Origin of the sequence: Kitasatospora sp. NPDC085879 (assembly GCF_040686255.1) — a bacterium.
Lineage (GTDB): Bacteria > Actinomycetota > Actinomycetes > Streptomycetales > Streptomycetaceae > Kitasatospora.
The window spans coordinates 134,888-191,769 of the sequence record NZ_JBFBJZ010000006.1 but is presented as its reverse complement, the minus strand read 5'-3'; the positions used below and the strand labels follow the sequence as shown (position 1 = coordinate 191,769).

General features: G+C 73.1%; 54 protein-coding genes and 1 tRNA gene (1 of these 55 cut by a window edge). 40 read left to right on the top strand and 15 right to left on the bottom strand.

Features of this window, described 5'->3' with window-relative positions; all coding sequences use genetic code 11:
* Window positions 1-215: the beginning of an FdhF/YdeP family oxidoreductase gene (locus AB0P35_RS07400; protein WP_363507744.1), read on the bottom strand. 2,080 nt of this gene lie to the left of the window's left edge; 215 of the gene's 2,295 nt are visible here — the first part of the coding sequence; the start codon lies at window positions 213-215; its stop codon lies beyond the left edge, outside the window.
* A 151-nt stretch (window positions 216-366) separates the two neighbouring features.
* Here AB0P35_RS07400 and AB0P35_RS07395 point away from each other — a divergent pair, with 151 nt between their 5' ends.
* Window positions 367-1,647, top strand: a complete 1,281-nt coding sequence (locus tag AB0P35_RS07395; protein WP_363507692.1) for a tetratricopeptide repeat protein — start codon at window positions 367-369, stop codon at window positions 1,645-1,647.
* Here the strand turns inward: AB0P35_RS07395 and AB0P35_RS07390 are convergent.
* Both AB0P35_RS07390 and AB0P35_RS07385 read right to left on the bottom strand, forming a co-directional pair.
* Window positions 1,530-3,614, bottom strand: coding sequence for an FAD/NAD(P)-binding protein (locus tag AB0P35_RS07390; RefSeq protein ID WP_363507689.1), 2,085 nt, complete (start codon window positions 3,612-3,614; stop codon window positions 1,530-1,532). The genes AB0P35_RS07395 and AB0P35_RS07390 overlap by 118 nt on opposite strands.
* Window positions 3,611-4,582, bottom strand: a complete 972-nt coding sequence (locus tag AB0P35_RS07385; protein WP_363507686.1) for an amino acid ABC transporter permease — start codon at window positions 4,580-4,582, stop codon at window positions 3,611-3,613. Before AB0P35_RS07385 ends, AB0P35_RS07390 begins: the two co-directional genes overlap by 4 nt.
* A gap of 609 nt (window positions 4,583-5,191) precedes the next feature.
* Here AB0P35_RS07385 and AB0P35_RS07380 point away from each other — a divergent pair.
* From AB0P35_RS07380 to AB0P35_RS07355, 6 genes are read left to right on the top strand one after another with little or no spacing between them, the layout of a single operon-like run.
* Window positions 5,192-6,343, top strand: a complete 1,152-nt coding sequence (locus AB0P35_RS07380) for an LLM class flavin-dependent oxidoreductase (RefSeq protein WP_363507683.1) — start codon at window positions 5,192-5,194, stop codon at window positions 6,341-6,343.
* Window positions 6,340-6,861, top strand: a complete 522-nt coding sequence (locus AB0P35_RS07375) for a GNAT family N-acetyltransferase (protein ID WP_363507680.1) — start codon at window positions 6,340-6,342, stop codon at window positions 6,859-6,861. Before AB0P35_RS07380 ends, AB0P35_RS07375 begins: the two co-directional genes overlap by 4 nt.
* Window positions 6,858-7,793 carry an ABC transporter substrate-binding protein gene (locus AB0P35_RS07370; protein WP_363507677.1) on the top strand — a complete coding sequence of 312 codons (936 nt, stop codon included), beginning with the start codon at window positions 6,858-6,860 and terminating at the stop codon, window positions 7,791-7,793. The genes AB0P35_RS07375 and AB0P35_RS07370 overlap by 4 nt, the downstream gene beginning before the upstream one ends.
* 31 nt (window positions 7,794-7,824) lie before the next feature.
* A complete protein-coding gene (locus AB0P35_RS07365) occupies window positions 7,825-8,793 on the top strand; it encodes an amino acid ABC transporter permease (RefSeq protein ID WP_363507674.1) in 969 nt (322 codons plus the stop codon).
* Window positions 8,790-9,557 (top strand): amino acid ABC transporter ATP-binding protein, encoded by a 768-nt coding sequence (locus tag AB0P35_RS07360; protein ID WP_095873176.1) that lies wholly within the window; start codon window positions 8,790-8,792, stop codon window positions 9,555-9,557. Before AB0P35_RS07365 ends, AB0P35_RS07360 begins: the two co-directional genes overlap by 4 nt.
* A gap of 34 nt (window positions 9,558-9,591) precedes the next feature.
* Window positions 9,592-10,569 carry an ABC transporter substrate-binding protein gene (locus AB0P35_RS07355; RefSeq protein ID WP_363507671.1) on the top strand — a complete coding sequence of 326 codons (978 nt, stop codon included), beginning with the start codon at window positions 9,592-9,594 and terminating at the stop codon, window positions 10,567-10,569.
* A 31-nt stretch (window positions 10,570-10,600) separates the two neighbouring features.
* On the opposite strand, the gene AB0P35_RS07350 is transcribed toward AB0P35_RS07355, so the two are convergent.
* Genes AB0P35_RS07350 through AB0P35_RS07325 form a run of 6 tightly spaced genes read right to left on the bottom strand, consistent with a single transcriptional unit; the run spans window position 10,601 to window position 16,712 of the window.
* Window positions 10,601-11,446 (bottom strand): STM4011 family radical SAM protein, encoded by an 846-nt coding sequence (locus AB0P35_RS07350; protein WP_363507741.1) that lies wholly within the window; start codon window positions 11,444-11,446, stop codon window positions 10,601-10,603.
* A 44-nt stretch (window positions 11,447-11,490) separates the two neighbouring features.
* The gene (locus AB0P35_RS07345) at window positions 11,491-12,825 is read right to left on the bottom strand and encodes an STM4012 family radical SAM protein (protein ID WP_363507668.1); all 1,335 of its coding nucleotides are present in this window, start codon (window positions 12,823-12,825) and stop codon (window positions 11,491-11,493) included.
* A complete protein-coding gene (locus tag AB0P35_RS07340; RefSeq protein WP_363507738.1) occupies window positions 12,822-13,643 on the bottom strand; it encodes an STM4013/SEN3800 family hydrolase in 822 nt (273 codons plus the stop codon). Before AB0P35_RS07340 ends, AB0P35_RS07345 begins: the two co-directional genes overlap by 4 nt.
* A gap of 38 nt (window positions 13,644-13,681) precedes the next feature.
* On the bottom strand, window positions 13,682-14,806 hold the full coding sequence (locus AB0P35_RS07335) for an STM4014 family protein (RefSeq protein ID WP_363507665.1): 1,125 nt from the start codon (window positions 14,804-14,806) through the stop codon (window positions 13,682-13,684).
* Window positions 14,807-14,809: 3 nt separating this feature from the next.
* Window positions 14,810-15,736: an STM4015 family protein gene (locus AB0P35_RS07330; protein ID WP_363507662.1), complete on the bottom strand. Its 927-nt coding sequence runs from the start codon at window positions 15,734-15,736 to the stop codon at window positions 14,810-14,812.
* Between the two features lie 22 nt (window positions 15,737-15,758).
* Entirely contained in the window at window positions 15,759-16,712 is a 954-nt protein-coding gene (locus AB0P35_RS07325; RefSeq protein WP_363507659.1) for an STM4015 family protein, read from the bottom strand.
* Between the two features lie 321 nt (window positions 16,713-17,033).
* Here AB0P35_RS07325 and AB0P35_RS07320 point away from each other — a divergent pair, with 321 nt between their 5' ends.
* The 3 genes from AB0P35_RS07320 to AB0P35_RS07310 all read left to right on the top strand — a co-directional run bounded on the left by AB0P35_RS07320 (window position 17,034) and on the right by AB0P35_RS07310 (window position 19,543).
* On the top strand, window positions 17,034-17,360 hold the full coding sequence (locus tag AB0P35_RS07320; protein WP_030267996.1) for a hypothetical protein: 327 nt from the start codon (window positions 17,034-17,036) through the stop codon (window positions 17,358-17,360).
* 29 nt (window positions 17,361-17,389) lie between these two features.
* Window positions 17,390-18,472, top strand: coding sequence for a DUF6745 domain-containing protein (locus tag AB0P35_RS07315; RefSeq protein WP_363507656.1), 1,083 nt, complete (start codon window positions 17,390-17,392; stop codon window positions 18,470-18,472).
* A 210-nt stretch (window positions 18,473-18,682) separates the two neighbouring features.
* Entirely contained in the window at window positions 18,683-19,543 is an 861-nt protein-coding gene (locus AB0P35_RS07310) for a fumarylacetoacetate hydrolase family protein (protein ID WP_363507653.1), read from the top strand.
* Between the two features lie 62 nt (window positions 19,544-19,605).
* On the opposite strand, the gene AB0P35_RS07305 is transcribed toward AB0P35_RS07310, so the two are convergent.
* On the bottom strand, window positions 19,606-20,421 hold the full coding sequence (locus AB0P35_RS07305) for a helix-turn-helix domain-containing protein (RefSeq protein WP_363507650.1): 816 nt from the start codon (window positions 20,419-20,421) through the stop codon (window positions 19,606-19,608).
* A 257-nt stretch (window positions 20,422-20,678) separates the two neighbouring features.
* Here AB0P35_RS07305 and AB0P35_RS07300 point away from each other — a divergent pair, with 257 nt between their 5' ends.
* From AB0P35_RS07300 to AB0P35_RS07290, 3 genes are all read left to right on the top strand, one after another.
* Complete coding sequence (locus tag AB0P35_RS07300; RefSeq protein WP_363507647.1) at window positions 20,679-22,391, top strand: DUF885 domain-containing protein; 1,713 nt, start codon at window positions 20,679-20,681, stop codon at window positions 22,389-22,391.
* Window positions 22,392-22,610: 219 nt separating this feature from the next.
* Window positions 22,611-24,125 (top strand): MFS transporter, encoded by a 1,515-nt coding sequence (locus AB0P35_RS07295; RefSeq protein WP_363507644.1) that lies wholly within the window; start codon window positions 22,611-22,613, stop codon window positions 24,123-24,125.
* A gap of 168 nt (window positions 24,126-24,293) precedes the next feature.
* Window positions 24,294-25,109: a serine protease gene (locus AB0P35_RS07290; protein WP_363507641.1), complete on the top strand. Its 816-nt coding sequence runs from the start codon at window positions 24,294-24,296 to the stop codon at window positions 25,107-25,109.
* Here the strand turns inward: AB0P35_RS07290 and AB0P35_RS07285 are convergent.
* Window positions 25,079-25,711 carry an ATP-binding protein gene (locus tag AB0P35_RS07285; protein WP_363507638.1) on the bottom strand — a complete coding sequence of 211 codons (633 nt, stop codon included), beginning with the start codon at window positions 25,709-25,711 and terminating at the stop codon, window positions 25,079-25,081. The two genes, AB0P35_RS07290 and AB0P35_RS07285, sit on opposite strands and share 31 nt — an antisense overlap.
* A 128-nt stretch (window positions 25,712-25,839) precedes the next feature.
* Here AB0P35_RS07285 and AB0P35_RS07280 point away from each other — a divergent pair, with 128 nt between their 5' ends.
* Together AB0P35_RS07280 and AB0P35_RS07275 are read left to right on the top strand one after the other, a co-directional pair.
* Entirely contained in the window at window positions 25,840-26,613 is a 774-nt protein-coding gene (locus AB0P35_RS07280) for a GntR family transcriptional regulator (protein WP_363507636.1), read from the top strand.
* Between the two features lie 109 nt (window positions 26,614-26,722).
* The gene (locus AB0P35_RS07275; protein WP_363507633.1) at window positions 26,723-27,889 is read left to right on the top strand and encodes a low temperature requirement protein A; all 1,167 of its coding nucleotides are present in this window, start codon (window positions 26,723-26,725) and stop codon (window positions 27,887-27,889) included.
* A 7-nt stretch (window positions 27,890-27,896) separates the two neighbouring features.
* Here the strand turns inward: AB0P35_RS07275 and AB0P35_RS07270 are convergent, their stop codons facing one another.
* From AB0P35_RS07270 to AB0P35_RS07255, 4 genes are all read right to left on the bottom strand, one after another.
* Window positions 27,897-28,100, bottom strand: a complete 204-nt coding sequence (locus AB0P35_RS07270) for a hypothetical protein (protein ID WP_363507631.1) — start codon at window positions 28,098-28,100, stop codon at window positions 27,897-27,899.
* Window positions 28,101-28,181: 81 nt separating this feature from the next.
* On the bottom strand, window positions 28,182-28,535 hold the full coding sequence (locus tag AB0P35_RS07265; protein ID WP_363507629.1) for a hypothetical protein: 354 nt from the start codon (window positions 28,533-28,535) through the stop codon (window positions 28,182-28,184).
* Window positions 28,536-28,636: 101 nt separating this feature from the next.
* A complete protein-coding gene (locus tag AB0P35_RS07260; RefSeq protein WP_363507628.1) occupies window positions 28,637-29,185 on the bottom strand; it encodes an SRPBCC family protein in 549 nt (182 codons plus the stop codon).
* 142 nt (window positions 29,186-29,327) lie between these two features.
* Window positions 29,328-29,399: transfer RNA gene (locus AB0P35_RS07255), tRNA-Arg, on the bottom strand.
* Window positions 29,400-29,552: 153 nt separating this feature from the next.
* On the opposite strand from AB0P35_RS07255, the gene AB0P35_RS07250 reads away from it, so the two are divergent.
* The 25 genes from AB0P35_RS07250 to AB0P35_RS07130 all read left to right on the top strand — a co-directional run.
* Window positions 29,553-30,035: a response regulator gene (locus tag AB0P35_RS07250; protein ID WP_363507625.1), complete on the top strand. Its 483-nt coding sequence runs from the start codon at window positions 29,553-29,555 to the stop codon at window positions 30,033-30,035.
* A gap of 82 nt (window positions 30,036-30,117) precedes the next feature.
* Complete coding sequence (gene argS / locus AB0P35_RS07245; protein WP_363507622.1) at window positions 30,118-31,779, top strand: arginine--tRNA ligase; 1,662 nt, start codon at window positions 30,118-30,120, stop codon at window positions 31,777-31,779.
* An 89-nt stretch (window positions 31,780-31,868) separates the two neighbouring features.
* A complete protein-coding gene (lysA, locus tag AB0P35_RS07240; protein WP_363507619.1) occupies window positions 31,869-33,263 on the top strand; it encodes a diaminopimelate decarboxylase in 1,395 nt (464 codons plus the stop codon).
* A gap of 129 nt (window positions 33,264-33,392) precedes the next feature.
* Window positions 33,393-34,685, top strand: a complete 1,293-nt coding sequence (locus tag AB0P35_RS07235) for a homoserine dehydrogenase (RefSeq protein WP_095873157.1) — start codon at window positions 33,393-33,395, stop codon at window positions 34,683-34,685.
* A 5-nt stretch (window positions 34,686-34,690) separates the two neighbouring features.
* Window positions 34,691-35,791, top strand: a complete 1,101-nt coding sequence (thrC, locus tag AB0P35_RS07230; protein WP_363507616.1) for a threonine synthase — start codon at window positions 34,691-34,693, stop codon at window positions 35,789-35,791.
* A 329-nt stretch (window positions 35,792-36,120) separates the two neighbouring features.
* Window positions 36,121-37,038 carry a homoserine kinase gene (thrB, locus tag AB0P35_RS07225; RefSeq protein WP_095873155.1) on the top strand — a complete coding sequence of 306 codons (918 nt, stop codon included), beginning with the start codon at window positions 36,121-36,123 and terminating at the stop codon, window positions 37,036-37,038.
* 557 nt (window positions 37,039-37,595) lie between these two features.
* Window positions 37,596-39,674 (top strand): transcription termination factor Rho, encoded by a 2,079-nt coding sequence (gene rho / locus AB0P35_RS07220; RefSeq protein ID WP_363507613.1) that lies wholly within the window; start codon window positions 37,596-37,598, stop codon window positions 39,672-39,674.
* Between the two features lie 182 nt (window positions 39,675-39,856).
* A complete protein-coding gene (locus tag AB0P35_RS07215; protein ID WP_363507610.1) occupies window positions 39,857-40,969 on the top strand; it encodes an LCP family protein in 1,113 nt (370 codons plus the stop codon).
* Window positions 40,970-41,090: 121 nt separating this feature from the next.
* Window positions 41,091-41,315 carry a 50S ribosomal protein L31 gene (rpmE, locus tag AB0P35_RS07210; protein ID WP_030268015.1) on the top strand — a complete coding sequence of 75 codons (225 nt, stop codon included), beginning with the start codon at window positions 41,091-41,093 and terminating at the stop codon, window positions 41,313-41,315.
* 144 nt (window positions 41,316-41,459) lie between these two features.
* A complete protein-coding gene (gene prfA, locus AB0P35_RS07205; RefSeq protein ID WP_363507607.1) occupies window positions 41,460-42,536 on the top strand; it encodes a peptide chain release factor 1 in 1,077 nt (358 codons plus the stop codon).
* A 40-nt stretch (window positions 42,537-42,576) separates the two neighbouring features.
* A complete protein-coding gene (gene prmC / locus AB0P35_RS07200) occupies window positions 42,577-43,443 on the top strand; it encodes a peptide chain release factor N(5)-glutamine methyltransferase (protein ID WP_363507604.1) in 867 nt (288 codons plus the stop codon).
* A gap of 76 nt (window positions 43,444-43,519) precedes the next feature.
* Entirely contained in the window at window positions 43,520-44,167 is a 648-nt protein-coding gene (locus tag AB0P35_RS07195; RefSeq protein WP_363507601.1) for an L-threonylcarbamoyladenylate synthase, read from the top strand.
* Between the two features lie 95 nt (window positions 44,168-44,262).
* Window positions 44,263-44,853 carry a protein-tyrosine-phosphatase gene (locus AB0P35_RS07190; protein ID WP_095873149.1) on the top strand — a complete coding sequence of 197 codons (591 nt, stop codon included), beginning with the start codon at window positions 44,263-44,265 and terminating at the stop codon, window positions 44,851-44,853.
* Between the two features lie 260 nt (window positions 44,854-45,113).
* Window positions 45,114-46,412, top strand: coding sequence for a serine hydroxymethyltransferase (locus tag AB0P35_RS07185; RefSeq protein ID WP_363507598.1), 1,299 nt, complete (start codon window positions 45,114-45,116; stop codon window positions 46,410-46,412).
* 159 nt (window positions 46,413-46,571) lie between these two features.
* The gene (locus AB0P35_RS07180) at window positions 46,572-47,924 is read left to right on the top strand and encodes an MraY family glycosyltransferase (RefSeq protein WP_363507596.1); all 1,353 of its coding nucleotides are present in this window, start codon (window positions 46,572-46,574) and stop codon (window positions 47,922-47,924) included.
* A 368-nt stretch (window positions 47,925-48,292) separates the two neighbouring features.
* Window positions 48,293-48,724 (top strand): hypothetical protein, encoded by a 432-nt coding sequence (locus tag AB0P35_RS07175; RefSeq protein ID WP_095873147.1) that lies wholly within the window; start codon window positions 48,293-48,295, stop codon window positions 48,722-48,724.
* Window positions 48,725-48,988: 264 nt separating this feature from the next.
* Complete coding sequence (gene atpB / locus AB0P35_RS07170; protein ID WP_179419367.1) at window positions 48,989-49,819, top strand: F0F1 ATP synthase subunit A; 831 nt, start codon at window positions 48,989-48,991, stop codon at window positions 49,817-49,819.
* 81 nt (window positions 49,820-49,900) lie between these two features.
* Entirely contained in the window at window positions 49,901-50,128 is a 228-nt protein-coding gene (atpE, locus tag AB0P35_RS07165; protein WP_095873146.1) for an ATP synthase F0 subunit C, read from the top strand.
* Window positions 50,129-50,169: 41 nt separating this feature from the next.
* A complete protein-coding gene (locus AB0P35_RS07160) occupies window positions 50,170-50,724 on the top strand; it encodes a F0F1 ATP synthase subunit B (RefSeq protein ID WP_095873145.1) in 555 nt (184 codons plus the stop codon).
* On the top strand, window positions 50,721-51,536 hold the full coding sequence (locus AB0P35_RS07155; RefSeq protein WP_363507593.1) for a F0F1 ATP synthase subunit delta: 816 nt from the start codon (window positions 50,721-50,723) through the stop codon (window positions 51,534-51,536). Before AB0P35_RS07160 ends, AB0P35_RS07155 begins: the two co-directional genes overlap by 4 nt.
* A gap of 158 nt (window positions 51,537-51,694) precedes the next feature.
* Window positions 51,695-53,269, top strand: coding sequence for a F0F1 ATP synthase subunit alpha (atpA, locus tag AB0P35_RS07150; protein ID WP_095873143.1), 1,575 nt, complete (start codon window positions 51,695-51,697; stop codon window positions 53,267-53,269).
* 32 nt (window positions 53,270-53,301) lie between these two features.
* Complete coding sequence (locus AB0P35_RS07145) at window positions 53,302-54,216, top strand: F0F1 ATP synthase subunit gamma (protein WP_363507590.1); 915 nt, start codon at window positions 53,302-53,304, stop codon at window positions 54,214-54,216.
* Between the two features lie 2 nt (window positions 54,217-54,218).
* Window positions 54,219-55,673 (top strand): F0F1 ATP synthase subunit beta, encoded by a 1,455-nt coding sequence (gene atpD, locus AB0P35_RS07140; RefSeq protein ID WP_095873141.1) that lies wholly within the window; start codon window positions 54,219-54,221, stop codon window positions 55,671-55,673.
* A gap of 188 nt (window positions 55,674-55,861) precedes the next feature.
* Complete coding sequence (locus tag AB0P35_RS07135; RefSeq protein ID WP_095873140.1) at window positions 55,862-56,245, top strand: F0F1 ATP synthase subunit epsilon; 384 nt, start codon at window positions 55,862-55,864, stop codon at window positions 56,243-56,245.
* 142 nt (window positions 56,246-56,387) lie between these two features.
* On the top strand, window positions 56,388-56,882 hold a 495-nt coding region (locus AB0P35_RS07130), incomplete at its 3' end, for a DUF2550 domain-containing protein (RefSeq protein WP_363507586.1).

The following is a 56,882-nucleotide window of genomic DNA, read 5'->3' as shown; positions in this document are numbered from 1 at the left end:
GTCTTGCCCGGCTCGGGCCAGGCGCAGCCGGGGCAGTCGAAGCCGTCCGGCTGGTTCACCTTGCGCAGCACCGCCAGCGTGCGGCGGGCACCCATCTGCTCGCCCGCCATCCGCAGGCTGTGCAGCACGGCCGGGATGCCGGCCGCCGCGTGCTTCGGCGCGGAAATCTGCGGCGCGTCCTGCACCGGATCGCTCTGCGGGGCCTGCTTGGCCATGACGGGGACCTCCTCCACCAGGGCGGCGGCATCCTCGCCGCGGCCCGCATCCATCCTTGCACTGCGCCCGCCGGACGGACCCGCGCGGTCCCGGTCGATGGGAGGATGGCCCGCGTCCACCGTCGACGACCGCAGCGAACGAGGACCGAGGATGCCGCCCATCGAGGAGTCCGCCGACCCCGCCGTCCCGGCACAGACCCCCGGGGTCGCCGCGCCGCCCGCGGACGCCCTGCCGGCCGACGGCTGGGCCCTGCCCGCGCCCGCCACCGAACCCGCGCAGGACTACGTGCTGCCCGCGCCGGCGGCACCGGCACCGGCGGGGATCCGCCTGGCGAAGGCCGGGCGCGCGCAGCCGGACGCCGGGCCGACCGCCGGATTCCCGCCCGCGCCGGCGGGTGCGGTCGCACCGCCGGTCGCGACCGTGGTCGAACCTGCCGTGCCGCAGGGCTTCGGGCCGTCGACCGTGGGTCCGGCGGCGGGTGCGCCGCCGGTGCAGCCGCCCGCCGGTGCGCTGCCCGCCCCCGCCGCGGTCCCCGTCCCCGCGCCGGTGGCACCGGCCGGGAGCCCGCCCCCGCCCGGCTTCGGTCCCGCACCGGTGGACGCCCCTCCGGCGCCCGCCGGTCCGGCCGCCCAGGCCGCCGGTGGTACTGAAGTGCCGTCCGCAGTGAGGGAGTTGCTGGTCCGGTTGCGGGACCGGGCGGACGAGGCGCCGACCCCGGACGGGGCCGTGCACCTGCTGGACTCGGTGGCCCGTGAGATGACGGCGCTGCTCGGCCGGTACGACCGGGACACCCTGGCGGCCTGGCGGCAGCTCGGTGGCCTGCGGTGCGCCGCGGGCGACCCCGCGGGCGCCGTCCATCTGCTCGGCCAGGTCGCCGCGGACGCCGCGCAGGCGCTGGGCCCGGGCGATCCGGACACCCTGGAGGTCCGGCTGGAGCACGCCCGGGCGCTCGGCGAGGCCGGCGACCCGTACGGCGCGCTGCACCTGCTGCGCGAGGTGCAGCCGGTCCTGGTGCAGGCGCTCGGCCCGTACGACGCGCGGGCGCTGACCTCGCAGGCCCGGCTGGCGCACGCCGTCGCGCTGACCGGGGACGTGGTGTCGGCCGCCGGCATGCTGCTGGAGCTGATCCCGGCGGTGCAGCACCACCTCGGCCCGGCGCATCCGCTGGTCGGCGAGGCCCGGTGCTCGCTGGGCCGGCTGGTGCCGCAGTGGCGGCGGGCGCTCGGCGGCGCCGGACTGCATCCGGTTGCGGCGGTGGCGATGGTGCACCGGCTGTTGGTCTGGGACTTCGGCTCCGACCAGGAGGCGGACGCCTACCTCACCGAGCTGGAGCGGGCCACCGGCCACCGCAGCCTCGCCGGCCGGCTGGCGGCCGTGCCGGAGGAGATGACGGCGGAGCAGGCCACCGCGCTGATGCTCGCCCCGGCCTGATCCTCGCCGGCCTGATCCTCGCCGGTCCGAGCCTCGACGGTCCGGTCCCGTCCGGCGTTCGGCTCGGTATCCGGTTCGGCGTCCGCGGCGAGGGCCTGCAGCAGGGCCCTGGCCGCGGCGTCGTTCTGCCGGAAGGCCGGGGCGTCGGTCCGCGGCCGGGCGAAGGCCGCGTAGCTGCGGGCGTTGGTGTGCGGGCCGAGGGCGAGCCGCCGTGGGTGCGGGGCGCCGTCCAGGGCCGGGTCCACGATCCGGCCGTCGGGCGCGACCTCGATCAGCCCCGAGCGGTGGGTGCGGTCGGGGCCCGCGAGCACCTCCTCGCGGATCCGGCCGGCCCGCAGCAGCTCCCGCAGCACCGGGTCGGCGGTGCGTTCCGGCGCGTGCCGCGGCAGGTAGGCCTCGATCAGCGCGGTGGCGCGGACGCGGTGCCCGGGCACGGTGGGGCTGCCGGCCACGAAGGTGCCGTCGCTCTCGTCCGGGACGACCTCGGTGTCGGCGCCGAGGAAGCGCACCACGCCGGCCTCGGAGAGTGCCAGCAGCTGCCGCAGCCGGAATCCGGGCGGCCCGGAGGCGAGGTGGCTGAAGAACCCCGTCCACCAGCCGTCGAGGTCCTCGGCGACCGAGCGGGCGGTCAGCCGGCCGGAGGCGACCAGCCGCGGCAGCTGGCCGTAGAGCGAGAGCAGGGCGAGGAAGGCGCCGAGGTCGGCGCTGTGCGCGGGATCGGTGCGGCGGTCGGCGTCGGCCCGGACGTAGGCCCGCAGGTGCCGCTGCAGCGCCTCCCCGTCGGGCAGGCGCAGGCCGGTCAGCGGCCGGTCGAGGTGCTCGAAGTCGAGCCGGTCGGCCGGGTCGGGCACGGCCGCGGCGACGAGCTCCGCCCGCTCCGCGCCGTACCAGTCGACCGTGTCGTACGCGGCCAGGAAGTCCTCCCACGGCAGCGTCGTGCGGTCCGGGTGGGCGTGGAACAGCTCGTGGTAGTAGCCGAAGCCGATCTCCTTGGCCATCAGCGGCCAGGCGTCGCGCCGCAGTTCGAGCGGCCCGGGCCGGGCGGTCAGGGCGTCGACCGCCGCCGGGCCGAAGTGGCGCGGCAGCGGGGCGGGCGGGCCCTGCAGCCGGTAGTGGGTCTTGGAGTGGTAGGGCACGCCGCGCCGGGAGCCGATGTGGATCACCGGTTCGCGGCCGGACGGCCGGTAGCGCAGCCCGTCCGGGGCCGGCTCGAAGCGCCCGCCGCGGCCCTCGGTGAGCAGCGAGACCAGGTCGACGGCGGCCAGCCCCATGCCGCGCAGGACGACGTGCTCGCCGGGGCGCACCGGGGAGAGGTCGGCGTCGGCGGAGTACGCGGGCGGCAGGTGGAAGCGGCCGTGCCGGGCGGCGAAGGCGGTGTTCGCCTGGTGCCGCGGCTCCGGCGCCGAGTCCAGGTGGCCGAGGGCGAGCACCACCCGGTCGGCGGTGAGGTCGCGGCCGGAGAGCCGGACGGTCTGCGGGCCGTCGACCGGGCCGGTGAGTGCGTGCGCGGTGTCCCGGTGCACGGTGACGGTGACGTGCGGGGGCAGTTCGGCCACCGCCCGCCGGAACGCCCAGTCCAGGTAGGCGCTCTGGGCCCGCCGGGTCGGGAAGTCGGTGGCGGCGAGGGTGCGCAACTCCTCGGCGAGCGCCGGGTCCGCCGGCGGCAGGTACGGCGGGTACGCCTCCGGTCGGGCGGCCCATTCGGCGAGCGAGGGCCCGGGCCGGACGGGCCCGGTGAGGGTCGACCGCTCGTCGGTGAATATGGTGACGTCCTCGGCCATCGAGTTCATCCGCAGCAGTGCGGACTGTTCGCGGCGCCAGATCCGGCCCCCGCCGGGCGGGTGCGGGTCGACCAGGTGGATGTGCAACGGCCGGTCGGCGGGCAGGAGTTCGGGCGCGTTGGCGGCGATCCGCTCCAGCAGCCCGGTGCCGCGCGGGCCGGCGCCGACGATCACCAGGGTGCTCATCGGACCGCCTCCCGCCGGCGCCGGGAGGCGAGTGCGGCGAGCGCGGCGAGCGCGGCGCGCAGCCGGGCGGGCGGCGTCGGCGGCAGGGCGCCGCGGCTCGTACCGCGGGCGAAGTACCGCTCCAGGTAGTACTGGCCGGCCGAGAGCACGCTGGTCACCGCGATGTACCAGAGCGTGGCGACCAGCAGCAGCGGGATCACCTGGTAGGTCCGGTTGTAGATCAGCTGGGCGGAGAACAGCAGGTCGTGCACGGCGAGCACGCTGACGATGCTGGTGCCCTTGAGGGTGCCGACCAGCATGTTGCCGGCGGTCGGCACGATCGAGCGCATCGCCTGCGGCAGCACGATGCGGCGCAGCACCCGGGTGCGGCGCAGGCCCAGCGACTGGGCGGCCTCCAGCTGGCCCTGGTCGACGGAGAGGATGCCGGCCCGGACGACCTCGGCGGCGAACGCGGCCTCGTGCAGGGTGAGGCCGACGACCGCGGTCGCCGTCGGCCCGAGCAGGTCCACCGTCCGCACGCCGAACAGCTCGGGTCCGTACGGGACGCCCAGCGAGAGCCGCGGGTAGAGCGCGCCGATGTTGAACCAGAACAGCAGCTGGACGAGGAGCGGCGCGGCCCGGAACACCCAGACGTACCCCCAGCTCAGCGCGGAGAGCACCGGGTTGCCGGAGAGCCGGGCCGCCGCGAGCAGGGTGCCGAGGGCGAAGCCGAGCGCCATGACGGCGGCGGTCAGCCACAGCGTCAGCACCAGGCCGTCGAGGATCGCGGTCGAGGTGAGGTACCGGCCGACCACGTCCCACTGGAAGGCGCGGTTGCGGGCGACGGAGCCCAGCAGCAGGCCGACGGCGATCAGGGCCAGGACGGCGGCGACGGCACGGCCCGGCCGGCGGCGCGGGACGATCGGGAGGGCGGCCTCGGCAGGCGGTGGTGCGAGGGCGGCGGGCAGGACGTCGTGCGACGTGGCCATGGGGGCTCCAGGGACGGACGCGGGCAGGGATCTGCTGGTCCGTCACGCACGCCGTGTCCCTCAACACGGCGGGAACCGGCGGGACTTCGACCGGCTCCTGGCACCTCGCTCGGGATCGATCGTACGCGTGCCCGAAGGACGGCTGTCAAGAGGCGCCGGCGCGTCCCGCATCCGGACGGTGGTTGACGAACTCCACGGTTCACTGCTCAACTTGCCGCATGAACGCCGAGCAGCCCCTGGTCACGCGCGGCCACATCGACTTCGGTCGGGTGTGGTCCGCGGCGTGTTGCGGCTGACCCGGCAGCAGGCCGTCTGACCGGCCCGTCGTCCCTCCGGGCGGCACTCCCTCGTCCGCCCCGCCGCACGGGGCCGGCTCCCCGTCCGCTCCCGCGGACCGCCAGGCACGCTGCCGCCTCCTCCCCGCGCACCCGCTCCCGCTGACGCACCGTCGGCGTCCGTCGCGCACCCCGTTTCCCGCGCCCCCGTTCCGCGCAGTCACGGTTCCCGCAGTCACGTTCCCCGTGCCCCGCACCGCCGGGCGGCCCCGCCGCGCGCCGGTCGGCGCGCGTGCCCCGCCGTGCCCGCACGCACCCCAGGAGAGGACCCACCATGCCCGTCGAGTTCCTCGGCATCGCCGCCACCGGCGACGGCTCGGAGACCACGCCCCGCACCACCGCCGCCTTCGACCGCGACTACACGCTGCGGCTGGCCCGCGCCCACGAGGACAACGGCTGGGACCGCGTGCTGTTCGCGTACGGGGCCGGCTCCCCGGAGCCCGCCGCGGCGGCCGCCTTCCTCGCCTCGAAGCTGGACCGGCTGCAGATCCTGCTCGCGCACCGGCCCAACGTCTCCTACCCGACCTTCGCCGCGAAGACCTTCGCCACCCTCGACCGGATCAGCGACGGCCGGCTCACCGTGCACTTCATCACCGGCGGCAACGACCACGAGCAGCGCCGCGAGGGCGACTACCTCACCAAGGACGAGCGCTACGAGCGCACCCGCGAGTACATCGGCATCGTGAAGAAGGCCTGGACCTCCCGCGAGCCCTTCGACCACCACGGCACCCACTACCGCTTCGAGGACTTCGTCTCCGACGTCTTCCCCGTCCAGCAGCCCCGGCCGGGCGTCTCCTTCGGCGGCTCCTCCGAGGCGGCGTACGCGGCCGGCGGGGCCGAGGCCGACATCTTCTGCCTGTGGGGCGAACCGCTGGCCCGCACCGCCGAGCAGATCGAGAAGGTCCGGCAGGCCGCCCGCGCCGCCGGACGCACCGACACCCCGCGGATCCAGGTCGCCTTCCGGCCGATCGTCGCCGCCACCGAGGAACTCGCCTGGGAGAAGGCGCACCGCACGGTCGGCGCGATCAAGGCCCGGCGGGCCGGCGGCGACCTGGTACGGCGCCGGTCCGCGGCCGCCCCGGAGAACACCGGCTCGCAGCGGCTGATCGCGATCGCCGAGGCCGGCGAGCGCTACGACCGCGCCCTGTGGACGCCCACCGCCGCCGCCACCGGCGGCGCCGGCAACTCCAACGCCCTGGTCGGCACCCCGGAGACGGTCGCCGAGGCCCTGCTCGACTACTACGACCTGGGCGTGGACATCATCTCCGCGCGCGGCTACGACCACGTCGACGACGCGATCGACTTCGGCCGGTACGTCATCCCGATCGTCCGCCAGGAGGTCGCCAAGCGGGACGCCGAGAAGGCCGCCGCCGAGGCCGCGGCGAAGGAGCGCGACCGGCAGCAGCTGGTCGCGGCCCAGGCGTGAGCCCCGCCGTCGAGGTCCGCATCGCCCGGCTGGACGACCGGCTCGCCGAACCCCTGGTGCGCGAACTCACCCACGAGTACGTCACCCGCTACGGCCCCGGCGGCCACACGGAGATGGCCAGGTACACACCCGAGGAGTTCGCCCCGCCCGGCGGCCTGCTGCTCCTCCTGCTGGAGCACGGCGAGCCGGTCGCCGGCGGCGCCTACCGCCGGCACACCGACCCCGGCACCGCCGAGGTCAAACGGATGTGGACGCACTCGGCGCACCGCCGCCGCGGCCTCGCCCGGCGGGTCCTCACCGAACTGGAGCAGGCAGCCGCGGCCGAGGGCCACCGGCGGATCTTCCTCACCACAGGATCGCGCCAGCCGGAGGCCCGGCAGCTGTACATGGCGGCCGGCTACACCCCGCTGTTCGACCTCGACGCGCCGCCGGGCGCCCTGCACCCGCTGCCCTTCGAGAAGCACCTGACGGACCGCCGGCCGGCGGCCCCCGACCCCAGAGAGGCCCTCGCCCCGTGAGACGCACACCCGCCGCCGCCGCAGCCGCCGCCCTCGCCGCGTTCCTGCTGGCCGGCTGCGGCGCGGATCCGGTGCCCGCCGCACCCGCCGCCGGGGCCTCCGCCGTGGCGGCCGCCTCCCACGACGTGGTCTCCGGGGTGCGGAAGGTCGACGCGGTCGCCGCCCTGCTGCCCGAGGACGTCCGGAAGTCCGGCACCCTCCGGCTCGGCGGCGCCGTCGGCACCCCGCCGAGCGCCTTCTACCCCGACCCGGCGAAGAAGTCCCCGGCCGGCCTGGACGTCGACATCGCCGACGCCGTCGGCAAGGTCCTCGGCGTCACCGTGCGGCGCGAGGACGCCGCCTTCGAGACCATCCTGCCCGCGCTGGGCAGCGGCAAGTACGACGTCGGCACCGGCAACTTCGGCGTCACCACCGCCCGGCTGAAGACCATCGACTTCGTCACCTACATCGACGACGGCCAGGGCTTCGCCGTCCGCAAGGACGACACCCGGTTGCAACAGGTCACCGACCTCGTCCAGCTCTGCGGCCTCACCATCGGCACCGGCGCCGGCACCACCTTCGAGACCACCCTCGATGCCAGGAGGAACGTCTGCGCCGACGCCGGCCGCAAGCCCTACGAGGTCCGGGCGTTCTCCGACAACGGCGCCGTCCTCACCGGGCTGCAGCAGGGCCGGATCGACGTGGCGATGTCCACCATCAACGGCCTGCGCCACCAGGCCGCCCAGCCCGCCGCCGGCACCCGCTTCCTCGGCGAGTTCCACCGCCTCGACGTCGGCTTCGCCTTCAGGAAGGGCTCACCGCTCACCCCGGCCTTCCAGGGCGCCGTCAACCAGCTGATCAAGGACGGCACCTACGCCCGGATCCTGCAGAAGTGGGGCACCGAGGACTCCGCCGTCACCGCCTCGCAGATCAGCCCGCCCGAGCACCCGTGATCCCGTGTCCGCCCCGCAGAGGAATCCCGCCATGACCACCACCGCGCCCGAGCAGACCGCCGGGCCCACCACCGGGCCGCCCGGCGGCACCGACCTCCCGGTCGTCCCCGCCCGGCACCCCTGGCGCTGGGCCGCCGGCGCCGCCGCCCTCGTCCTGGTCGCGCAGTTCCTGCACGGCCTGGCCACCAACCCCGGCTGGGACTGGCCCACCTTCCGGGCCCACTTCGCCACCGACACCATCCTCAGGGCCGTCGGCACCACCCTCCAACTCACTTTCTGGGCCACCCTGCTGGGCTTCGCCCTGGGCGCCGCAGTGGCCGCGCTGCGGCTCTCCCGCAGCGCGATCCTGCAGACCATCGGCTGGACGTACATCTGGGCGTTCCGCTCGATCCCGCTCATCGTCCAGCTGGTCTTCTGGTTCAACCTCTCCTACCTGTACCGGCGGTTCGGCCTCGGCATCCCGTTCGGCCCGGTGCTCTGGGAGTTCGACACCGTGCACGCGCTCGGCGCGCTCGGCGCCGCCGTCCTCGGCCTCGCCCTCCACCAGGCCGCCTACGCCGCCGAGATCATCCGCGCCGGGGTGATCGCCGTCGACACCGGCCAGCTGGAGGCCGCCGCCGCGCTCGGCATCCCCCGGCTCCGGCAGGCCCGCCGGATCGTCCTGCCGCAGGCCATGCGCGGCATCCTGCCGAACGCCGCCAACGAGATCGTCTCGCTCTTCAAGGCGACCTCGGTGGTCTACGTGATGGCCATCGGCGAGCTCTTCTACCAGGTCCAGGTGGTCTACGGCCGCACCGGCCGGGTCGTCCCGCTGCTCATGGTCGCCACCGCCTGGTACGTGCTGCTCACCACCCTGCTGTCGATCGGCCAGTACCGGGTCGAGCGGTACTTCGCCCGCGGCACCGACCGCACCCCGCCGCCCGGCCCGCTGCAACGGGCCCGGGCCCTCGTCCGCCGGATCACCGAGACCCGGCTCAGCCCCTCCGGAGGCCTGCGATGACCGCGACCGCCATGGTGGACGTCCGCGGCGTCCACAAGAGCTTCGGGCGGCTGGAGGTGCTGCGCGGCGTCGACCTGCAGGTCGCCCCCGGCTCCGTCACCGTCGTGCTCGGCCCGTCCGGCTCCGGCAAGTCCACCCTGCTGCGCGCCATCAACCACCTGGAGAAGCTGGACCGCGGCACCGTCGCCGTCGACGGCGAACTCATCGGCTACCGCCGCTCCGGCGGCCGGCTGTACGAGCTGAAGGAGCGCGAGGTGCTGCGCCAGCGCACCCGGCTCGGCTTCGTCTTCCAGAACTTCAACCTCTTCCCGCACCTCACCGTGCTGGAGAACCTCACCGAGGCGCCGGTGAGCGCCCTCGGCCGGACGAAGGCCGAGGCCCGGGCCACCGCCCTGGAGCTCCTCGGCAGGGTCGGCCTCGCCGACAAGGCCGACGAGTACCCGCGCCGGCTCTCCGGCGGCCAGCAGCAGCGGGTCGCGATCGCCCGGGCGCTCGCCCTGGAACCCAAGGTGCTGCTCTTCGACGAGCCCACCTCCGCGCTCGACCCCGAGCTGGTCGGCGAGGTGCTGGACGTCATCCGGGACCTCGCCGCGGCCGGCACCACCATGATCGTCGTCACCCACGAGATCGGCTTCGCCCGCGAGGTCGCCGACACCGTCGTCTTCATGGACGGCGGCGTGGTCGTCGAACAGGGCCCGCCGGCGGCCGTCCTCGACCACCCGCAGCACGAGCGCACCCGCGCCTTCCTCTCCAAGGTCCTCTGAACGGCCCTCCGAACACCCGAACAGGAGCCCCACCGTGTCCCTGACCCGCCGCACCCTCGCAGCCGCTGCCGCCGCCCTCGTCCTGACCGCCTGCGGCTCCGCCTCCACCGGCGCCTCCACGGACCTGGCCGGGGCGAAGGCCGGCACCGCCCCCAACGGCGTCACCGTCAACCTGACACCGGACCAGAACCGGGTCACCACGCCCGAGGTGGACGCGATCGCCGCCCTCGTCCCGGAGGAGATCCGCCGAAGAGGCACCCTGCAGGTGGTCGACTCCCTGGGGACCGTCCCACCGCTCGACTTCCACGCCACCGACGACAGGACCGTCATCGGCGTCGAGCCCGACCTCGCCCACCTGATCGGCAACGTCCTCGGCCTGAAGGTCGAACTCAACCCGGTCTCCTGGGAGAACGTCTTCGTCGGCCTCGACAGCGGCAAGTACGACCTCGGCATCACCAACATCACCGTCACCGAGGCCCGCAAGGAGAAGTACGACTTCGCCACCTACCGGCTGGACATCCTCGGCTTCGAGGCGAGGAAGGGCGGCAGCTGGCGGGTCACCGGGCCGAAGGACGTCGCCGGGCACACCATCGGCACGTCCTCGGGCACCAACCAGGAGAAGCTGCTCATCGCCTGGAACGAACAGAACGTCAAGGCGGGCCTCAAGCCGGTCGACATCAAGTACTACCAGAACTCCTCCGACTACTACCTGGCGCTCTCCTCCGGCCGGATCGACGCCTGGTTGGGCCCCAACCCGACCGAGGCCTTCCACGCCGCGCAGACCGGTGAGACCGAGGTGATCGGCACCTATTCCGGCGGCGGTGCGGACGTCCTCGGCAAGATCGCCGCCACCACCAGGAAGGACAACGGCCTGGTCAAGGCCGTGAACGCGGCCGTCAACGAGATCATCAAGAACGGCACCTACGGGCAGGTGCTGAAGCGCTGGGGGCTGGACGACGAGGCCGTGCAGACCTCCGAGATCAACCCGCCCGGCCTGCCGAAGACCGGCTGACCGCCGGCGGGCGCGTCCCGCACGGCGGCGGTCACCAGCCGTGCGGGACGCGCTCCAGGACGCCGCCCGCGAAGACGTCGTACAGCGGCAGGCTCTCCAGGTGCACATAGCCGATGTGGCAGTCGCACACCGGCAGCGGACACGGCCGCGGCAGCAGACCGGCCCGGTAGGAGCCGTCGTACAGATTGCCGAGCGGCGGGCGGACGAAGTGGCAGCGGCGCACCGTTCCGTCGCCGTCCACCGAGACCACCGACTCGCCGGTGCGGCAGGGCCGGCCGCCGCTCGGGTGCGGCTCGCGGCTCCAGCCGAACAGCGGGTCGACCTCCACCCAGGCGGCGGCCTGCCCGTCGGTGTAGCTGCGGCCGTCCGCCGCGTTCACCCAGAGGTAGGTCGAGGCGGGCAGGGCGGCGCGCAACCGCCGTGCCGCGTCGAGGTGTTCGGGCTCGCCGACGATGCCGACACTGTGTCGCACCCCGAGTACGGCCAGCTCGCGGACCTTCGCCAGGAAGCGCCCGCGGTCGACCTGCCCGGGGTGGTAGGTCACCCAGAGCGCCACGGTGTCGCGGTCGGCCTCGGCCAGCCAGTCCGTCCGGCAGCTGAGGTTGGTCTGGATCGCCACCCGGCGCACGTGCGGCAGGTGCGAGAGCTCCACCAGCGCCCGCCGGTACCAGGAGCGCACCAGACCCTCGCCCCACGGGGTGAACAGCACCGACAGGGTGTCGCCGGTCTGCGCCGCCGCCCAGGCGGTGAACCGCTCCAGCGCGGCGCGGTCCGCCCGCAGCCGCTCCGGGCTGTCCCGCCGCTTGGCGAACGGGCAGTACGGGCAGTCGTAGTCGCAGGAGGCCAGCGGCCCGCGGTAGAGCAGCGTGAGGTCCAGCGGCGTCTCGGCCGGGCGCGGGCCCGGCAGCCCCAGGTCGACGGTCACTTCGCCTCGTAGGCGTCCATCGCGGCCCGCACCGCGGGCGAGAACAGCATCGGGCCGACCGCGTCCGAGTGGGCCAGGCCCTCCGGGGAGAGCAGCAGCCGGCCCGGCGCCCCGGCCAGCCAGCCGCGCGCCTCGAAGGCGGCCAGCTCGGCGCCGAAGTCCTCGGCCGGCAGGGTGCCGAACCGGCCCCGGTAGTCGGCGAGTTCGAGCCCGTCGGCCTGCAGCAGCGACTGCAGCAGGTGGCGGCGGCGCGACTCGTCGGCGTCCATCGCCCGGCCGACCTCGGCCCGGGTGAAGTCCTCGGCGGCGACGTAGTCGTCGATGATGCCGCGCACCTCGCGGGCGTCCACCGCGTAGTCGAAGGAGTAGTGCAGCGCGGAGGTGTACGAGCGGGCACCGCAGCCCAGCCCGACCATGCCGTCGGTCTGGCAGGCGTACTCGCCGGCGCTCGCGGTGGCCGCGCCCGTCCGCCGGAACATCCGCATCGACACCTGCTCGTAGCCGGCGGCCAGCAGGTGGTCCCGGCCGGCGCGGTAGAGCGCGAGCCGCTGCGCGTCCCACTCCGGCGACGGCCCGTCCTGCGCGCGCCGGCCGAGGCCGGTCAGCGGCCGGACGTACAGCGGGTACAGGTACAGCTCCTCCGGCCGCCAGGCCAGCGCGGCGTCCAGTGAGGCGAGCCAACTGGCCTCGGTCTGCCCGTCGATGCCGTAGATCAGGTCGATGTTGAGCACCGGGATGCCCGCGTCCCGGACCCGGCCGAGCGCCGCCTCCACCGCCGCGCGCTTCTGCGGGCGGACGGCCGAGCGGGCCTCCTCGTCGAGGAAGGACTGCACCCCGAGGCTGAGCCGGGTGGTGCCGCGTTCGGCGAGCACCGCCAGCCGGTCCGCGGTCGCGGTGTCGGGGGAGGCCTCCACCGAGAGGGGAACCGCCCGCAGGTCGGCGCCCATCCGCAGCTCGGCGATGTCGCAGAGCCGCTCCAGCTCGGCCGCGGTCAGGTAGGTCGGGGTGCCGCCGCCGAAGGCCGCCAGCGCGAACCGGGCGTCCCCGTCGAGCGCGTCCCGGACGGCAGCGGCCTGCCGCTCCAGCGCGTCCAGGTAGGCGGTGGTCAGGCCCTCGGGGCTGCCGATCCGGGTGAAGAGGTTGCAGAAGCCGCAGCGCACCTCGCAGAACGGGATGTGCAGGTAGAGCGAGAGCGCGTGCTGCGGCTCGCCCGCCCAGAGCTCGCGCAGCGCCGGCCGGCCGGGCAGCGGCCGGTAGGCGGTCTTGTGCGGGTAGGCGTAGACGTAGGCCCGGTAGGGGGATTCGGCCGCCGCGGTGGTCGCCGTGGTCATCGTGCGGCCTCCTCGGCGGCGGGCAGGGTGAAGTGCGCGTACGGGACGGTCCACACCACCGGGTGGCCGATCCGGTGGCCGACGTAGCCGTCCTCGCCGTAGCAGGTGCCGTGGTCGGAGCAGACGATCGCGAAGCACGGGCGGCGGCGGCTCATCGCGGTGAACAGCCGGCCGATGTGCGCGTCCACGTACTCCAGTGCGGCGGCGTGGCTCTCCCGGGTGTCGCCGTTCTCGCGGGTCGCCCCGGGCAGGTGGAACCAGTTCGGCTGGTGCAGCGCGGAGACGTTCACGAAGAGGAACAGCGGCTGCCCGTCCGGCTGTTCGGCGCAGACCTGTTCGGCGCGGGCCACCTGCGCCTCGAAGGAGGTGGGCGAGGGCACGCCCATCTCCGGCGCCCAGTACGACTCCTGGAACAGCCCGGGCAGCACCGAGCCCAGCGGGCCCTGCTTGTTGAAGAAGCCGACCCCGCCGATGCAGACCGTCCGGTACCCGGCGGCGGCCAGCGCCGAGGGCAGGTCCGGGGTGTCGAAGACCCAGGTGCGCGGCTCGGTCGTCTCCGAGCCGGCGAAGCGGGCCGCGAACAGCCGCGGGTGCGGGCCGTCCGGGCTCGCCGGGGTGGGCAGGAACCCGGCCAGCATCGCCTGGTGCGCCGCGTAGGTGAAGCTGCCGGGGGTGTGCCGCTCCTCCCACCGCCCGCCGGGCAGGTGGGCCGCCAGGTGCGGGATGCGGCCGGCCGCGGCCAGCTCCTGCGCGACGTCCAGGCGCAGCGTGTCCAGGGTGACGAGCAGCAGGTCGTGGCTGCCGACCACCGCCGTCATGTCGGGAATCTGAGGGGGCATGTCGGGGATCTGGTGGGTCATCGGGGGGTGTCCGTCCGGGTGGTGCGAGCGGGCCCCTGCGGGTGCCCGGGGTGCAGCAGGGCGGCGATCTGGGCGCCGTAGGTGTCCAGGCCCTCGGCGGGGCCGCCGGGCAGGCCGGTGAGGCCGGGCAGCAGGTCGCCGAAGGCGTTGACCTCGCCGACCACGACGCCGCGCCAGCCGGCCGTGGGCAGCACGTCCACGCCGACCATGGGTGAGTTCGGGAAGCAGGCCGCGGCCCGCTCGGCGGTCTCCAGCAGCCGCGGCCAGGCCGGGCCGGCGGCCTCCCTGGCGAGGTCCAGGTCGCCGCGGGCGCCGCCGAGGTGCAGGTTCGTCATCGGCCGGCTGCTGGTCCGCACCACCGCGTGGGTGGCCCGGCCGGCCACCACGACCACCCGCAGGTCGGCCGAGCGGCCGCCCTGGGAGGCCTTCGGCACCCACTGCTCGACGTGCAGGCCGTCCGGGGCGAGCGCGTCGACCAGGGCGGCGACCTCCGCCGCGGTGCGGTAGCGGCGCACCCGCAGCGAGTTGTGCAGGCCGTCCGGGGCGAGCTCGGCGGAGGTGGTGGCCTGCACCTGGCCGTGCGGCCCGAACTCCAGGGCCACCACGCCGGAGGCGGACGAGCCGTGCACCGGCTTGAGGAACACCCGGCGCATCCGGGCGGCCGCCAGCCGTTCCGTCAGCTCGGCCCAGCCGCCGGGCGGCGGCCCGTCGAGCGCGGCCGGCACCGGGACGGCGGCGGCGGCCAGCCGCCGGTGGGCCAGCCGCTTGTCGAACATCACCGCGATCTCGTCCGGGTCGCCGAGCAGGCGCACTCCGGGCCGGGCGGCGAGTCCGCGCAGTGCGGCGCACATCCCGGCGTACCAGGCGGCGCCGCCCTCGACCCGGGTCGGCGCGTACCCGGCGCCGAGGGCCGGCCCGCGGAGCAGCGCGTCGACCGCCTCGTCCTCGCCCGGGGAGTCGATCCGCAGCACGGTGCCGGGCGGCAGCGCGTACCCGCCGCGCAGCACGTCCAGCCAGGGCAGCACGGCGGGCTCGGGCAGCCCGGCGGCCCGCGCGGCCGCCGCGAACAGCGCGACGCGGCGGTGGCCGGGGTTGCCGAGGACGGTGAGCCGGTCGGTCATGGGCTACTCGGAGACCGCGACGTAGCGGTCCTCCTCGTCCTCCTCGTCCTCCGCGTCGGACAGGTCGACCTCGACGCCGGCCAGCGCCTCGGCGACCCGCTGCTGCATCTCCTCGGTGAGGTAGTGGTGGTGCAGGTCGAGGGTGGCGAGGTGGGTGAGCGGCTGGCCCTCCAGCAGGGCGGCGGCGCCCTCGTCGGTCAGCACGCCCATGCCGAGGGCGAGGTGCTCCAGCCGCGCCACGACCGGGGCCTGAGCGACGGCGGCGGCGATGTCGTCCTGGTACTCGCTGTTCTGCAGGCCGAGGCTGCGCAGCGCGGGCAGCCGGGTGGCGGTGAGCAGCGGCGCGATGTCCTCCAGGGTGTGGTCGCCGCCGTACTCGTCGACGCCGAGCCACAGGTCGAGCTCCTCCAGCGCGGGGAAGTCGCACTCGCCGACCGCGCGCACCACCCGGGCCGGCAGGCCGCCGGACTCGAAGGCCAGCGACCGGAGGCGCTCGTGGCCGACCGGCCGCAGCCGCAGGCCGTTGCCGCCGCGCACGACGAGGTCGGTCAGCCGCGGGAAGGACTCGAACACCGGGGTGATGTCGCACATCTCCAGCCAGGAGATCTCGCACTCCTCCGCGTGGACGTCGCCGATGAAGAGCGCCTCCAACTCCGGCAGCCGGTCGGCGCTGTCGATGATCAGGTCGAGCGGGCCGGCCAGGCCGTCGTAGTCGCCGGCCCACCAGGCGCCGAGGACGAGTGCGCGCACCCGCGTGGTGTCGACGGCGTCCAGGAAGCGCTGCCAGGCCTCCGCGAACTCCGTCTTGCCGCCGTACCGGTAGCCGAGGCCGATCCGCCAGGCGGCCGCCTCGGCGGCGGGCAGCTCCTCGCCGCCGTCCAGGGCGGTCAGCACGCTGCACACGGGAAGCCCGTGAAAGGTCCTGCTCATCGGGGGCTCCTGCCTGTCCGGGTCACTCGGAGACGGCGACGTAGCGCCAGTTGTCGTCCCACTTCTGGGCGTCGGACAGGTCGACGTCGACGCCCGGCAGGGCCTGGCGCAGCCGCTGCTGCATCTCCTCGGTGAGGTAGTGGTGGTGCAGGTCGAGGGTGGCGAGGTGGGTGAGCGGCTGGCCGTCCAGCAGGGCGGCGGCGCCCTCGTCGGTGAGCGCACCCATGGAGAGCGCGAGGTGCTCCAGCCGGGCCACCACGGGGGCCTGCGCGGCGCGGGCGCAGATCTCGTCCTGCCGGGTGGTGTTCTGCAGGCCGAGCCGGCGCAGCGCCGGCAGCCGGGTGCCGGCGAGGAAGGGCGCGAGGTCGTCGAGCGTCCAGTCGCCGCCGTAGTTCTCGACGCCCAGCCACAGCTCCAGGCTCTCCAGCGCGGGGAAGTCACAGGCGGCGACGGACCGGACGACGCCGCCGGGCAGGCCGCCGGCCTCCAGCCGCAGCCGCCGCAGGTGCTCGTGCCGCAGCGGGGTGATCTCCAGCCCGCCATTGCCGTCCCAGTCCTGGCCCGCACCGCGCACGACGAGCTCCTCCAGCCGTGGGAAGGCCTCGAAGAGCGGGGTGATGTCGCACATCTGCAGCCAGGAGATCTCGCACTCCTCGAAGGTGATCTCACCCACGAACAGGGCGCGCAGCGCGGGCAGCCGGCCGGCGGCGCCGGTGATCTCGGCGAGCGGCCCGGCGAGCGGCTCCGGCTCCTCCTGCGACCAGTTGCCGATCACGACGGTGGTGACCTGCGCGGTGTCGACGGCGTCGAGGAAGCGCTGCCAGACCTCGGCGAAGGTCTTCTCGTCGTCGTACTCCAGCGCGATCCGCCAGGCCGCGGCGTCGGCGGCGGGCAGCTCACGGCCGTCCTCCAGGGCGGCGAGGACGTCGACGACGGGCAGCCCGCCGAACTCCTCGATGTGCTTGCTGATCGCCATGCGCTGCTCCTGGGAGACGTCCGGTCGGCCGGGATCTGTCTACCAGGCCGGTGCGACAGCCCGGCGCGAGGCCCTCTCTTTCGGATCTTGTCGGATCAGCACGCGGCGTCAGGGTGCGTGCATCGCAAGGCGGAGGAGGGAGCCCAGCGGTGTACGGGCGACCGACGACAACGCAGGGAGGTGCGTGCCCTGGCGTCGCGGGCCTGGCAAGATCCGAAAGAGCGGGCCTGGGGGCCGCCCGCCGACGCGCTGTCAGAGCCCGGCCCTAGCTTTCCCCTCGTTGCGGCCGGCACCCCGTCGGCCCGGAGCAGGGGAGGCCGGATGTACCGCCAGGGCGACGTGCTGATCGTGCCGGTCGAGGAGGACGCGGTGCCGCGCGTGGTGGCCGATCTGCCGGCGCTGCCGCGGGACGCCCGCGGGCGGCTGGTGCTGGCACTCGGCGAGGTGACCGGGCACGCCCACGCGGTGGTCGGGCCGGGCACGCTGCGGCGGGAGGCCGGCCCGTTCGGCACCGCCTGGCTGCACCTGCCCGAGGGCGGCCGGGTGGTGCACGAGGAGCACGCCGCGATCCCGCTGCCCAAGGGCTGGTACCGGGTGGTGCGGCAGCGCGAGTACGTGCCCGGCGCCGTGCGCGTCGTGGCGGACTGAACACGGACGGGACGAGGAAGGACAGCACGATGACCACCGACACCCTGCAGCCCACCGCCCCCGCCGGGGCGACCGCCCGCTGGCGGGCCGCCGCGGCCGCCACCGGCCCGGCCGACCGGGCCGCGGCCGAGCGGGCGGTGCGCGCCGCGTACCGGGCCGCCGGCCTGCCCGAGCCCGCCGAGGTGCGCTGGTTCGACTCGCCGCTCGCCGCCGTCCGGGCCGCGCTCGCGCTGCGCGCCGAGGGCGCGGTGGGCGTCCGTGAGGCGGTGCGCACCCGTCCCTGGGAGCGGGCCCGGGCCCGGGTGCACGCCCGGCTCGGCGCCCACGGCTGGGCCGAGCTGTGGTCGCTCACCGGCGGCGAGCTGTGGACGCAGACCCAGGCGCTGGCCGGTCGGATCCGCGGCGCGGTGCTGGACGAACTCGCCCCGGAGGCCGGACCCGACGACGACACCGAGGTCCGCGACCGGGCCCGCGCCGCCCGCGCCGCCGTCCGGCTGGCCCTGCTCGACGCCGTCCTCGGCCAGCACGACGCGCCCTGGCTGGCCGCCTTCGACGCCGCCGACGAGTCCGAGGGGCTCGCCCCGCTCGCCGACGCCGCCCGGCAGACCGGCTGGTGGTGGCCGTACGAGCGGGTGGCACTGATCGCCGAGCGGCCCGTCGAGCTGCACCGCGACGAGGCCGGGCGGCTCGACCGCGCCGACGGCCCGGCGCTCGCCTGGGCGGACGGCACCGCGCTGCACGCCTGGCGCGGCATGCCGGTGCCCGCAGACTTCCTCGGCGGCCTCGGCGGCCTCACCCCGGAACGCATCCGCGCCGAGGAGAACGCCGAGCTGCGCCGCGTCATGCTGGAGCACTACGGCTACGACCGGTACCTCGCCGAATCCGGCGCCGAGCCGCTGCACCGGGACGGGACGGGCGTGCTCTGGCGGATCGTCCTGCCGGACGACGAGCCGGTGGTGATGGTCGAGGTGGTCAACTCCACCGCGGAGCCGGACGGCACCTTCCGGACGTACTGGCTGCGGGTGCCCCCGTCGACCCGCACGGCCCGGGCCGGTGTCGCCTGGACCTTCGGGGTGGCGGAGGAGGAGTACCGGCCGGAGCGCGAGACCTGATCCCGCGCGAGGGGCCGAGGGCCGGGGGAGCGGTCTGTCAACCGTACGGCCACCTGATTCCGGCCCTCCACGACTTGTGCGAATTGATAGGAATTCGCCGAAAGGAGCTCACTGGTTCGCAGGTCAGGGCATTGATATACCTCGGATGTACAGGGCGGCGAGGCGTTCGGGCTCCCCGTCGAGATCCGACGAACCAGGTGGTGACGGCCAGTGAAGCTCCTCCGAGTCGGCCCCGCGGGCGCCGAGCGCCCCGCGGTCCTCGGCCCCGACGGCACCGCGTACGACCTCTCCGGGCGCACCCGGGACATCGACGGAGCCTTCCTCGCCGGCCTCGACGCGGCGGCCGCGGCCGCGCTTGCCGCCGAGGCGGCCTCCGGCGCGCTGCCCCCGATCGACCTCGACGGCCGACGGATCGGCGCCCCCGTCGCCCGCCCCGGCAAGGTGGTCGGCATCGGCCTCAACTACCGCGACCACGCCGTCGAGGCCGGCGCCGCGATCCCGGCCGAGCCGGTGGTCTTCCTCAAACCCAGCAACACCGTGGTCGGCCCGAACGACACCGTGCTCATCCCGCGCGGCGCCGAGAAGACCGACTACGAGGCCGAACTCGCCGTGGTGATCGGCCGCACCGCCCGCTACCTGGAGAGCGACGCGGAGGCCGCGGCCGTGATCGCCGGCTACACCGCCGCCAACGACGTCACCGAGCGGGCCTTCCAGCACGAGCGCGGCGGCCAGTGGGACAAGGGCAAGTCCGCCGAGACCTTCACCCCGCTCGGGCCCTGGCTGGTCACCGCCGACGAGGTCGCCGACCCGCAGAACCTCCCGCTCAGGCTCTGGGTCAACGGCGGCCTCCGGCAGGACGGCAGCACCGCCGACATGATCTTCCCGGTACTGGAGACCGTCCGCTACCTCAGCCGCTTCATGGTGCTGGAGCCCGGCGACGTGGTCGTCACCGGCACCCCGGCCGGAGTCACCCTCGGCCACCCCGGCGCGTCCTTCCTGCAGCCCGGAGACGTCGTCGAACTGGAGGTCGGCGGCCTCGGCCGCCAGCGCCAGGTGCTCGGCAGCGCATAGGGCCGTCCACCCGGCGGCGCGTCTCCCCCGCGCGCCCCGGGGGGTGCCCCGGACCCTCGCCGCTAGGCGGTGCCGGCTCCCCGTGTCCCCAACTCCTGTGGCAGCAGCGTCCGCAGCCGCGTCACCAGAGCCGCCGCGGGCCCGTCCGCCGGCTCCAGCGCCAGCATGCCCGCCAGCATCCGGGCGGTCTGCCGGTCGTGCGCCGCCGCGGCGGCGCCCATCGCCACGAACTCGTCCACCAGCCAGTCCCGCAGCGACACCGGCGGGATCTGCCGGCCCTCGTCCAGCCAGCTCAGCGCGGACGCCTCCACCACCGAGATCCACGAGCGCACCAGCAGGGTCAGCCGCGGTCCCGCCGAGCGCACCCCGAGGTGGCGCAGCGTCCGCTTCAGCGCCACCCGGCGCACCTCGTCCACGATCGCCGAGGTCCGCGCCGTCTCCACCACCGAACCGCCGCGCAGCAGCGCCCCGTAGCCCGCCGCGTGCTCCGCGACGAACGCGAAGTAGCCGTCCAGCACACCCGCCAACTGCTCCATGGGCGAGCCCGTGCCGCTCACCGTGAACCGACGGCTCAGCTCCTCGGCGGCGCTGCGCAGCGCCGCCTCGTACAACTGCTGCTTGCCGCCCGCGAAGTAGCGGTACACCAGCGGCCGGGAGGCGCCGGCCGCCTGCGCCACGTCGTCCAGCCCGACCTCCTCCGGGGGCCGCGAGCTGAACAGCTCCAGCGCCACCGAGATCAGCTGCTCCCGGCGCTGCTCCACCGGCAGCCGCCGGTACCCGGCCCGGCGCGGCCGATCGCCGGCAGGGGCGTCCGCGCGGCCTTCGCCGGCCGGGGTGTCGGCGGGGACGGCGGGCGGGGTCGCTGATCTGGCTGCCATGGCCGCCAGCCTAGGGCTTCGGCCCCGCGACCGGGAGCGCCCGCACTGCCCGTTCCCGCAGCGCCGCCGCCCTTCGCCCGTCCCCGACGGGCCCGGTCCGCCGACCGCCGGCCCGGCACCCTGGGCGCAGGCCCGCACACACCCGGTGACGCGGTACGTCGCCCGGTCCACGCGGTACCCGGCAGACCGTCCGTCAATCGTGCGAGCCCGTACCGAAAGGGTCTTGAAATCGCCGAATGCTGCGCCAGGATGGCCGGATGGTCCAAGAACCGATCACATCAGCTGTCGACGGCACCACCCCACGCCGTATCGCCGACGCCTATGTCCACGCCCTCGCCGACCTCGACCCGCTGACCGCGGTCTACCTCGGCCTCAACCCGGACGACGACCGCATCACCGACCTCTCCCCGGCCGGACGCGCGGCGCTCGCCGACCTCGCCCGCACCACCCTTGCCGAACTCGACGCCGCCGAGGCCGCCGGCGCCGCCGACGACGAGGCCGAGCGGCGCTGTGCGCGCCTGCTCCGCGAGCGCCTCGACGCCGAACTCGCCCTGCACGACGCGGGCGAGGAGTACCGCGCGGTGCGCAACCTCGGCTCGCCGGTGCACGACGTGCGCGAGGTGTTCACCCTCATGCCGACCGAGACCGAGCAGCAGTGGGAGCTGATCGGCCGTCGGCTCGCCCGGGTGCCCGCGGCCCTCGACCAGTACCGCGCCACCCTCGCCGAGGGCATCGAGCGCGGCCTGCTGTCCGGTCCCCGCCAGGTCGCCACCGTGGTCGGCCAGATCGGCGAGTGGCTGGAGGGCGACGTCCCCGGCGGCTGGTTCGGCGGCTTCGTGCAGGACGCCCCCGAGTCGCTCCGCGAGGGGCTGACCGCCACCGCCGTCGCCGCCTCCGAGGCGCTGGCCGCGCTGCGCGACTGGCTCCGCGACGTGTACGGCCCGGCCGCGGCCGACACCCCGGACACCGTCGGCCGCGAGCGCTACACCCGCTGGGTCCGCTACTGGACGGGCGCCTCGCTCGACCTCGACGAGGCCTACGCCTGGGCCTGGGAGCAGTTCCACGACCTGGACGCCCAGATGCGCGCCGAGGCCGAGAAGGTGCTGCCCGGCGCCACCCCCATGGAGGCGATGCGCTGGCTGGAGACCGACGGCCCGGCCATCAAGGGCGAGGAGAACGCCCGCGACTACCTCCAGGGCCTGATGGACGGCGCCATCGCCGACCTCCAGGGCACCCACTTCGACCTCGCCGAGCCGCTGCTCAAGGTCGAGTCCCGGATCGCCCCGGTCGGCAGCGCCGCCGCGCCCTACTACACCCAGCCGTCGCTCGACTTCTCCCGCCCCGGCCGGACCTGGCTGCCGACCCTCGGCCGCGAGTCCTTCCCGGTCTGGGACCTCGTCTCGACCTGGTACCACGAGGGCGTCCCCGGCCACCACCTGCAGCTCGCGCAGTGGACCCACCTCGCCGAGCGGCTCTCCACCTACCAGGTCACCCTGGGCAGCGTCAGCGCCAACCTGGAGGGCTGGGCGCTGTACGCCGAGCGCCTGATGGACGAGCTCGGGTACCTCACCGACCCCGGCCACCGGCTCGGCTACCTCAACGCGCAGATGATGCGCGTGCTGCGGGTCATCGTCGACATCGGCATGCACGCCGGCCTGGACTTCCCGGCGGACTCCCCGTTCAAGCCGGGCGAGGCCATGCTGCCCGACGACGCCCGGGAGTTCTTCGGCCGGTACTGCGGCCTGTCCGCCGACTTCCTGGACAGCGAGCTCGTCCGCTACCTCGGCATGCCCGGCCAGGCCATCGGCTACAAGCTGGGCGAGCGCGCCTGGCTGACCGGCCGCGCCGCCGCCCGCGCCGCCGCCGAGGCCCGCGGCGAGGAGTTCGACCTCAAGGCCTGGCACATGGCCGCGCTCTCCCAGGGCTCGCTCGGCCTCGACGACCTGGTCGCCGAGCTGTCCGCGCTCTGAGCCGCACCGGTCGCACCGGCCCGCCGCCGCGGGCCGGTGCGACCCGGTCCGCCCCTGGTGCGACCCGGCCTCGGCCGCAGGAGGGTCGAAGGTTTAGGACTTTAGTCCCAATTCGTACATTTACTGACAAAAATCCTTGCCCCTCGCCATCCCGAGAGATTCCCTGGGAGGAGCGCTGCGTGCGCCCTTCCCACATCCCCCTCCGGAAGGCGGCCCACGGTGTCCCTCCAGCACGCACAGGACGAGCAGGCGGTCGACCCCCGCCGCTGGTGGGCCCTGGCAGTCATCGCCATCGCCCAGCTGATGATCGTCCTCGACGCGACGATCGTGAACATCGCCCTGCCCTCCGCCCAGAAGGACCTGGGCATATCCGACGGCAACAGACAGTGGGTCATCACGGCCTACACCCTGGCCTTCGGCGGCCTGCTCCTCCTCGGCGGCCGGATCGGCGACCTCTTCGGCCGCAAACGCACCTTCACCATCGGCCTGCTCGGCTTCGCGCTGGCCTCCGCCATCGGCGGATTCGCCACCGAGCCCTGGATGCTCTTCGGTGCCCGCGCCCTGCAGGGCGCCTTCGGCGCACTCCTCGCACCCTCGGCCCTGTCGCTGCTGTCCAACACCTTCTCCGATCCGAAGGAGCGGGCCACCGCGTTCGGCATCTTCGGCGCCCTCGCCGGCGGCGGCGCCGCGATCGGCCTGATCATGGGCGGACTGCTCACCGAGTACCTGAACTGGCGCTGGTGCCTGTTCGTCAACATCCCGATCGCCATCGGTGCCGCGCTCGGTGCCCACGTCCTTCTCCAGCACGACCACGTCGCCAAGCACCACCGGGTCAGGCTCGACCTGCCGGGTGCCGTGCTCGGCTGCAGCGGCCTGCTCCTGATCGTCTTCGGCACCTCCGAGGCCGTCTCCCGCGGCTGGGGCGACTGGCTGGTGCTGGGCTCCCTCTGCCTCGGCGCCGCGCTGCTCTTCGTCTTCGTGCTCTTCGAACGCCGCACCGACCACCCGCTGCTGCCGCTGCACCTCGTCGCGAACCGCAACCGCGGCGGTGGCGCCATCTCGGTCGGGATGGCCATGATCGGCATGTTCGGTCTGTTCCTCTTCCTGACCTACTACATGCAGGCGGTCAAGGGCTTCTCGCCGGTCATGGCCGGCGTCTCCTTCCTGCCGATGACCGGCGCGATCGTCATCAGCGCGACCGGCATCGCGGCCAACCTGATGACCCGGATCCCCTCCCGGATGCTGGTCGTCCCCGGCCTGCTGCTCGCCGCCGCCGGCATGGCCTGGCTGACCCAGATGAAGGTGGACAGCCCCTACGCGACCTTGGTGCTGCCCGCCGAACTCCTGCTCGGCCTCGGCATGGGCCTGGTCTTCATGCCCTCCATGAGCCTGGCCACCCTCGGCGTCGCACCGAACGAGACCGGCGCCGCGTCGGCCATCATCAACAGCGCCCAGCAGGTCGGCGGCTCGGTCGGCGTCGCACTGCTCAACACCATCGCCGCCAGCGCCACCGCCACCTGGCTGGCCACCCGGAACGCCGCCGATCCGCTCGTCCTCAGAGAGGGCGCCGTGCACGGCTACGCGATCGCCACCTGGGTCGCGATGGGAATCCTGCTGGCGGCCGCCCTCATCGCCTTCCTGATGATCAACCACAGGCCGGCACCCGGCGAGGCGCACCAGGCAGCGGCCGAACCGGCCCCGGCCACCGCCCGCCCCGCGGCCGAACCGCACTGACCGGGCCCGCCACCGACTCGGCGACACGCCGCCCCGGCCCTGGACTCCTCCGGGACCGGGGCGGGATCGTGTACGGATCTCTCACCGCATTCCCACCTCCGGATCACCCGGCTCACAGCCCGGCGGCCCAGAGTGGAGCCGACACCCCCGGCCAGGAGGAGTTCGCCGATGAGCAGCCCCCGCACGCCCCGCCGCCGGCCCCGGCCGCTGTTCGCCACCCCGGCGGCGGCCCTCGCCACCGCGGGACTGCTCGCCGCCGCCCACGTCCTCGGCAGCTCGCCCGCCACCGCCTCGGCCACCGTTTCCGCCGACCCGCCCGCCGTGGCGGCAGCCCTCGGCACCACCGCCACCGCGCCCGCCGACCGGGCCTCCGCCCGGGTCGGCGCCCTGTTCGGCGGCACCATCGGGCCCGGGCACCACTTCTGCTCGGCCAGTGTGCTGCAGAGCCCGACCCGCGACCTCGTCCTGACCGCCGCCCACTGCGTCGGAAGTACCGACGGCCTCAGCTTCGTGCCCGGCTACCGCGACGGCAGCGCCCCGTACGGCACCTGGCAGGTCACCGCGATCTACGCCCCCGACGCCTGGACCGAGGACCGCGACGAGGACGCCGACTACGCCATCCTGCGGGTCGCCCCCGCCGCCGACGGCCACCGGGTCGAGGACGTGGTCGGCGGCAACGCCCTCGGCATGGACGACCCGTTCACCTCGCAGGTCCGCCTCTACGGCTACCCGGCCCGCGCCGAGGCGCCGCTGCTGTGCACCGACACCACCACCCGGCAGTCCGCCACCCAGCGCCGGATCGAGTGCCCCGGCTACCCGGGCGGCACCAGCGGCGGCCCATGGATCAGCACCCGCACCGGCGAGGTCGTCGGCGTCATCGGCGGCTACCAGGAGGGCGGCGACACCGCCGACATCTCGTACAGCTCGTACTTCGACCACACCATGATCGCGCTCTACCGCCGGGCCGTCACCGCGGCCCCCTGACGCGGCGGGAGGGGCGCACCGCACAGCCGGCAGCACCGCGAGCCGGGGCGCAGCGCCGCCGGGACGGCGACGGCCTGCGCATTCACCTGCGCGACGGCCTGCGCGTTCACCTGCGCGACGGCCCCGGCGGCCCGGTGGGCGGGCGCACGGCCGTGCTCCGCCGGGGCGTCCTCGGCGGCGGGGGAGGGGTGCCCCTGCTGCCGGACGGCCCGTGCGCCGTCCATCCGGGCGGGCGCCAGCTCCGCCCAGACGGTGCGCCGCCCGTTGGCCTCGCCGGTGGCGCCCCAGTGCTCGGCCAGCGCGTTCACGATCCTCAGGCCGCGGCCGAAGTCGCCCCCGTCGGCGGGCCGGTGCGCCGGGTCGCCGTCCGAGGTGCCCTCGTCGGTGACCGCGACGCGGACCGCCCCGTGCCCGCGCCGGATCTCCACCCACAGGAAGCCGCCGGCCCCGGAGCGGCTGTGCACCACCGCGTTGGTCACCAGCTCGGAGACGATCAGGACCGCGTCCTCGGCCTGCGCCAGCGGTTCGAGAGCCTCGCGGACCATGCGCCGCGCGTCCCGCACGGACTCGGGCACGCCGGGGAATCGGGCGATCCACATCATGCTGCTGCACCCCTCCGATAATCTTTCCGCTGTCGCGTGACTACATACAGTCATGCTCGAATGCGAGCTTGAAAGCTCGGGTACGTCGTTGTCAAGCTGATCCGAGAAACCGTGAGACGGGGGTTGACGTGGGCGAGTTGGGGCGACCGGCCTATCTGCGACTGGCCGACGTGCTGCGCTCGCGGATCCACTCCGGCGAGCACCGACCCGACGCGCGGATGCCGAGCATCGCCGACCTGTGCCGCGAGCACGGGCTCTCCGAGCAGCCCGTCCGGCAGGCGCTGCGGGTGCTCAACGCCGAGGGCCTGACCGAGGGCCGCCCCGGCTCCGGCACCTACGTCCGCCGCCGTCCGGCGCCCGCCCGGATCCCCCGCGGGCGCTACGACGCGGCCGGCAGCCCCTTCGGGGGCCACACTCCCGGCGGCGTCCCGCGCTGGACGCACGACTCCCAGAAGACCTGGGCGACCAGCACCCTGGCGCTGCGCCTGCGGATCACCGAGGGCGACCCGATCATGCAGACCCGGTACGCCTTCCTCGCCGCCGACCAGCCCGCCCAACTGTCCACCAGCTGGGAGCCGCTCGCGCTGACCGGCGGCACCGAGGTCGTACGGCCGGAGTTCGGCTCGCTGGCCGGGCTCGGCGTGGTCGAGCGGATGGCCCGGATCGGCGTGACCGTCACCAGGGTCACCGAGGACGTCACCGCACGCCCGGTGCTGGAGGCCGAGTCCGGCCCGCTGGGGGTGGCGCTCGGCTCCACCGTGCTCTCCATCGAGCGCACCCACTGGGCCGGCCGCCTGCCGGTGGAGACCGCCGACATCGTCCTCGCCGCCGAGCGGAGCCGGCTGGTCTACGAGATCGGGGTGCCCGCAGAGATCACCCCGGAGAGTGACGCCGCCCGCTGAACCGGGTGCATTCGACCGCGCACCGCGTACGCCGGGGGCGCGTTCCCGATTCCGTGCGCCGTTTGCCCCGTACACTCCCGGCACCTGGACAACGGAGGTGCCGAACACCGTGACCGCCGCCGACGCCGGACCCACCGCCGCCGACTCCGAGGAGCGCCGGGCGGACTGGTTCGAGCTCTTCTTCGACCTGGTCTTCGTGGTGACCGTGGCGATCCTCGCCCGCGGCCTGCACGGCGACCCGGGCGGCGCCGAGTTCGGCAGGTTCCTGGTGCTCTTCTTCCCGGCCTGGTGGGCCTGGGTGAACCTGATGACCACCGTCAACATCTCCGGCCGGGACATCGACCGGTCGCTCAGCCAGCCCATGCTGATCGCCGCCATGCCCGGCCTCGGCGTGATGGCCGCCGCCGCCCCCGACGGCCTCGGCGGCCACGCCTGGCTCTACGCGCTCGGCGCGGCCTGGGTGCGGGTCGTCTGCTTCCTGGTGTGGCTGCGGCCCGCGCTGCGCCGGGAGAGCGCACTGCCGCTGTGGCGCCCCGTCACCTACTGCCTCGTCCCGGCCGCGCTCTGGGCGGTCTCCGCACTCGTCCCGGACGGCTGGCGGTTCGTCCTCTGGGGGATCGCGATCGCCTTGGAGGTGGTGCTGCTCGCCGTCCGCAGCGAGTACGGCGCCGCGCTCTACGCCCAGCTCTCGGTGGAGCACCTGGTCGAGCGGATCACGCTGTTCGTGGTGATCGTCCTCGGCGAGAGCGTCTTCACCGTCGTCGCGACCTTCGCCGACCACCTCACCGCCGCCTCCGGGGCCGCGGCCCTCGCCGCCTTCCTGCTGGTGGCCGAACTCGCGGCGGTCTTCTTCGTCTGGGGCACCACCGAGGCCGCCCGCGGGCTCGGCCGCGCCCAGGCCGGCGACGCCCACCGGGTCATCCGCGACACCGTGATGTACCTGCCCTACTTCCTGGTGGTCGCGGTCACCCTGCTCGCTGCAGCCCTCGGCACCGCCGTCGCCGAACCCGTCCACCGGCTGCCGGCCGGCGCGGACTGGGCGCTCTGCGCCGGTGTGCTCGGCTTCTACACCACCAACGCGGCCATCGCCCTGCGCTACGGCGACCCCGCCCGCGCCGTCCTCGGCTGGTACGTCCCCTGCCTCGTGCTGACCGCCGTCCTGCTCGTCCCCGGCGTCCTGCTGCTCCCCGCCTGGGCCGCCGTCCTCTGCGGCGCCGCCGAGGTCTTCGCCCTCGCCCTGCTCGTCAAGCACCGCGCCCGCCGCCGCCCGGCCTGACCCCGCCTCACCCGTAGACGGTGGCGGAGTCCAACACCCGCGCGAAGAACGCCCGGTCGCCGCCCCCCGGCATCGTCCACCCGACGTTCGGGTACCAGCCGGGGGAGTCCTCGACACAGGAGGCCGGCGCCTCCAGGAAGTCGCCCAGCGTGGCGTTCTCCCACTCCTCCCCGCGCTCGCGGAACTCCGCGGACAACCCGCGGACGAACACCGCCGGCTCCTCCCGGCTGCCCACCCCGTCCCACGGCAACGCCGCCCCGTCCGCCCCGTCGGTGACCGCCGTGCCAGGGGGCTACTTCGCCGCGCGGATCTCGGCGACCCGGCGCTCGACATCGGCCAGGAACCAGGCCGGGACCTCGCCGGTCGCGCGCAGGTGCCGGCGTTCGTCGGCGCCGAGGGTGCCCGCTGCGTCGTCGACCGCGAACGCGTAGTCGGCCATCCGGCCCGAGGCCTCGTCCCGCCGCATGTCACCGGCCATCCCGGCGGCGGTCCGTGCCGCCGTGCCGCTGCGACCGCCGACCGCACCCAGCGCGGTGATCCAGCCGAACAGGCCCACCGTGTGGGCCTTCTTCCTGAGATCCTCACGGACGGCCGGCCAGCACAGCCGTTCGTCCGTCACATTCGGTACCTGCCCGGGACCGCTCATGCCCCCGCCTCCTTCGATCGGCGGGTGGAGCGTAGTGGCCCGCGCGCCGATCGTGCCCCTGGTCGACCGGTGCACACGGCGCCCCGCCGCAAGGGATGTCCTCACCTGGGCCGGCCGGGCTCGGGGGCCTCCTCGGCGAGCGACTTGATGCCGTGGAGGGTGGCCTCGATGCCGGCGCGCAGTTCGTCGAGGCGGCCGGCGACCAGTTGTTCCTCGCGGTCCGGCATGCGCTCGATCCAGGGGCTGATGCCGGAGCGGCCCGGCCCGATCCGGACGGAGTGCCGGAGCAGGGTGCCGCCCGGCGCGGGCTCCAGCTCGAACCGCCAGGTGGCCAGCCGGCCGGACGGGTCCTGCACGGGCTCCCCGAACCGGCCGTCCGCATCCATGACGGCCCAGCCGAGGACGCGCCCGTCCTCGAAGTCGACGATCTGCGAGACGGTCCGCCAGTCGCCCGCGACCGGGTGCCGGTTGTGGCCCGCGAAGCGCGCGCCCGGCGCCGGCGCGGTGGCACCGCCGAGCCATTCGACGCGCTGCAGTTCCGGGCTCAGCCGGGCGGGCAGACCGATGTCGGTCACCAGCTCCCAGACCCGCGACACGGCCGCCTCGACACGGACCTCGGACCGGGCGCTCGGCCCGTCGGCATACCGCACGCCGTCTCCCCCTCGCTGCGCGAACCACGGTGCGCGCCCGGTGTGCCTGACGGACCGTCATCCGGCTCGCCGAGGGTCCGGACAGAACGACGAAGGCCCGGATCCAGTGGATCCAGGCCTCGTACACGCACTTGCTGGGAAGTGCCCCCGGTAGGATTCGAACCTACGCACCCGCCTCCGGAGGGCGGTGCTCTATCCCCTGAGCTACGGGGGCCTTTCGGCCGTCGCTTGCTGCGACGTGGAGAACACTACCAGGCCCGCAGGGTGATCCGTGCATGCGTTTCGGGGAGGCGTCGCCGGGTCGCCAGGGGGGTCGAAGTCGGGAAAGGCCGGACGGCGGGGTGGGCGCGCGGCTACCCTCGGTGATGTGCCGGGAACGTCCGGGCGGGTCCTCGTGGTGGACGACAGCGAGGTGATCCGCCAGCTGATCAGAGTGAACCTCGAGCTCGAGGGCTTCGAGGTGGTCACCGCCGCCGACGGCGCCGAGTGCCTGGAGGTCGTCCGCCGGGTGCGCCCCGACGTGGTGACGCTGGACGTGGTGATGCCGCGCCTCGACGGTCTGCGGACGGCGGCCCGACTGCGCGCCGCGCCGGAGACCCGCGCCCTGCCGATCGCGATAGTCAGCGCCTGCACCCCCGCCGACCTCGACCGCGGGGAGTCCGTCGGTGTGGACGGCTACCTCGCGAAGCCCTTCGACCCGGCGGACCTGGTCGAGCTGGTGCGCCGGCTGATGCGTCCCGGCCGGCCCGAGGGGGGTGGCGGCGGTCGCGTCCCCGGCTACGCCTTCGGGGGTGGCGAGCGTTCCGAGCACTCCGCCGTATTCCGCTCTCGGCGAACAGATCGGGCTTGACGGTCCCGCTCCCTGGTGCAACGCGTCTCAACGGGTAAACCGAGTGGCGGACGCACACCCCGTCTCGCCTACGCTTGGCGTCGTGACACCCGCAGAGCTTTCCCAGGCAGTCCAGGCCGCAGTGAGCGCCGCCGTCGAGGCGGGCGAGCTGGCCGTCGCCGTGCCCGAGCACGTGACGGTCGAGCGGCCCAAGAACAGGGACCACGGCGACTACGCCACCAACGTGGCCCTCCAGCTCGCGAAGCCGGCCGGTATGCCGCCGCGAGCCGTTGCGGAACTGCTGGCCGCCCGCCTGCGAGAGACCACCGGCGTCGCGAAGGTCGACATCGCCGGTCCGGGCTTCCTGAACATCACCCTCGACGCCGCCGCCCAGGGCCTGCTGGCCCGCACGGTGGTCGAGGCCGGCCAGGCGTACGGCCGGAACGAGGCCCTCAAGGGCCTGAAGATCAACCTGGAGTTCGTGTCGGCCAACCCGACCGGCCCGATCCACATCGGCGGCGTCCGCTGGGCGGCCGTCGGCGACTCGCTGGCCCGTGTCCTGCGCGCCACCGGTGCCGACGTCACCACCGAGTACTACCTCAACGACGCCGGCGTGCAGATCACCAAGTTCGCCCGGTCGCTGCAGGCCGTCGCCAACGGCAAGCCCGTCCCCGAGGACGGCTATGTCGGCGAGTACATCGCCGACATCGCCAAGGCGATCACCGACGGCGTGCCCGGCGTGCTCGACCTGCCCGAGGACGAGCAGCTCGAGGTCTTCCGGGCCGAGGGCCTCAAGCTCATGGTCGCCGAGATCAAGCGGTCGATGGACGAGTTCGGGGTGCACTTCGAGACCTGGTTCTCGGAGAAGTCGCTGCACGACTCGGGTGCCGTCGAGCAGGCCATCGACCGGCTGCGCGAGCAGGGCCACGTCTTCGACCAGGACGGCGCCATCTGGCTGCGCACCACGGACTTCGGCGACGACAAGGACCGCGTCCTGGTCAAGGCCGACGGCGAGACCACCTACTTCGCCGCCGACGCCGCCTACTACCTGAGCAAGCGGGACCGCGGTTCCGAGGTCTCGGTCTACATGCTCGGCGCCGACCACCACGGCTACGTCAACCGGCTCAAGGCCATCGCGGCCTGCGCCGGCGACGACATGGACCGCAACATCGAGGTCCGGATCGGCCAGTTCGTGAAGATGCTGCGCGACGGCCAGGAGGTCCGCCTCTCCAAGCGCGCCGGCAACATCATCACCATCGACGACGTCGTGGACTGGATCGGCGTGGACGCGGCGCGGTACATGCTGGCGCGTTCCTCCACCGACTCCACCATCACCATCGACATCGACCTGGTCACCAGCCAGTCGAACGAGAACCCGGTCTTCTACGTGCAGTACGCGCACACCCGGATGTGCGGCGTCGCGCGCAAGGCCGCCGAGCTCGGCGTCGACAAGGGCCCGGCCGAGGCGTTCAGGCCCGAGCTGCTCGCCACCCAGTGGGAGAGCGACATGCTCGGCGCGCTGGGCGAGTTCCCGCGGGTCATCGCCACGGCCGGCGAGCTGCGCGAGCCGCACCGGGTCGCGCGCTACCTGGAGGACCTCGCGGGCAAATACCACCGCCTGTACGAGAACTGCATGTTCCTGCCGAAGGGCGACGAGGAGCTCACGGACACGCACCGTGCGCGCCTCTGGCTGGTCGAGGCGACGCGCACGGTGCTCGCCAACGGCCTGACGCTGCTCGGCGTCTCCGCCCCCGAGCGGATGTAAGCACCAGCCCCATGCGCACAGCGGGGGCGGCGGACGGTCGACGGAGACCGTTCGCCGCCCCTCGCCATAAGCCAAGGAAGTAGCCAGACATGAGCCGCTCCGCACACCCCGCAGGCCCCCGGCACGGCGACGTGCTGACCGAGGGCCACTACCAGGCGCCGCCGGCCGACCTGAACGCGCTCGACCCCAAGGTGTGGTCGAGGACCGTCAGCCGCGACGAGGACGGCGTGGTGACCGTCGGCGGCCTCGACGTGAAGGCGCTGGCGGCCGAGTTCGGCACCCCCGCGTACCTGATGGACGAGGCGGACTTCCGGGCCCGGGCCCGTGCCTGGCGGGACGCCTTCGGGGCGGACGCGGACGTCTACTACGCCGGCAAGGCCTTCCTCTCCAAGGCGGTCGTCCGCTGGCTGCACGAGGAGGGCCTCAACCTCGACGTGTGCAGCGGCGGCGAGCTCGCCGTGGCGCTGGCCGCCGGCATGCCGGGGGAGCGGCTGGCGCTGCACGGCAACAACAAGTCGGTGCTCGAGCTGGAGCAGGCGGTGAAGGCCGGGGTCGGCCACATCGTCGTCGACTCCTACGAGGAGATCGAGCGGCTGGCCGCGGTGGCCGAGCGGCAGGGTGTCCGCCAGCGGGTGCTGATCCGGATCACGGTCGGTGTCGAGGCGCACACCCACGAGTTCATCGCCACCGCGCACGAGGACCAGAAGTTCGGCCTGTCGCTGAACGGCGGTTCGGCCGCGGAGGCCGTCCGGCGGGTGCTCGCGCACCCGGAGGCGCTGGAGCTGCGCGGCATCCACTCGCACATCGGCTCGCAGATCTTCGACACCGCCGGTTTCGAGGTCGCGGCCCGCCGGGTGGTCGGCCTGCTGGCCGAGATCCGCGACGAGCACGGCGTCGAACTGCCCGAGATCGACCTGGGCGGCGGCCTCGGCATCGCGTACACCAGCGACGACGACCCGCGGGAGCCCGCCGAGATCGCCGCCTCGCTGACCGAGATCGTCCGCCGCGAGTGCGCCGCCGCGAACCTGGCCGCGCCCCGGCTGTCGGTGGAGCCGGGCCGCGCGATCGTCGGCCCGACCGCGTTCACCCTGTACGAGGTGGGCACGGTGAAGCCGCTGGAGGGCCTGCGCACCTACGTCAGCGTGGACGGCGGCATGTCGGACAACATCCGCACCGCGCTGTACGACGCCGAGTACTCGGTGGCGCTGGTCTCGCGCACCAGCGACGCCGAGCCGATGCTGGTCCGCGTGGTGGGCAAGCACTGCGAGTCCGGCGACATCGTGGTCCGGGACGCCTTCCTGCCGGCCGACCTGGCCGCGGGCGACCTGATCGCGGTGCCGGCCACCGGCGCGTACTGCCGGTCGATGGCCAGCAACTACAACCACGCCCTCAAGCCCCCCGTGGTCGCCGTCCTGGACGGTGCGGCCCGGGTGATCGTCAGGCGCGAGACGGAGGAGGATCTCCTGCGTCTTGATATCGGCTGACGAAATCCTTGTCTCAAATCATGGACCGGCCGTAGATCTGTGCGGAAAGTCCCGGAGACTGGTAGAGACCGAATACCGTCGGGCATCCGGAATTGCCCGGCGGAGACCGAGAATGCAGAGCGGAGTCGGATGATGCGTACGCGCCCGCTGAAGGTGGCGTTGCTGGGCTGTGGTGTGGTGGGCTCCGAGGTGGCGCGCATCATGACGACGACGGCCGACGACCTCGCCGCGCGGATCGGCGCGCCGGTCGAACTCGCCGGGATCGCCGTCCGCCGGGCCGGGCGGGTCCGGCCCGGGGTGCCCGAGCACCTGATCACCACCGACGCGGAGGCCCTGGTCAACCGGGGCGACATCGACGTGGTGGTCGAGGTGGTGGGCGGCATCGAGCCGTCCAGGCAGCACATCCTGTCGGCCTTCGCCAACGGCGCCTCGGTGGTCTCCGCCAACAAGGCGCTGCTCGCCCAGGACGGCGCCGAGCTGCACGAGAAGGCCGCCGCGGCCGGCGTCGACCTCTACTACGAGGCCGCGGTCGCCGGCGCGATCCCGTTGATCCGCCCGCTGCGCGAGTCGCTGGCCGGCGACAAGGTCAACCGGGTGCTGGGCATCGTCAACGGCACCACCAACTTCATCCTCGACAAGATGGACACCACCGGCGCCGGGTACTCCGAGGCGCTGGAGGAGGCCACCGCGCTGGGCTACGCCGAGGCCGACCCGACCGCGGACGTCGAGGGCTTCGACGCCGCCGCCAAGGCCGCGATCCTGGCCGGCATCGCCTTCCACACCCGGGTCACCGCGGCCGAGGTCTACCGCGAGGGCATCACCGAGGTGACCGCCGCGGACATCGCCTCCGCCCAGCAGATGGGCTGCGTGGTCAAGCTGCTGGCGATCTGCGAGCGCGCCGCGGACGGCGAGTCCGTCACCGCCCGCGTCCACCCGGCGATGATCCCGCTGTCGCACCCGCTGGCCTCCGTCCGCGAGGCGTACAACGCGGTGTTCGTGGAGTCCGAGGCGGCCGGCCGGCTGATGTTCTACGGCCCGGGCGCCGGCGGTTCGCCGACCGCCTCCGCCGTCCTCGGCGACCTGGTCGCGGTCTGCCGCAACAAACTGGCCGGTGCCACCGGTCCGGGCGACTCGGTGTACACCCGCCTGCCGGCCAAGCCGATGGACGAGGTCGTCACCCGCTACCACGTCAGCCTGGACGTCGACGACCGCGCGGGCGTGCTCGCCCAGGTCGCGTCCGTCTTCGCCGAGCACGGCGTCTCCATCGACACCGTGCGCCAGCAGGGCCGCGACGGCGACGCCTCGCTCGTCGTGGTCACCCACCGCGCCACCGACGCCGCCCTGTCGGCGACGGTCGACAAGCTCCGCGCGCTGGACAGCGTGCGCGACGTGGCCAGCATCATGCGGGTCGAAGGGGAGTAATCGACATGAACGCCATCGCCGAGAGCAGAGTGAGCGGCGCCCGCACCCACCAGTGGCGGGGCCTCATCGAGGAGTACCGCGACCGGCTTCCGGTCACCTCGGCCACGCCCGTGGTGACCCTGCTGGAGGGCGGCACGCCGCTCGTCCCCGCCCAGGTGCTCTCCGAGCGCACCGGCTGCGACGTGTACCTCAAGGTCGAGGGCGCCAACCCCACCGGGTCCTTCAAGGACCGCGGCATGACGATGGCCATCTCCAAGGCGAAGGAGGACGGCGCCCAGGCCGTCATCTGCGCCTCCACCGGCAACACCTCGGCCTCCGCCGCCGCCTACGCGGTGCGGGCCGGCATGGTGCCGGCGGTGCTCGTCCCGCAGGGCAAGATCGCCCTCGGCAAGATGGGCCAGGCCATCATCCACGGCGCGCACATCCTGCAGGTGGACGGCAACTTCGACGACTGCCTCACGCTGGCCCGCGAGCTGTCCGAGAAGTACCCGGTGGCGCTGGTCAATTCGGTGAACCCGGTGCGGATCGAGGGTCAGAAGACCGCCGCCTTCGAGATCGTCGACATGCTCGGCGACGCCCCCGACATCCACATCCTGCCGGTCGGCAACGCGGGCAACATCACCGCGTACTGGAAGGGGTACCGGGAGTACGCCGCGGACGGCCTGGCCACCCGCACCCCGCGGATGTGGGGCTTCCAGGCAGCCGGTTCGGCCCCGATCGTCGACGGCGCCCCCGTCCGCTCCCCGCAGACCATCGCCACCGCGATCCGGATCGGCAACCCGGCCTCGTGGGAGTACGCGATCGCCGCGCGCGACGAGTCCGGCGGCCTCATCGACAAGGTGACCGACCGTCAGATCCTCTCCGCTTACCGGCTGTTGGCCTCGCAGGAGGGTGTCTTCGTGGAGCCCTCCTCGGCGTCCGGCGTGGCCGGCCTGCTGGCCAAGGCCGAGGCCGGGCTGGTCGATCCGGGCCAGCGGATCGTCTGCACCGTCACCGGCAACGGCCTGAAGGACCCGGACTGGGCGGTGGCCGGCGCCCCGCAGCGCCCGGAGATCGTCCCGGTCGACGCCGAGTCCGCCGCGCGCCGCCTCGGCCTGCTCGACTGACGGCGGCTCAGCCGACCCGCACGACAACGGGCCGACCCTTTCGGGGGTCGGCCCGCGGCCGTCCGCCGATGACACGTACGTGTTGATTCCGCGCTGATTTCCCCGCTCAATTCCGCATCGTTTCCGGCCACAAAGGGCAACACGGCCGATCGGTGCCGAGCAGGGTGTACCGCTGTGGAACCTGTCTTCGATAGGCTGGTTCCGTCGGGACGCGCATGGACGCGCTATTTCCCGCACCGCCGGGTCCCTGGAGTCCAGTGGCCCCGCGGCCGTACCACCGCTGGCCCCATCCCTTCGGGCAGCCCTCACTCCCCAGGAGAGTCCACCGCATGGCCGGTCCTGCGTTCCGTGCCGCCGCCGTCCGGGTCCGGGTCCCCGCGACCAGCGCCAACCTCGGCCCCGGCTTCGACGCCTTCGGACTCGCCCTGGGTCTCTACGACGACATCGTCGTCCGCGTCGCCGACTCCGGCCTCTCGGTCGACATCGCCGGCGAGGGTTCCGACAGCCTGCCGCGCGACGAGCGCCACCTCGTCGTCCGCTCCATGCGGGCCGCCTTCGAGCGCCTCGGCGGCCAGCCGCGCGGCCTCGAGGTCGTCTGCGCCAACCGCATACCGCACGGCCGCGGCCTCGGCTCCTCCTCCGCCGCCATCTGCGCCGGCATCGTCGCCGCCCGCGCCGTCACCATCGGCGGGGCGAACGCGCTCGACGACGACGCCCTGCTCGCGCTCGCCTCCGAGCTGGAGGGCCACCCGGACAACGTCGCCGCCTGCCTGCGCGGCAACTTCACGGTGGCCTGGACGGCCGAGGACGGCGCCCGCACCATCGTGCTCGACCCCTCCGAGCAGGTCGTCCCGGTGGTCTTCGTGCCCGCGAACGAGGTGCTCACCGAGACCGCCCGAGGCCTGCTGCCGAAGACCGTCCCGCTCGCCGACGCCGCCGTCAACGCCGGCCGCGCCGCGCTGCTCGTCGAGGCCCTCACCCGCCGCCCCGAGCTGCTGCTCACCGCCACCGAGGACCGCCTCCACCAGGACTACCGCGCCTCCGCGATGCCCGACAGCGCCGCGCTGGTGGGCGCGCTGCGTGCGCACGGCGTGCCGGCCGTGATCTCCGGCGCGGGCCCCACCGTGCTGGCGCTCACCGACGAGGCCTCCGCGGAGAAGGTGCTCGGCCTCGGCGGGCCCGAGTTCGCCGCCCACCGGCTGGAGTTGGACCGTACCGGTGCGTGCGTCCTGCCGCTCGACGTCTGAGCCGACAACGAACGCGGCCACACCCGCGGGAACGGAAACGATTGACAAGAACAGGGCTGGGGAATGTGTCAGGGGGTCGGTAGTGTTAACCTCATTGCTGCACCAGACACCCTCCGGGGCTCGGTGCGCCACGTCCCGATCCCGCCCCTTAAGGTTGGCACCGTCCGCACCTGCAGGGTCCGGAAGGACGGGACCACGATTTTCCGGGAGCCCACCACAGCGCGTACGCAGCCTGCCTGCGCGACTGCGGCGCATCCCGAAGCCGTGACGGCACCTGACTCCCATCCGCGGCCTCCGCACTGAGGCACGGGCGGGCGGAGCCCGAGGTACCGCCACGCGACGGGGGCCCGGGAACCACAGGCAGCGAGGCCGGCACGAGACCGGCCCACCGCGCCACTTCGCACCACAGTGCACCGCACATTCGCAGCGTCCACCCGATCGGCTGGTCCTTTCGGGGGGACAACCGCCTCGGACCAGCGTGATTCGGCGTTGGTCAGGACAGCACAACCGGTCGCCGTGCCAGACAGGCCGACGTCCGCTCCAGGGAAGGACCCTTAGTGAGCGACACCACCGATCTGATGGGCGCGCGCCCGGACGCCGACGCGTCGGACGCAGCCGCCGCCCCCGCGGCCCCGGCCAGGCGCCGTCGCAGCGCCGCCGCAGGCCTCGACGGCCTGGTCCTTGCCGAGCTGCAGAAGCTCGCCACGGGCCTCGGTATCAGCGGTACCGGACGGATGCGCAAGAGCCAGCTCATCGAGGCCATCAAGGAGAAGAGCGGCGGCGACCCGCTGCTCGCCGGCGCCGCCGCGCCCGCTCCGGCCGCCAAGCGCACCGCCACCAAGGCCGCTGCCGCCGCCCCCGCCGAGGAGGCGCCCGCCGCCAAGGCCGCCGAGGAGAAGCCGGCCCGCCGCACCCGCGCCGCCGCCGCAGCCGCTGCCGAGGAGCAGCCGCAGGCCCAGATCGAGATCCCGGTCCAGGCCGCTGCGGAGGCCGCCCCGGCCCGTGCCGAGCGCACCCGCCGCCGCGCCACCTCCGCGGCCGGTGCCCCGGTCGCCGAGGTCGCCGCCGAGCCGGCCGGCACCGTGGTCGCCGAGGCCAAGGCCGAGACCCGGACCGCCGAGCAGCGCCCCGTCGAGGGCGAGGCGGCCCGCACCGAGCGCCGCGACCGCCGTGACCGGCGCGACCGCCGCGAGGGCGGCGAGCGCACCGAGGCCGCCGAGGGCCAGGACAGCGACTCCCGCGAGTCCCGCCGCGACCGCCGCAACCGCCGCGACCGCGACCGGGCCGACCGCCAGGGCCAGCCGCAGACCGGCACCCAGCAGGACGGCCCGGCCGCGCGCCAGGGCCAGCCCGCCGGGCAGCAGCAGGCCGGCGGCTACGACGACGACGAGTTCGGCGACGGCCGCCGGGGCCGGCGCGGCCGTTACCGCGACCGCCGGGGCCGTGGCGGCCGCCGCGAGGGCTTCGAGGGCAGCGCCCCCGAGCCGCAGATCGGCGAGGACGACGTCCTCATCCCGGTCGCGGGCATCCTCGACATCCTCGACAACTACGCGTTCGTCCGCACCTCCGGCTACCTGCCGGGGCAGAACGACGTCTACGTCTCGCTCGCCCAGGTGCGCAAGCACGGCCTGCGCAAGGGCGACGCCATCACCGGTGCGGTGCGCCAGCCCCGCGACGGCGAGCGCCGCGAGAAGTTCAACGCGATGGTCCGCCTCGACTCGGTCAACGGCACGGACCCGGACGGTTCCCGCAACCGCCCCGAGTTCGGCAAGCTGACCCCGCTGTACCCGCAGGAGCGGCTGCGCCTGGAGACCGACCCGGGCGTGCTGACGACCCGGATCATCGACCTCGTGTCGCCGATCGGCAAGGGCCAGCGCGGTCTGATCGTCGCCCCGCCGAAGACCGGCAAGACGATGATCATGCAGGCGATCGCCAACGCGATCACCCACAACAACCCCGAGTGCCACCTGATGGTCGTCCTCGTCGACGAGCGTCCCGAAGAGGTCACCGACATGCAGCGGTCGGTCAAGGGCGAGGTCATCTCCTCGACCTTCGACCGTCCGGCCGAGGACCACACCACCGTCGCCGAGCTCGCCATCGAGCGTGCCAAGCGCCTGGTGGAGCTGGGCCACGACGTGGTGATCCTGCTGGACTCGATCACCCGCCTGGGCCGCGCCTACAACCTGGCGGCGCCCGCCTCCGGCCGCATCCTGTCCGGTGGTGTCGACTCGACCGCGCTCTACCCGCCGAAGAAGTTCTTCGGCGCCGCGCGCAACATCGAGAACGGCGGCTCGCTGACGATCCTCGCCACCGCCCTGGTGGAGACCGGCTCCCGTGCCGACGAGGTCGTCTTCGAGGAGTTCAAGGGCACCGGCAACATGGAGCTCAAGCTCGACCGCAAGCTCTCCGACAAGCGGATCTTCCCGGCGGTGGACGTCGACGCGTCCTCCACCCGCAAGGAGGAGATCCTGCTCGGCAAGGAGGAGCTGGCGGTCACCTGGAAGCTCCGCCGGGTGCTGCACGCGCTCGACTCGCAGCAGGCCATCGAGCTGCTCCTGGACAAGATGAAGCAGACCAAGAGCAACGCCGAGTTCCTGATGCAGATCGCCAAGACCACCCCCGGTTCCGGCGACTGATCCGGCTCGCGTCGCAGGGCGAGGCCCCGCACCGCATCCGCGGTGGGGGCCTCGCCCTTTTCCGTGGGGCCTGCGTCGGGCCCGCGCCGCGGGGCTCGCCCGGGGCCGCAGCCCTCCGCCGATCGGCGGAGGACGGATTCCCTTATGCTCGAAAAGCCCCGTTCGAGCAGAAAGGGGAGGAGATGTCCGATCGGCGTGAGCCTCGAAGCAGACGCCGCAAGGTGCTGCGCATCGCGGTGTTCTCCGCGATCGGGCTGCTGCTGGTGGGTGCGGGTGCGGCCGGCTACGCGTACTGGAAGCTCAACGGCAACATCCGCAGCGTCGACATCGACACCCAGCTCGGCCCCGGTCGTCCGCCCGCCTCGGTGGGCGGCGCCTTCAACATCCTGCTGCTCGGTTCGGACTCCCGGGCCGGCGCCAACCACTCGCTGGCCGGCGGCGCGGTCGGCGACACCGCCCGCTCGGACACCGCGATGGTGGTGCACGTCAACCGCGAGCACACCGCCGCCTCGGTGATCAGCATTCCGCGCGACACCCTGGTCGCCCGCCCGGCCTGCACCGCCCCGGACGGCACCGCCACCCCGACCCTGCGCAGCGCCATGTTCAACTCCGCGTACGAGGTCGGCGGCCCGGCCTGCGCGGTGAAGACGACCGAGCAGCTCACCGGGCTGCGGATGGACCACTTCGTCGAGGTGGACTTCGCCGGCTTCGCGGGCCTGATCGACGCCATCGGCGGGGTGGACGTCACCACCACCGTCGACATCTCCGACCAGGACAGCGGACTGCACCTGGCGGCCGGCAGCCACCACCTGAGCGGCGCCGAGGCGCTGGCCTTCGTCCGGACCCGGCACGGCGTCGGCAACGGCAGCGACCTCGGCCGGATCGAGCTGCAGCAGCAGATGGTGAAGTCGATCATGAAGCAGGTCGGCTCGCTCGGGCTCACCTCCAACCCGGCCCACCTGTGGTCGATCGCCGACAAGCTCACCAGGTCGATGACCACCGACTCCGACCTCGCCTCTGTCAGCGCCCTGGTCGGCCTCGCCAACACCCTCAAGGGCATCGGGCCGGACCAGATGACCATGGTGACCCTGCCGGTGGTGAGCGCGCCCAGTGACCCCAACCGGGTCGTCCCGCGCACGCCCCAGGCCGCCCAGCTGTGGGCCGCCCTGGCGGTCGACGGCACCGTCCCGCAGTCCGTGGTGAGCATCCAGCCGTCCAACCCGGCCGACAGCACCCCGAGCCCCTCGCCGCGGAGCACCGCGACCCGCACGCCGGCCGTGGCCGGCCGGGAATAGTCCGGGTCGCCTCCCGGTTTGGGAAGAGGCGGCCGGTGCTGGCACACTGGTCCGTCGGTCCCGGTTCACGCGCGGCTGCCTGCCGCCGACCCGGTGCCCTCCCGAAACCTAGGAGAGACCCTTGAAGGCCAACGTTCACCCCGAGTACGTCGTGACCAAGGTGACCTGCACCTGCGGTAACGAGTTCACCACCCGCTCGACCGAGACCAGCGGCGAGATCCGCGCCGAGGTCTGCTCGGCGTGCCACCCGTTCTACACCGGCAAGCAGAAGATCATGGACACCGGTGGCCGCGTGGCCCGCTTCGAGGCCCGCTTCGGCAAGAAGCTCAGCGGCGGCAAGGCCTAGCGCTTCCACGGCGCCGGTCTCGGCGCCCCCGTGCATTCACGGGGGTGTCGGGCCGGCGCCGTTCGCATCTCCCCGGTCCGCCGCGCCGCGCGGCGGCCGGACCACTCCCCGCCCCATCGGTACTGACCGGAAGTAGGCCACCCCATGTTCGAGGCAGTCGAAGAGCTCCTCGTCGAGCACGCCGACCTCGAGAAGAGGCTGGCCGATCCGTCCGTCCACGCCGACCAGGCGAACGCCCGCAAGCTGGCCAAGCGCTACGCGGAGCTGACCCCGATCACCCGCACCTACCGCGCCTGGAAGCAGACCGGCGAGGACATCGAGGCCGCCCGCGAGCTGGCCGCCGAGGACCCGGAGTTCCTCGCCGAGGCGAAGACGGCCGAGGCCCGCCGCGAGGAGCTCACCGAGGAGCTGCGGCTGCTGCTCGTCCCGCGCGACCCCAACGACGACAAGGACATCATCCTGGAGGTCAAGGCGGGCGAGGGCGGCGAGGAGTCCGCGCTGTTCGCCGGCGACCTGCTCCGGATGTACCTCCGCTTCGCCGAGCGGGTGGGCTGGAAGACCGAGATCATCGACGCCAACGAGTCCGACCTCGGCGGCTACAAGGACGTCTCGGTCGCCGTGAAGACCAGGGGCTCCACCGAGCCCGGCCAGGGCGTCTGGGCCCGGCTGAAGTACGAGGGCGGCGTGCACCGCGTGCAGCGCGTCCCGGCCACCGAGTCGCAGGGCCGCATCCACACCTCCGCGGCCGGCGTGCTGGTCACCCCGGAGGCCGAGGAGGTCGAGGTGGAGATCCACGCCAACGACCTGCGGATCGACGTCTACCGCTCGTCCGGCCCCGGCGGCCAGTCCGTCAACACCACCGACTCGGCCGTCCGGATCACCCACCTGCCGACCGGTATCGTGGCCTCCTGCCAGAACGAGAAGAGCCAGCTGCAGAACAAGGAGCAGGCGATGCGCATCCTGCGCTCGCGCCTGCTGGCGGCGGCCCAGGAGGAGGCCGAGCGGGAGGCCTCCGACGCCCGCCGCAGCCAGGTCCGCACCGTCGACCGCTCCGAGCGCATCCGGACCTACAACTTCCCGGAGAACCGCATCTCCGACCACCGCACCGGCTTCAAGTCCTACAACCTGGACCAGGTGCTGGACGGCGACCTCAACGCGGTGATCCAGTCCTGCGTGGACGCCGACGCGGCGGCCAAGCTGGCCGCCGCCCAGGAGAACTGAGAACCGGGCCCGAGGCCCGAGAAGTCAGAGGTGTGGTCGGATGAACCTGCTGCTCGCCGAGGTGGCGCAGGCCACCCAGCGGTTGGCCGCGGCCGGGGTGCCGTCGCCGCGCTTCGACGCGGAGGAACTCGCCGCGCACGTCCACGGCGTCAAGCGCAGCCAGCTGCACACCGTGCCCGACGCCGACTTCGACGCCCGGTACTGGGAAGCGGTCTCCCGCCGGGAGGCCCGTGAGCCGCTGCAGCACATCACCGGCCGCGCCTTCTTCCGCTACCTCGAGCTCGAGGTCGGCCCGGGCGTCTTCGTGCCCCGGCCGGAGACCGAGACCGTCGTCGAGTGGGCCATAGACGCCGTCCGCGACATGGACGTCGCCGAGCCGCTGGTGGTCGACCTGTGCACCGGCTCGGGCGCCATCGCGCTCGCCCTCGCCCAGGAACTGCCCCGCTCCACCGTCCACGCCTTCGAGCTGGACGAGGGCGCGCTCGCCTACACCCGGCGCAACATCGCGACCAGCCCCGACCGGGCCAGGGTCCGCCTGCACGAGGGCGACGCCACGCTCGCCTTCGCGGACGACCGCGGCTGGGACGGCCGCTTCGACCTCGTCATCAGCAACCCGCCGTACATCCCGCTCACCGAGTGGGAGTACGTCGCGCCCGAGGCCCGCGACCACGACCCGCAGATGTCGCTGTTCTCCGGCGAGGACGGCCTCGACACCATCCGCGGCATCGAGCGGGTCGCCGCCCGGCTGCTGCGCCCCGGCGGCGCGGTGGTCGTCGAGCACGCCGACACCCAGGGCGGACAGGTGCCCTGGATCTTCAACGAGGAGGCCGGGTGGACGGACGCCGCCGACCACCGCGACCTCAACGGCCGGCCCCGCTTCACCACCGCCCGCCGGGCGACGCCGTGACCGGCCCGGCGCGGCCCGCCCGCACCGCTCTGTGACTTCTTGACTTCGCCGTGAACTTCGGAAGGGGACCGCACCGATGAGCCGCCGCTACGACTGTGCCGATACCGGGGACCGCGCCACCGGGCTGCGCGAGGCCGCTTCGGCGATCCGCCGGGGCGAGCTCGTGGTGCTGCCGACGGACACGCTGTACGGCGTCGGCGCCGACGCCTTCTCTCCGGAGGCCGTGGGCGCCCTGCTGGACGCCAAGGGCCGCGGCCGCAACATGCCCTCCCCGGTGCTCGTCGGCTCGCCGACCACCCTGCACGGCCTGGTCACCGACTTCTCCGAGCAGGCCTGGGAGCTCGTCGACGCCTTCTGGCCGGGCGGGCTGACCCTCGTCGCCCGGCACCAGCCGTCGCTGCGCTGGGACCTCGGCGACACCCGCGGCACCGTCGCCGTCCGGATGCCGCTGCACCCCGTCGCCCTGGAGCTGCTCAACAGCACCGGCCCGCTCGCCGTCTCCAGCGCCAACAAGACCGGCGGCCCCTCGCCCGCCACCTGCGACGAGGCCCAGGGCCAGCTCGGCGACGCGATCTCGGTGTACCTGGACGGCGGCCGCGCGGACCACGCCACGGCCTCCACCATCGTCGACGTCACCGGCAAGACCCCCGTCGTGCTGCGCGCGGGCGCGATCAGCGTCGAGCAGCTGAGGGAGGTCGTCCCGGACCTGGAGGCCGGCAGTTGACCGCTGCGTCCCTGTACGCCGCGGGCCCCGGCCCGGCCCGGTTCGCGGCCGCCCCCTACCGGGCGCCCGCGCCGCGGCCGGTCGACGCCTTCCGGATCCTCTTCGTCTGCACCGGGAACGTGTGCCGCTCGCCGATCGCCGAGCGGCTCACCCGGCACGAGCTGGCCGCTCGGCTCGGCGCCGCCTCCCACCGCTTCGTGGTGGAGAGCGCCGGCACCTGGGGCCACGAGGGCGCCCCGATGGAGGCACACGCCGCCACCGTGCTCGGCGAGTACGGCGTCGACAGCGCGGGCTTCGCCGGCCGCGAGCTGCTCGACGAGCACGTCATCGACGCCGACCTGGTGCTCACCGCCACCCTCGACCACCGCGCCCAGGTGATATCCATGGGCCACGCGGCCGGCCTGCGCACCTTCACGCTCAAGGAGTTCACCCGGCTGGTGCGCCGGATCGACCCCGGCACGCTGCCCGACCCGCGCGGCGGTGCCCAGCTGCCCGAACGTGCCCGTGCCCTGGTGCGGGCCGCCGCCGCGCTGCGCGGCTGGCTGCTGGCCTCCTCCCCGGAGTCCGACGAGGTCGACGACCCGTACGGCGCGCCGATCGGCATGTTCCGCAACTGCGGCGAGGAGATATTCGACGCCCTCGACCCGGTCGTCACCGCCCTCACCGGGGTGCACGGCCGGCCCTGAGCCGCCGCGGCCGGGGCGCGCGGCCCCGGCCCGGGCGTGCCCGGCCGGCCGCGGGCCCCGCACGGCGCACGCCGCCGGTGGGGGATTTCAGGGGATCGGGTGGAGAAACCATGGACATGGTGTGCCCGCCCGGTGCCTTCCCCCGGCGGTGGGCAGCGGCCCGTCCCCGACGGCGGAACGCGCCCGCGCGCAGACGGGCCACCCCGACGGCCCCGACCTACGCTGGAGGGACCCACCCGCCGCTTCCCGGGAGCTGCGCCATGTCCGTCACCCCCACCGTGCACGGCCCGACCGAGACCGACGCCCCCACCGCCGTCGGGCCCCACTGGGAGGCCTCGGAGGCACTCCGCCGGGCCGACCCGCTGCTGGCCGACCTGCTCTCCGCGGAGGCCGAACGGCGGACGGAGAGCCTGCAGCTGCTGGCCGGCGAGAACATCACCAGCCCCGCCGTCCTGGCCGCGCTGGGCAGCCCGCTGATCGACAAGTACGCCGAGGGCTACCCGGGCCGCCGCCACCACACCGGCTGCGCGCTGGCCGACACCGCCGAGCTGCTGGCGGTCGACCGGGCCCGCCAGCTGTTCGCCGCCCCGCACGCCAACGTCCAGCCGAGGTCGGCGACTTCGGCGATGCTCGCGGCGTACGCGGCACTGCTGCGGCCCGGCGACACGGTGCTCGCCATGTCGCTGGAGCACGGCGGCCACCTCAGCTGCGGCTCGCGGGCCAACTTCTCCGGCCGCTGGTTCGACTTCGTCGGCTACGGGGTGCGCGAGGAGGACGGCAGGATCGACCTGGACCAGGTCCGCGAGCTCGCCCTCCGACACCGCCCGAAGGCGATCATCGCCGGCGGCATCTCCTACCCCCGGCACGTCGACTGGGCGGGCTTCCGGGCCGTCGCCGACGAGGTCGACGCCTACCTGATCGCCTCCGCCGCCCAGACCACCGGACTCGTCGCGGCGGGCCTGGCCCCCTCCCCGGTGCCCTTCGCGGACGTCACCGTCGCCGCCACCCACAAGCTGCTCCGCGGGCCCCGTGGCGGCCTGCTGCTGTCCACCGTGGAGCTCGCCGACCGGATCGACCGGGCAGTCTTCCCGTTCACCCAGGGCGGCGCGGCGATGAACGAGGTGGCCGGCAAGGCCGTCGCCTTCGCCGAGGCCGCAGGCGAGGCCTTCGCCGTGTACGCCCGCCGGGCCGTCGACGGCGCCCGGGCGCTCGCCGGCGCACTCGCCGAGCACGACGTCCGGCCGATGACCGGGGGCACCGACACCCACCTGGTCACCGCCGACGTCAGCCCGCTCGGCCTGAGCGGCATCGAGGCCGAGCGGCGCTGCGCCGGGGCCGGGCTGATGCTCGGCAAGTGCGCGCTGCCCTTCGACCCGGCGCCCGCCGCGGAGGCCTCCGGCATCCGGCTGGGCACCGGTGCGGCGGCCGCCCAGGGCATGGGGCCGGCCGAGCTCGGCGAGGTCGGCCACCTGATCGGCGAGCTGCTGCGCGGCGGCCCGCAGGCCCGGATCACCGACCGGGTGCGCGAGCTCGCCCGGGTGTTCGCGGGCCGCGGCTGAGACCGCCCGGGCGGTCGCGGCGGCCGGAGGAGAACCGCGGTGCACGTCCGGCTCGTCCGACTCAATAAGGTGTGAGGGTGGCGACGCACCTCGAACCCCGAACCCTCCCGGGAGTACGCTCCGTACTCATCCGTCGGACCGTGATGCAGGAGGCCAGTGGTGCGTGAGTATCTCCTGGTGCTCTTCGTCACCGCGGCCGTCACGTACCTGCTGGTCGGCCCGGTGCGGAAGTTCGCGATCGCGGCCGGTGCGATGCCGGCCGTCCGGGCACGGGACGTGCACCGCGAGCCCACGCCGCGGCTGGGCGGCATCGCGATGTTCGGCGGGCTCTGCGCGGGGCTCCTGGTCGCCTCGCAACTGACGAACATCGGGCGGCTGTTCATCCAGAGCGCGGACGTCAGGGCGCTGCTCTCCGGCGCCGGGATCATGTGGATCCTCGGCGTGCTCGACGACAAGTGGGGTGTGGACGCCCTGGTGAAGCTGGGCGGCCAGATGATCGCCGCCGGCGTCATGGTCTGGCAGGGCGTGACGGTCATCTCGATCCCGGTGCCCGGCGTCGGCCCGGTCGCCGTCACCCCCACCCAGGGCATGATCATCTCGGTCGCGCTGGTCGTCGTCATGGTCAACGCGGTGAACTTCATCGACGGCCTGGACGGCCTGGCGGCCGGCATGGTCTGCATCGCCGCCATGGCGTTCTTCCTCTACTCGTACCGGCTCTGGATCGGCTACGGGGTCAACGACGCCGCCCCCGCCGTGCTGTTCAGCGCCGTGCTGATCGGCATGTGCCTGGGCTTCCTGCCGCACAACCTGCACCCCGCCCGGATCTTCATGGGCGACTCCGGCTCGATGATGCTCGGCCTGATGCTGGCCGTCGCCGCGATCTCCATCACCGGCCGCGTCGACCCCGACCTGATCGGCGCCCGGACGGGTTCGCAGACCGCCACCGTGCACGCCCTGGTGCCGATCTACATCCCGCTGCTGCTGCCGCTGACCGTCATCGCCCTGCCGCTGGCCGACCTGCTGCTCGCCGTCGTCCGCCGCACGTGGGCCGGCCGGTCGCCGTTCGCCGCCGACAAGCAGCACCTGCACCACCGCCTGCTGCTGGTCGGCCACTCGCACAGCCGGGCCGTGCTGATCATGTACTTCTGGGCCGCACTGATCGCCTTCGGCACGGTGGCCTTCTCGGTGGCCAACACCGGCCGCACGGTCGTCCTGGCGTTCGCCGGGCTCTGCCTGGTCGGCCTGGTGGTGCTGCTGATGCCGCGCTTCCGCCCGCACGCGCCGCGGGCCGTGCAGGCCATCGTGCCGCCCCGCTACCGCAAGTCCCGGGCCGACGAGCCGGTGGCCGGCCCCGCCGCCGCCGCGGAGGCCCTCACCGCCGCGGCGGAGGGCGCCGAGGCGCCCGCCGAGACCCCGGCGATGGCCGAGCTCTCCGCCAAGGACAAGGCACTGCTGAGCCGGATCGGCAGCGGCGCCACCGCCCTCGGCCCGCGCAGCCGCTCCAAGAGCTGACCGGGCCGGAGGAGCGCCTGCCGTGGGGGCGTCCGGCGCCTCGACGGGCACCCCGAACGGCGCCCTCGATGCAGCTGATCGGCCGTCAACATGCTTCACCCGTACGGCGGCACCCTTGGGCCATCGGTGTGACAGGTGCCACACGTTCATGGTAAAGCTCTCATCAAATAGTTTGTGATACCGTTCACGAGTACCGAGAACACGCCGAAAGACCAGACGGGTGGAGCACCTCCGCCCCCGGTCGGTCTTCTGGACGGGCTCGCCGTCGAGCGGCCGGCCTGCGGCCGTGGTTCCCGGTGCGGCGTCCCCCCGCCGCGCACACCCATATGCCAGTCCCCCGTTGCCGACATGCCGCCGGAGTTGCCGACATGCCGTCCCACGACGCCCGGATCATCCGAGGCGCCGCAATCCCCACTGCGGTCGCCGGCCTGATTGCCGCTGTGATCGCCACCGCTGTCGTGGGGGTCAAGGGATTGATCGGCGCAGTCTTCGCAACGCTGCTGGTGATGGCGTTCTTCAGCTTCGGCCAGGTCGCACTCGACCGGCTCACCAGGAACAACCCGCAGATCCTCATGGCAGCCGCACTGCTCGTCTACACGACGCAGATCCTGCTGGTCGCGGTCGTCCTGGCGGTGTTCAAGCACACCACTCTCTTCGACACCAAGGTGTTCGGCTTCACGCTGCTCGGCTGCGCGCTGATCTGGACGGGCTTCCAGGTGCGCGGCGCGATGAAGGCGAAGATCTACTACGTCGACCCCGAATCCCGGGACGACAAGCCCAAATCGGGGCGTCAACCGTGAGTGGGGCGGGCTGTCCCCCTCGCGAGGGGGGCGGTGTTTATGCCCTCCTGACGGACTGCTATCGTCCGTCCCAACGGCGGAGTACGAGATGCGGCCGGGTCTCTCCGATCATCGGACGGATCGCCCCCCGACTCCCCGAAGTCTTCGAAGATCCCGCGGCAGGGATACGCGCCGCGCAGGGTCCGCGAGAAATCCAACAAGTTCCAGTGCCGCTCCGTGGCCCCAGGCCGCGCCGACACACCGAGGTTGCCGTAACCATGCGTCATGACGAAGGAGTCCGTGGTGGGTACTGAATCCGCGCTGCTCGCCTCTGGCAGTTGCCACTTCAGTGACGCTGGCTGCGGGTTCCCCGCTCCTGGCCTGAACGAGTTCGACTTCAAGCCGATCTTCTCCATCGGCAGCGTCGACTTCACCAAGCCGATGCTCCTGTCGATCATCGTGGCCCTGCTGGTGGTCGGCTTCTTCTGGGCCGCCTTCGCCAAGCCGAAGCTGCTCCCCGGCAAGCTCCAGCTCGTCGGCGAGATCGGCTACGACTTCGTCAAGCGCAGCATCGTGCTGGAGACCATCGGCAAGAAGGGCGAGAAGTACGTCCCGATGCTGGTCTCGATGTTCTTCTTCGTCTGGGTGATGAACATCATGTCCATCATCCCGTTCGCCCAGTTCCCGGTGACGGCGCGCATCGCCTACCCGGCCGGCCTCGCGCTCGTCGTGTGGCTCACCTACATGGGTCTGACCTTCCAGAAGCACGGCTTCGTCGGCGGTCTGAAGAACCTCTGCTGGCCGTCCGGCATCCCCGGCTGGGTCATGTTCATCCTGGTGCCGATCGAGTTCTTCTCGAACATCTTCGTCCGCCCGTTCACCCTGGCGGTCCGAGCCTTCGCGAACATGTTCGCCGGTCACCTGCTGATCGTCATGTTCTCGGTCGCCTCCTGGTACCTGCTCAGCCCGAGCCTCGGCGCCCTCTACGGCAGCGCCTCCTTCGTGGTGGCCGTCGGCCTCACCGCCTTCGAGCTGCTGGTCCAGTTCCTGCAGGCCTACATCTTCGTGATGCTCGCCAGCAGCTACATCGCCGGTGCCCTCGAAGAGGCGCACTGAGCACCGCAGCCCCAGGCTGCGCCCCCGAACTCCCGGTGGCCAACACCCACCGGTACTCCATCCCGCAAAGGATTAGCTGAGATGTCCGCTCTCGCTGAGGTCACCGGTTCCATCGCTTCCGTCGGCTACGGCCTCGCCGCGATCGGCCCCGGCATCGGTGTCGGTCTGATCTTCGGTAACGGCGTGCAGGCGATGGCCCGTCAGCCCGAGGCTGCCGGCCTGATCCGCTCCAACATGTTCATCGGCTTCGCGCTGACCGAGGCGCTCGCGCTCATCGGCATCGTCATGCCGTTCGTGTTCGGCAAGTAATTCCGGCACACCGGTAGCCCTTTTCGACGAAAGGTTCAGATATGAACCGCGTGGTCACCCTTGCAGCAGAGGAGCAGATGAACCCGCTCCTCCCTGCATGGCCCGAGGTCATCATCGGCCTGCTCTGCTTCTTCATCGTCTTCGGCTTCCTCGGCAAGAAGCTGCTCCCCAGCATCGAGAAGGTGCTGCAGGAGCGTCGTGACGCCATCGAGGGCGGCATGGAGCGTGCGGAGGCTGCTCAGGCCGAGGCCCAGGTCCTGCTGGAGCAGTACCGCGCCGAGCTCGCCGAGGCGCGTCACGAGGCCGCTCGGATCACCGAGCACGCCCGTGAGCAGGGCGCTGCCCTGGTCGCCGAGATGCGCGAGGAGGGCCAGCGTCAGCGCGAGGCCATCGTCGCCGCCGGTCACGCCCAGATCGAGGCCGACAAGAAGCAGGCGACCACCGCCCTGCGCCAGGACGTGGGCTCGCTGGCCTCCCAGCTGGCCTCCCGCATCGTGGGTGAGTCCCTCGAGGACCACGCGCGGCAGAGCGGCGTGATCGACCGCTTCCTCGACGAGCTCGAGGCCAAGGCCGCCAGCTCGGCGGGTGCCAAGTGATCGGCGCCAGCCGCGAGGCCCTGGCCGCCGGCCGGGAGAACCTCGAGAGCCTGACCGACAACACCTCGGTGGACGCGGCCAAGCTCGCCGAGGAGCTCACCGCCGTCACGGCCCTGCTGGACCGTGAGGTCTCGCTGCGCCGCGTGCTGACCGACCCCTCGCGGTCGGGCCAGGACAAGGCCCGGTTCGTGGGCACGCTGCTGGCGGGCCAGGTCTCCGGTGAGACCGTCGACCTGGTCTCCGGTCTCGTCCGGTCCCGCTGGTCCGCCGCGCGCGACCTGGTCGACGCGGTGGAGGAGCTCTCGGCGTACGCCGAGGTCATCGCCGCCGACAAGACCGGCGCGCTGGACGACGTCGAGGACGAGCTGTTCCGGTTCGGCCGGGTCGTCGCGGGCTCGCACGAGCTGCGCGCCGCGCTGACCGAGCCGAAGGCCGACGCCGCCGCCAAGGCGGCCCTGGTCAAGAAGCTGCTCGGCGGCCGCGCCAACCCGGGCACCGTCCGCCTGGTCGTCTCCCTGGTCACCGCCCCGCGTGGCCGTAGCCTGGAGCAGGGCCTCGAGTCCTACTCCAAGCTCGCTGCCGCCCGTCGCGGCCGCGTGGTGGCCCTGGTCACCAGCGCCGTGCCGCTGTCGGACCGGCAGAAGGAGCGGCTCGCCGCGGCCCTGGCCGGCCTGTACGGCAAGCAGGTCCACCTGAACATCGACGTCGACCCCGAGGTCGCCGGCGGCGTGAAGGTGCAGATCGGCGACGAGGTCATCGACGGCACGGTCGCGAGCCGGCTCGAAGCCGCTCGCCAGGGCCTCGAAGGCTGACCGAAGAAGAGCATCATCCGACCCTCGGTCGGGCGTCGGTTCACACCGAGTGGACCGGCAAAACGTACGGCCGGTTCACCCGACCCGGCCGAGAGTCGAGCACTTGCGGCCCTCAATGGCGGGCCGAGGATCGCAAACTAGGAGAGCAGGGAAGCCTGATGGCGGAGCTTACGATCCGTCCGGAGGAGATCCGGGACGCGCTGGCCGACTTTGTCCAGTCGTACCAGCCGGACGCCGCCTCGCGTGAAGAGGTCGGCACGGTCACCGAGGCCATGGACGGTATCGCCAAGGTCGAGGGTCTTCCCTCGGTCATGGCCAACGAGCTGCTGAAGTTCGAGGACGGCACCCTCGGCCTCGCGCTGAACCTCGACACCCGCGAGATCGGTGTCGTCATCCTCGGTGAGTTCTCGGGCATCGAGGAGGGCCAGACGGTGCAGCGCACCGGCGAGGTCCTCTCCGTCCCGGTCGGCGAGGGCTACCTCGGCCGTGTCGTGGACCCGCTGGGCAACCCGATCGACGGCCTGGGCGAGATCGCCTCCACCGGCCGCCGCGCCCTGGAGCTGCAGGCCCCCGGCGTCATGGTCCGCAAGTCGGTCCACGAGCCGATGCAGACCGGCATCAAGGCCATCGACGCGATGACCCCGATCGGCCGCGGCCAGCGCCAGCTGATCATCGGCGACCGCCAGACCGGCAAGACCGCGGTCGCGATCGACACGATCATCAACCAGCGTGACAACTGGCGCTCCGGCGACCCGAAGAAGCAGGTCCGCTGCATCTACGTCGCCATCGGCCAGAAGGGCTCCACCATCGCGTCCGTCCGCGGCGCACTGGAGGAGGCCGGCGCGCTGGAGTACACCACCATCGTGGCCGCTCCCGCGTCCGACCCGGCCGGCTTCAAGTACCTGGCCCCGTACACCGGCTCCGCCATCGGCCAGGAGTGGATGTACGACGGCAAGCACGTCCTGATCATCTTCGACGACCTGTCGAAGCAGGCCGAGGCCTACCGCTCCGTCTCCCTGCTGCTGCGCCGCCCGCCGGGCCGCGAGGCGTACCCGGGTGACGTCTTCTACCTGCACTCCCGCCTGCTGGAGCGCTGCGCCAAGCTCTCCGACGAGCTGGGCGCCGGCTCGATGACCGGTCTGCCGATCATCGAGACCAAGGCCAACGACGTCTCGGCGTACATCCCGACCAACGTCATCTCCATCACCGACGGCCAGTGCTTCCTGGAGTCCGACCTGTTCAACGCCGGCATCCGCCCGGCCGTGAACGTCGGTATCTCGGTCTCCCGCGTCGGTGGCTCCGCCCAGATCAAGGCCATGAAGTCGGTCGCCGGCCGCCTGCGCCTGGACCTGGCCCAGTACCGCGAGCTGGAGGCGTTCGCCGCCTTCGGTTCCGACCTGGACCCGGCCTCCAAGGCCCAGCTGGAGCGCGGCGCCCGCATGGTCGAGCTGCTGAAGCAGGGCCAGTACCAGCCGTTCCCGGTCGAGGAGCAGGTCGTCTCCATCTGGGCCGGCACCACCGGCAAGCTGGACGACGTCCCGGTCGCCGAGATCCGCCGCTTCGAGCGCGAGTTCCTGGACCACCTGCGCCTGGAGCACAAGGGCATCCTCGCCGGCATCGTCGAGACCTCGAAGCTCGAGGACGGCACGATCGACGCTCTGACCAGCGCGATCGAGGGCTTCAAGCAGGGCTTCACCACGGCTGACGGCAAGCTCCTGTCCGAGCGGGCCTGAGTCCGGTAACGAGGGAAAGGACGTAACGACCCATGGGAGCACAGCTTCGGGTCTACAAGCGCCGGATCCGCTCTGTCACCGCGACGAAGAAGATCACCAAGGCGATGGAGATGATCTCCGCGTCGCGCATCGTCAAGGCGCAGCGCGCGGTGGCCGCCTCCACTCCGTACGCCGATGAGCTCACCAGGGCGGTGACGGCGGTGGCCACCCGGTCCAACGCCAAGCACCCGCTCACCACGGAGAACCCGCAGGCCACCACGGCCGCCGTCCTGCTGATCACGGCGGACCGCGGCCTGGCCGGCGGCTACTCGACCAACGCCCTCAAGCAGGCTGTCGCGCTCGCCGCGAAGCTCCGCGCCGAGGGCAAGGACGTGGTGACGTACATCGTCGGTCGCAAGGGCGTCTCGTACTACAACTTCCGCAACCTCACGGTTGCGGGGTCGTGGACGGGCTTCTCCGACAAGCCGACCTACGGTGACGCCAAGGCCGTGGCGAGCGACCTCATCGAGGCGTTCATCGCGGAGACCGGCGGCGTGGACGAGCTCCACCTGGTCTCCACCAAGTTCGAGTCGATGCTGACGCAGACCGCGGTGGACGCGCGCCTGCTGCCGCTGAAGCTGGACGAGGTCGAGCTCAGCGACGAGTCCAAGGCCAAGCACGAGATCTTCCCGCTGTACGACTTCGAGCCGTCGGCGGAGGGCGTCCTCGACGCGCTGCTGCCGCGGTACGTCGAGAGCCGGATCTACAACGCGCTGCTGCAGTCGGCCGCTTCGGAGCACGCCGCCCGTCGGCGCGCGATGAAGAGCGCGACCGACAACGCGGGAGAGCTCATCAAGTCGCTCACGCGGCTTGCCAACTCGGCCCGTCAGGCCGAGATCACCCAGGAAATCAGCGAGATTGTCGGTGGCGCCAACGCGCTCGCTGACGCCAGCCGCGGGAGCGAATGAGTATGACCACCACTGTTGAGCCGACGGGCGCCGGACTGGCCACGGGCCGCGTCGCCCGGGTCATCGGCCCGGTCGTCGACGTGGAGTTCCCCGTCGACGCGATTCCGGACATGTTCAACGCCCTGCACGTCGAGGTGGACAACCCCGACGGCACGGGCAAGAAGACCCTCACCCTCGAGGTCGCCCAGCACCTCGGCGACGGCCTGGTCCGCGGCATCTCGATGCAGCCGACCGACGGCCTGGTCCGCGGCGCGACCGTGACCGACCTCGGCGAGGCCATCTCCGTCCCCGTCGGCCAGATCACCAAGGGCAAGGTCTTCAACGCCCTCGGTGAGGTGCTGAACGTCGACAAGGACGAGTTCAACGCCCAGGTGACGACCCGCTGGCCGATCCACCGCAAGGCGCCGAACTTCGCGGACCTCGAGTCCAAGACCGAGATGTTCGAGACCGGCATCAAGGTCATCGACCTGCTCACCCCGTACGTGACCGGTGGCAAGATCGGTCTGTTCGGTGGTGCCGGTGTCGGTAAGACCGTCCTCATCCAGGAGATGATCTACCGCGTCGCCGAGAACTTCGGTGGTGTGTCGGTCTTCGCCGGTGTCGGTGAGCGCACCCGTGAGGGCAACGACCTCATCCACGAGATGGTCGACTCGGGCGTTCTGGACAAGACCGCGCTGGTCTTCGGCCAGATGGACGAGCCGCCGGGCACCCGTCTGCGCGTCGCGCTCTCCGCGCTGACCATGGCGGAGTACTTCCGCGACGTCGAGAAGCAGGACGTGCTCCTCTTCATCGACAACATCTTCCGGTTCACCCAGGCCGGTTCCGAGGTGTCGACCCTGCTCGGCCGTATGCCCTCCGCGGTGGGCTACCAGCCGAACCTGGCCGACGAGATGGGCCTCCTGCAGGAGCGCATCACCTCGACCCGCGGTCACTCGATCACCTCGATGCAGGCGATCTACGTCCCCGCGGACGACCTGACCGACCCGGCGCCGGCGACCACCTTCGCCCACCTGGACGCGACCACCGTTCTGTCGCGCCCGATCTCGGAGAAGGGCATCTACCCGGCGGTCGACCCGCTGGACTCGACGTCCCGCATCCTGGACCCGCGCTACATCGCGCAGGACCACTACGACACGGCCATCCGCGTCAAGGGCATCCTGCAGAAGTACAAGGACCTCCAGGACATCATCGCGATCCTCGGTATCGACGAGCTGAGCGAGGAGGACAAGATCACCGTCCACCGCGCCCGCCGTATCGAGCGCTTCCTCTCGCAGAACACCTACGTGGCGAAGCAGTTCACCGGCGTCGACGGCTCGACCGTTCCGCTGTCGGAGACCATCGAGGCCTTCAACGCGATCGCGGACGGCAAGTACGACTCCGTCCCGGAGCAGGCCTTCTTCATGTGCGGTGGCATCGAGGACCTCGAGAAGAACGCTGCCGAGCTGGCGAAGAAGTAATCAGGCCGACGTGACGGCCGAGTGACCGTGAGGGGTGGTCCCCGTCTTCCGGGGGCCACCCCTCACGGCGCACAGCGGCTGTGATCCCGGTCATCTCCGTGTCCCTGGTTTCATGACAGGGGTGCGGGCCCGTTATTCTTACCGAAACCATCGAGTAATCGGCGGTTTCAAGAGCCTAGGAGCCCACGTTGGCTGAGCTGCACGTCGAGCTGGTCGCAGCCGACCGCAAGGTGTGGTCCGGTGCGGCCACCATCGTTGTCGCCCGTACGGCCTCCGGTGACACCGGCATCATGCCCGGTCACACCCCGGTGCTGAGCGTGCTGGAGAGCGGTCCGGTCACCATCCGCACCACCGACGGCGGGACGGTCCTCGCCGCCGTGCACGGCGGCTTCATCTCCTTCGCCGACAACAAGCTCTCCATCCTCGCCGAGGTGGCCGAGCTGGCGGACGAGATCGACATCGCCCGTGCCGAGCGCGCGCTGGAGAGCGCCCAGTCGGAGCTGGACGCGCACGCCGAGCGCCGCGCCGAGGTCCGCCTGGTGGCGGCGCGCGGTATCAAGGCCCACGCCTGAGCACCAGACCCTGATCGCGGGGTCGACCGACGGTCCCGGGGACGCGGAAGCGTGACCCCGGGACTGTCGTATCAGTTGGTAGGACAGGGCGGCCGGTGACACGGTCGTCACGGGGAACGCAGGAGCGAGGAGGTCGGTGAGCATGGTCCTCGCCCTTGTGGTGTGCGCGGCAATCGTCGCCGCCGCCGTGGTCGGACTGATGGCGTTCGCGGTACGCCGCCGCGTCATCCAGCGAGTAGGCGGCACGTTCGACTGCAGTCTCCGACTCAAAATGCCCTCCGACGCGTCGACGCAGCCCGACCTCGACGAGAACGGACAGCCCACCCCGGCCCCGGTCGCCCCGACCGACGGCAAGGGGTGGGTTTTCGGTATCGGGAGGTACAGCGGCGACTCCATCGAGTGGTTCCGGGTCTTCTCGTACGCGCCGCGGCCGCGCCGCGTCCTGCCGCGCACCGAGATCGAGGTGCTCGGCCGGCGCTATCCGGAGGGTCAGGAGGAGCTCGCCCTGCTCTCCGGTTCGGTGGTGCTGCGGTGTCTGCACGAAGGCTCCCCGCTGGAGCTCGCCATGAGCGAGGACGCCCTGACCGGTTTCCTCGCCTGGCTGGAGGCCGCCCCGCCCGGGCAGCGGGTCAACGTA

Coding starts and splice junctions, on each gene's coding strand:
- AB0P35_RS07395 (WP_363507692.1), top strand. CDS start 367: ATGCCGCCCATCGAGGAGTCCGCCGACCCCGCCGTCCCGGCACAGACC.
- AB0P35_RS07390 (WP_363507689.1), bottom strand. CDS start 3,614: ATGAGCACCCTGGTGATCGTCGGCGCCGGCCCGCGCGGCACCGGGCTG.
- AB0P35_RS07385 (WP_363507686.1), bottom strand. CDS start 4,582: ATGGCCACGTCGCACGACGTCCTGCCCGCCGCCCTCGCACCACCGCCT.
- AB0P35_RS07380 (WP_363507683.1), top strand. CDS start 5,192: ATGCCCGTCGAGTTCCTCGGCATCGCCGCCACCGGCGACGGCTCGGAG.
- AB0P35_RS07365 (WP_363507674.1), top strand. CDS start 7,825: ATGACCACCACCGCGCCCGAGCAGACCGCCGGGCCCACCACCGGGCCG.
- AB0P35_RS07360 (WP_095873176.1), top strand. CDS start 8,790: ATGACCGCGACCGCCATGGTGGACGTCCGCGGCGTCCACAAGAGCTTC.
- AB0P35_RS07345 (WP_363507668.1), bottom strand. CDS start 12,825: ATGACCACGGCGACCACCGCGGCGGCCGAATCCCCCTACCGGGCCTAC.
- AB0P35_RS07340 (WP_363507738.1), bottom strand. CDS start 13,643: ATGACGGCGGTGGTCGGCAGCCACGACCTGCTGCTCGTCACCCTGGAC.
- AB0P35_RS07335 (WP_363507665.1), bottom strand. CDS start 14,806: ATGACCGACCGGCTCACCGTCCTCGGCAACCCCGGCCACCGCCGCGTC.
- AB0P35_RS07330 (WP_363507662.1), bottom strand. CDS start 15,736: ATGAGCAGGACCTTTCACGGGCTTCCCGTGTGCAGCGTGCTGACCGCC.
- AB0P35_RS07325 (WP_363507659.1), bottom strand. CDS start 16,712: ATGGCGATCAGCAAGCACATCGAGGAGTTCGGCGGGCTGCCCGTCGTC.
- AB0P35_RS07320 (WP_030267996.1), top strand. CDS start 17,034: ATGTACCGCCAGGGCGACGTGCTGATCGTGCCGGTCGAGGAGGACGCG.
- AB0P35_RS07315 (WP_363507656.1), top strand. CDS start 17,390: ATGACCACCGACACCCTGCAGCCCACCGCCCCCGCCGGGGCGACCGCC.
- AB0P35_RS07305 (WP_363507650.1), bottom strand. CDS start 20,421: ATGGCAGCCAGATCAGCGACCCCGCCCGCCGTCCCCGCCGACACCCCG.
- AB0P35_RS07300 (WP_363507647.1), top strand. CDS start 20,679: ATGGTCCAAGAACCGATCACATCAGCTGTCGACGGCACCACCCCACGC.
- AB0P35_RS07290 (WP_363507641.1), top strand. CDS start 24,294: ATGAGCAGCCCCCGCACGCCCCGCCGCCGGCCCCGGCCGCTGTTCGCC.
- AB0P35_RS07285 (WP_363507638.1), bottom strand. CDS start 25,711: ATGATGTGGATCGCCCGATTCCCCGGCGTGCCCGAGTCCGTGCGGGAC.
- AB0P35_RS07265 (WP_363507629.1), bottom strand. CDS start 28,535: ATGAGCGGTCCCGGGCAGGTACCGAATGTGACGGACGAACGGCTGTGC.
- lysA (WP_363507619.1), top strand. CDS start 31,869: ATGAGCCGCTCCGCACACCCCGCAGGCCCCCGGCACGGCGACGTGCTG.
- AB0P35_RS07235 (WP_095873157.1), top strand. CDS start 33,393: ATGATGCGTACGCGCCCGCTGAAGGTGGCGTTGCTGGGCTGTGGTGTG.
- thrC (WP_363507616.1), top strand. CDS start 34,691: ATGAACGCCATCGCCGAGAGCAGAGTGAGCGGCGCCCGCACCCACCAG.
- thrB (WP_095873155.1), top strand. CDS start 36,121: ATGGCCGGTCCTGCGTTCCGTGCCGCCGCCGTCCGGGTCCGGGTCCCC.
- AB0P35_RS07215 (WP_363507610.1), top strand. CDS start 39,857: ATGTCCGATCGGCGTGAGCCTCGAAGCAGACGCCGCAAGGTGCTGCGC.
- prfA (WP_363507607.1), top strand. CDS start 41,460: ATGTTCGAGGCAGTCGAAGAGCTCCTCGTCGAGCACGCCGACCTCGAG.
- prmC (WP_363507604.1), top strand. CDS start 42,577: ATGAACCTGCTGCTCGCCGAGGTGGCGCAGGCCACCCAGCGGTTGGCC.
- AB0P35_RS07195 (WP_363507601.1), top strand. CDS start 43,520: ATGAGCCGCCGCTACGACTGTGCCGATACCGGGGACCGCGCCACCGGG.
- AB0P35_RS07185 (WP_363507598.1), top strand. CDS start 45,114: ATGTCCGTCACCCCCACCGTGCACGGCCCGACCGAGACCGACGCCCCC.
- AB0P35_RS07175 (WP_095873147.1), top strand. CDS start 48,293: ATGCCGTCCCACGACGCCCGGATCATCCGAGGCGCCGCAATCCCCACT.
- atpB (WP_179419367.1), top strand. CDS start 48,989: ATGACGAAGGAGTCCGTGGTGGGTACTGAATCCGCGCTGCTCGCCTCT.
- atpE (WP_095873146.1), top strand. CDS start 49,901: ATGTCCGCTCTCGCTGAGGTCACCGGTTCCATCGCTTCCGTCGGCTAC.
- AB0P35_RS07160 (WP_095873145.1), top strand. CDS start 50,170: ATGAACCGCGTGGTCACCCTTGCAGCAGAGGAGCAGATGAACCCGCTC.
- atpA (WP_095873143.1), top strand. CDS start 51,695: ATGGCGGAGCTTACGATCCGTCCGGAGGAGATCCGGGACGCGCTGGCC.
- AB0P35_RS07145 (WP_363507590.1), top strand. CDS start 53,302: ATGGGAGCACAGCTTCGGGTCTACAAGCGCCGGATCCGCTCTGTCACC.
- atpD (WP_095873141.1), top strand. CDS start 54,219: ATGACCACCACTGTTGAGCCGACGGGCGCCGGACTGGCCACGGGCCGC.